The 57,318-nt window shown below is 69.5% G+C and carries 47 protein-coding genes and 5 pseudogenes (2 of these 52 running past the window's edge); 22 read left to right on the top strand and 30 right to left on the bottom strand.

All coding sequences use genetic code 11. The features are described 5' to 3' along the window. The 3 genes and pseudogenes from ABZZ74_RS22010 to ABZZ74_RS22000 form a co-directional block, all read right to left on the bottom strand. Positions 1-1,193, bottom strand: the 5' portion of a protein-coding gene (locus ABZZ74_RS22010; protein ID WP_356767346.1) for an ABC transporter substrate-binding protein. 61 nt of this gene lie to the left of the window's left edge; only the first 1,193 of its 1,254 coding nucleotides appear in the window; the start codon lies at positions 1,191-1,193; its stop codon lies beyond the left edge, outside the window. Positions 1,194-1,390: 197 nt separating this feature from the next. Then, a pseudogene (locus ABZZ74_RS22005) lies at positions 1,391-1,720 on the bottom strand (transposase); the annotation flags it as partial. 101 nt (positions 1,721-1,821) lie between these two features. Further along, entirely contained in the window at positions 1,822-2,892 is a 1,071-nt protein-coding gene (locus ABZZ74_RS22000; protein WP_356767344.1) for a LacI family DNA-binding transcriptional regulator, read from the bottom strand. Between the two features lie 177 nt (positions 2,893-3,069). Here ABZZ74_RS22000 and ABZZ74_RS21995 point away from each other — a divergent pair, with 177 nt between their 5' ends. Continuing rightward, positions 3,070-5,211, top strand: coding sequence for a glycoside hydrolase family 36 protein (locus ABZZ74_RS21995; protein WP_356767396.1), 2,142 nt, complete (start codon positions 3,070-3,072; stop codon positions 5,209-5,211). 272 nt (positions 5,212-5,483) lie between these two features. Here ABZZ74_RS21995 and ABZZ74_RS21990 read toward each other — a convergent pair. The 10 genes and pseudogenes from ABZZ74_RS21990 to ABZZ74_RS21945 form a co-directional block, all read right to left on the bottom strand. Next, positions 5,484-5,681 (bottom strand): annotated as a pseudogene (locus ABZZ74_RS21990) (acyl-CoA dehydrogenase family protein); the annotation flags it as partial. A 117-nt stretch (positions 5,682-5,798) separates the two neighbouring features. Continuing rightward, positions 5,799-6,474, bottom strand: a pseudogene (locus ABZZ74_RS21985) (CoA transferase subunit B). Then, positions 6,471-7,253, bottom strand: a complete 783-nt coding sequence (locus ABZZ74_RS21980; RefSeq protein WP_356767342.1) for a CoA transferase subunit A — start codon at positions 7,251-7,253, stop codon at positions 6,471-6,473. The pseudogene ABZZ74_RS21985 and the gene ABZZ74_RS21980 overlap by 4 nt, the downstream one beginning before the upstream one ends. Positions 7,254-7,275: 22 nt before the next feature. Then, positions 7,276-8,019: an SDR family oxidoreductase gene (locus tag ABZZ74_RS21975; RefSeq protein WP_356767340.1), complete on the bottom strand. Its 744-nt coding sequence runs from the start codon at positions 8,017-8,019 to the stop codon at positions 7,276-7,278. Continuing rightward, positions 8,016-8,987, bottom strand: coding sequence for a fumarylacetoacetate hydrolase family protein (locus ABZZ74_RS21970; protein ID WP_356767338.1), 972 nt, complete (start codon positions 8,985-8,987; stop codon positions 8,016-8,018). The genes ABZZ74_RS21975 and ABZZ74_RS21970 overlap by 4 nt, the downstream gene beginning before the upstream one ends. A gap of 116 nt (positions 8,988-9,103) precedes the next feature. Beyond that, the gene (locus ABZZ74_RS21965) at positions 9,104-10,042 is read right to left on the bottom strand and encodes a VOC family protein (RefSeq protein ID WP_356767336.1); all 939 of its coding nucleotides are present in this window, start codon (positions 10,040-10,042) and stop codon (positions 9,104-9,106) included. Positions 10,043-10,055: 13 nt separating this feature from the next. Further along, a complete protein-coding gene (locus tag ABZZ74_RS21960) occupies positions 10,056-11,054 on the bottom strand; it encodes an amidohydrolase family protein (RefSeq protein ID WP_356767334.1) in 999 nt (332 codons plus the stop codon). Next, positions 11,051-12,187, bottom strand: coding sequence for an FAD-dependent oxidoreductase (locus ABZZ74_RS21955; RefSeq protein WP_356767332.1), 1,137 nt, complete (start codon positions 12,185-12,187; stop codon positions 11,051-11,053). The genes ABZZ74_RS21960 and ABZZ74_RS21955 overlap by 4 nt, the downstream gene beginning before the upstream one ends. Before the next feature lie 172 nt (positions 12,188-12,359). Continuing rightward, on the bottom strand, positions 12,360-13,319 hold the full coding sequence (locus tag ABZZ74_RS21950; RefSeq protein ID WP_356767330.1) for a cyclase family protein: 960 nt from the start codon (positions 13,317-13,319) through the stop codon (positions 12,360-12,362). Beyond that, positions 13,316-14,302, bottom strand: coding sequence for a fumarylacetoacetate hydrolase family protein (locus ABZZ74_RS21945; protein WP_356767328.1), 987 nt, complete (start codon positions 14,300-14,302; stop codon positions 13,316-13,318). Before ABZZ74_RS21945 ends, ABZZ74_RS21950 begins: the two co-directional genes overlap by 4 nt. A 120-nt stretch (positions 14,303-14,422) precedes the next feature. On the opposite strand from ABZZ74_RS21945, the gene ABZZ74_RS21940 reads away from it, so the two are divergent. Then, positions 14,423-15,367 carry a LysR family transcriptional regulator gene (locus ABZZ74_RS21940; RefSeq protein ID WP_356767326.1) on the top strand — a complete coding sequence of 315 codons (945 nt, stop codon included), beginning with the start codon at positions 14,423-14,425 and terminating at the stop codon, positions 15,365-15,367. A gap of 78 nt (positions 15,368-15,445) precedes the next feature. Here the strand turns inward: ABZZ74_RS21940 and ABZZ74_RS21935 are convergent, their stop codons facing one another. Then, on the bottom strand, positions 15,446-16,714 hold the full coding sequence (locus tag ABZZ74_RS21935; protein ID WP_356767324.1) for an MFS transporter: 1,269 nt from the start codon (positions 16,712-16,714) through the stop codon (positions 15,446-15,448). A gap of 477 nt (positions 16,715-17,191) precedes the next feature. On the opposite strand from ABZZ74_RS21935, the gene ABZZ74_RS21930 reads away from it, so the two are divergent. Together ABZZ74_RS21930 and ABZZ74_RS21925 are read left to right on the top strand one after the other, a co-directional pair. After that, positions 17,192-17,641, top strand: a complete 450-nt coding sequence (locus tag ABZZ74_RS21930) for a hypothetical protein (protein ID WP_356767322.1) — start codon at positions 17,192-17,194, stop codon at positions 17,639-17,641. Further along, the gene (locus tag ABZZ74_RS21925) at positions 17,542-17,949 is read left to right on the top strand and encodes an amidohydrolase family protein (protein ID WP_356767394.1); all 408 of its coding nucleotides are present in this window, start codon (positions 17,542-17,544) and stop codon (positions 17,947-17,949) included. The genes ABZZ74_RS21930 and ABZZ74_RS21925 overlap by 100 nt, the downstream gene beginning before the upstream one ends. A 279-nt stretch (positions 17,950-18,228) precedes the next feature. Here ABZZ74_RS21925 and ABZZ74_RS21920 read toward each other — a convergent pair whose 3' ends face one another. The 3 genes from ABZZ74_RS21920 to ABZZ74_RS21910 form a co-directional block, all read right to left on the bottom strand. Then, positions 18,229-20,082 carry an RICIN domain-containing protein gene (locus ABZZ74_RS21920; RefSeq protein WP_356767320.1) on the bottom strand — a complete coding sequence of 618 codons (1,854 nt, stop codon included), beginning with the start codon at positions 20,080-20,082 and terminating at the stop codon, positions 18,229-18,231. Positions 20,083-20,154: 72 nt separating this feature from the next. After that, positions 20,155-21,891: a trehalase family glycosidase gene (locus ABZZ74_RS21915; RefSeq protein WP_356767318.1), complete on the bottom strand. Its 1,737-nt coding sequence runs from the start codon at positions 21,889-21,891 to the stop codon at positions 20,155-20,157. Between the two features lie 77 nt (positions 21,892-21,968). Further along, entirely contained in the window at positions 21,969-22,793 is an 825-nt protein-coding gene (locus ABZZ74_RS21910; protein ID WP_356767316.1) for a carbohydrate ABC transporter permease, read from the bottom strand. A gap of 161 nt (positions 22,794-22,954) precedes the next feature. Between ABZZ74_RS21910 and ABZZ74_RS21905 the strand changes: the two genes are divergently transcribed. Continuing rightward, a complete protein-coding gene (locus ABZZ74_RS21905) occupies positions 22,955-24,166 on the top strand; it encodes an RNA-guided endonuclease TnpB family protein (protein ID WP_356767314.1) in 1,212 nt (403 codons plus the stop codon). Positions 24,167-24,179: 13 nt separating this feature from the next. Here the strand turns inward: ABZZ74_RS21905 and ABZZ74_RS21900 are convergent, their stop codons facing one another. The 3 genes from ABZZ74_RS21900 to ABZZ74_RS21890 all read right to left on the bottom strand — a co-directional run bounded on the left by ABZZ74_RS21900 (position 24,180) and on the right by ABZZ74_RS21890 (position 27,591). Then, positions 24,180-25,166, bottom strand: coding sequence for a sugar ABC transporter permease (locus ABZZ74_RS21900; RefSeq protein ID WP_356767312.1), 987 nt, complete (start codon positions 25,164-25,166; stop codon positions 24,180-24,182). 20 nt (positions 25,167-25,186) lie between these two features. Further along, on the bottom strand, positions 25,187-26,434 hold the full coding sequence (locus ABZZ74_RS21895) for an extracellular solute-binding protein (RefSeq protein WP_356767310.1): 1,248 nt from the start codon (positions 26,432-26,434) through the stop codon (positions 25,187-25,189). Between the two features lie 143 nt (positions 26,435-26,577). Continuing rightward, complete coding sequence (locus ABZZ74_RS21890; protein WP_356767308.1) at positions 26,578-27,591, bottom strand: LacI family DNA-binding transcriptional regulator; 1,014 nt, start codon at positions 27,589-27,591, stop codon at positions 26,578-26,580. A gap of 471 nt (positions 27,592-28,062) precedes the next feature. Between ABZZ74_RS21890 and ABZZ74_RS21885 the strand changes: the two genes are divergently transcribed. Then, positions 28,063-31,680 carry a LamG-like jellyroll fold domain-containing protein gene (locus ABZZ74_RS21885; RefSeq protein WP_356767392.1) on the top strand — a complete coding sequence of 1,206 codons (3,618 nt, stop codon included), beginning with the start codon at positions 28,063-28,065 and terminating at the stop codon, positions 31,678-31,680. Between the two features lie 51 nt (positions 31,681-31,731). Here ABZZ74_RS21885 and ABZZ74_RS21880 read toward each other — a convergent pair whose 3' ends face one another. After that, positions 31,732-32,052, bottom strand: a complete 321-nt coding sequence (locus ABZZ74_RS21880) for a hypothetical protein (RefSeq protein ID WP_356767306.1) — start codon at positions 32,050-32,052, stop codon at positions 31,732-31,734. A gap of 626 nt (positions 32,053-32,678) precedes the next feature. Between ABZZ74_RS21880 and ABZZ74_RS21875 the strand changes: the two genes are divergently transcribed. From ABZZ74_RS21875 to ABZZ74_RS21840, 8 genes are read left to right on the top strand one after another with little or no spacing between them, the layout of a single operon-like run. Then, positions 32,679-33,980, top strand: coding sequence for an extracellular solute-binding protein (locus tag ABZZ74_RS21875; RefSeq protein WP_356767304.1), 1,302 nt, complete (start codon positions 32,679-32,681; stop codon positions 33,978-33,980). A 7-nt stretch (positions 33,981-33,987) separates the two neighbouring features. Beyond that, the gene (locus ABZZ74_RS21870; RefSeq protein WP_356767302.1) at positions 33,988-34,908 is read left to right on the top strand and encodes a sugar ABC transporter permease; all 921 of its coding nucleotides are present in this window, start codon (positions 33,988-33,990) and stop codon (positions 34,906-34,908) included. Continuing rightward, positions 34,905-35,786: a carbohydrate ABC transporter permease gene (locus tag ABZZ74_RS21865; RefSeq protein WP_356767301.1), complete on the top strand. Its 882-nt coding sequence runs from the start codon at positions 34,905-34,907 to the stop codon at positions 35,784-35,786. Before ABZZ74_RS21870 ends, ABZZ74_RS21865 begins: the two co-directional genes overlap by 4 nt. Further along, positions 35,783-37,147, top strand: a complete 1,365-nt coding sequence (locus ABZZ74_RS21860) for a carboxylesterase family protein (protein ID WP_356767300.1) — start codon at positions 35,783-35,785, stop codon at positions 37,145-37,147. Before ABZZ74_RS21865 ends, ABZZ74_RS21860 begins: the two co-directional genes overlap by 4 nt. An 8-nt stretch (positions 37,148-37,155) precedes the next feature. Next, positions 37,156-38,286, top strand: coding sequence for an ROK family transcriptional regulator (locus tag ABZZ74_RS21855; protein WP_356767298.1), 1,131 nt, complete (start codon positions 37,156-37,158; stop codon positions 38,284-38,286). A 60-nt stretch (positions 38,287-38,346) separates the two neighbouring features. Further along, on the top strand, positions 38,347-39,873 hold the full coding sequence (locus ABZZ74_RS21850; RefSeq protein WP_356767296.1) for a GMC oxidoreductase: 1,527 nt from the start codon (positions 38,347-38,349) through the stop codon (positions 39,871-39,873). 15 nt (positions 39,874-39,888) lie between these two features. Continuing rightward, positions 39,889-40,497, top strand: a complete 609-nt coding sequence (locus ABZZ74_RS21845) for a nucleoside deaminase (protein WP_356767390.1) — start codon at positions 39,889-39,891, stop codon at positions 40,495-40,497. Next, entirely contained in the window at positions 40,494-41,570 is a 1,077-nt protein-coding gene (locus ABZZ74_RS21840; RefSeq protein ID WP_356767294.1) for a sugar phosphate isomerase/epimerase, read from the top strand. The genes ABZZ74_RS21845 and ABZZ74_RS21840 overlap by 4 nt, the downstream gene beginning before the upstream one ends. Before the next feature lie 332 nt (positions 41,571-41,902). Here the strand turns inward: ABZZ74_RS21840 and ABZZ74_RS21835 are convergent, their stop codons facing one another. Further along, positions 41,903-42,625 carry a flavodoxin family protein gene (locus ABZZ74_RS21835; protein WP_356767292.1) on the bottom strand — a complete coding sequence of 241 codons (723 nt, stop codon included), beginning with the start codon at positions 42,623-42,625 and terminating at the stop codon, positions 41,903-41,905. Positions 42,626-43,712: 1,087 nt separating this feature from the next. Next, complete coding sequence (locus tag ABZZ74_RS21830) at positions 43,713-44,450, bottom strand: SDR family oxidoreductase (RefSeq protein ID WP_356767290.1); 738 nt, start codon at positions 44,448-44,450, stop codon at positions 43,713-43,715. Positions 44,451-44,533: 83 nt separating this feature from the next. Between ABZZ74_RS21830 and ABZZ74_RS21825 the strand changes: the two genes are divergently transcribed. Together ABZZ74_RS21825 and ABZZ74_RS21820 are read left to right on the top strand one after the other, a co-directional pair. Then, a complete protein-coding gene (locus ABZZ74_RS21825) occupies positions 44,534-45,175 on the top strand; it encodes a TetR/AcrR family transcriptional regulator (RefSeq protein ID WP_356767288.1) in 642 nt (213 codons plus the stop codon). Positions 45,176-45,968: 793 nt separating this feature from the next. Further along, positions 45,969-46,313: a MerR family transcriptional regulator gene (locus tag ABZZ74_RS21820; protein WP_356767286.1), complete on the top strand. Its 345-nt coding sequence runs from the start codon at positions 45,969-45,971 to the stop codon at positions 46,311-46,313. 216 nt (positions 46,314-46,529) lie between these two features. Here ABZZ74_RS21820 and ABZZ74_RS21815 read toward each other — a convergent pair. The 3 genes and pseudogenes from ABZZ74_RS21815 to ABZZ74_RS21805 all read right to left on the bottom strand — a co-directional run. Next, a pseudogene (locus tag ABZZ74_RS21815) lies at positions 46,530-46,846 on the bottom strand (serine/threonine-protein phosphatase); the annotation flags it as partial. Positions 46,847-47,078: 232 nt separating this feature from the next. Continuing rightward, the gene (locus ABZZ74_RS21810; RefSeq protein ID WP_356767284.1) at positions 47,079-47,627 is read right to left on the bottom strand and encodes a TetR/AcrR family transcriptional regulator; all 549 of its coding nucleotides are present in this window, start codon (positions 47,625-47,627) and stop codon (positions 47,079-47,081) included. Positions 47,628-47,652: 25 nt separating this feature from the next. Continuing rightward, positions 47,653-48,126, bottom strand: coding sequence for a nuclear transport factor 2 family protein (locus tag ABZZ74_RS21805; RefSeq protein WP_356767282.1), 474 nt, complete (start codon positions 48,124-48,126; stop codon positions 47,653-47,655). Positions 48,127-48,247: 121 nt separating this feature from the next. On the opposite strand from ABZZ74_RS21805, the gene ABZZ74_RS21800 reads away from it, so the two are divergent. Then, on the top strand, positions 48,248-48,607 hold the full coding sequence (locus tag ABZZ74_RS21800) for an SDR family NAD(P)-dependent oxidoreductase (RefSeq protein WP_356767388.1): 360 nt from the start codon (positions 48,248-48,250) through the stop codon (positions 48,605-48,607). A gap of 206 nt (positions 48,608-48,813) precedes the next feature. Here the strand turns inward: ABZZ74_RS21800 and ABZZ74_RS21795 are convergent, their stop codons facing one another. After that, a complete protein-coding gene (locus tag ABZZ74_RS21795; protein ID WP_356767280.1) occupies positions 48,814-49,290 on the bottom strand; it encodes a MarR family transcriptional regulator in 477 nt (158 codons plus the stop codon). Between the two features lie 67 nt (positions 49,291-49,357). On the opposite strand from ABZZ74_RS21795, the gene ABZZ74_RS21790 reads away from it, so the two are divergent. Beyond that, entirely contained in the window at positions 49,358-50,281 is a 924-nt protein-coding gene (locus ABZZ74_RS21790) for an alpha/beta hydrolase (RefSeq protein ID WP_356767278.1), read from the top strand. A gap of 69 nt (positions 50,282-50,350) precedes the next feature. Next, positions 50,351-50,761 carry a hypothetical protein gene (locus tag ABZZ74_RS21785; protein WP_356767276.1) on the top strand — a complete coding sequence of 137 codons (411 nt, stop codon included), beginning with the start codon at positions 50,351-50,353 and terminating at the stop codon, positions 50,759-50,761. Positions 50,762-50,780: 19 nt separating this feature from the next. On the opposite strand, the pseudogene ABZZ74_RS21780 reads toward ABZZ74_RS21785, so the two are convergent. Together ABZZ74_RS21780 and ABZZ74_RS21775 are read right to left on the bottom strand one after the other, a co-directional pair. Continuing rightward, positions 50,781-50,998, bottom strand: a pseudogene (locus ABZZ74_RS21780) (IS5/IS1182 family transposase); the annotation flags it as partial. 2 nt (positions 50,999-51,000) lie between these two features. Next, positions 51,001-51,867 (bottom strand): SDR family oxidoreductase, encoded by an 867-nt coding sequence (locus ABZZ74_RS21775; RefSeq protein WP_356767274.1) that lies wholly within the window; start codon positions 51,865-51,867, stop codon positions 51,001-51,003. 145 nt (positions 51,868-52,012) lie between these two features. On the opposite strand from ABZZ74_RS21775, the gene ABZZ74_RS21770 reads away from it, so the two are divergent. Continuing rightward, a complete protein-coding gene (locus ABZZ74_RS21770; protein ID WP_356767272.1) occupies positions 52,013-52,417 on the top strand; it encodes a helix-turn-helix domain-containing protein in 405 nt (134 codons plus the stop codon). Positions 52,418-52,677: 260 nt separating this feature from the next. Here the strand turns inward: ABZZ74_RS21770 and ABZZ74_RS21765 are convergent, their stop codons facing one another. Continuing rightward, entirely contained in the window at positions 52,678-53,916 is a 1,239-nt protein-coding gene (locus ABZZ74_RS21765) for a Gfo/Idh/MocA family oxidoreductase (protein WP_356767270.1), read from the bottom strand. An 851-nt stretch (positions 53,917-54,767) separates the two neighbouring features. On the opposite strand from ABZZ74_RS21765, the gene ABZZ74_RS21760 reads away from it, so the two are divergent. Both ABZZ74_RS21760 and ABZZ74_RS21755 read left to right on the top strand, forming a co-directional pair. Continuing rightward, a complete protein-coding gene (locus ABZZ74_RS21760) occupies positions 54,768-55,583 on the top strand; it encodes an endo alpha-1,4 polygalactosaminidase (RefSeq protein ID WP_356767268.1) in 816 nt (271 codons plus the stop codon). A 752-nt stretch (positions 55,584-56,335) separates the two neighbouring features. Beyond that, positions 56,336-57,318, top strand: partial view of an ABC transporter substrate-binding protein gene (locus tag ABZZ74_RS21755; protein ID WP_356767266.1) — the 5' portion only. The gene runs 346 nt beyond the window's last position; 983 of the gene's 1,329 nt are visible here — the first part of the coding sequence; the start codon lies at positions 56,336-56,338; its stop codon lies off the right edge, out of view.

Here is a 57,318-nt window from a genome sequence, read left to right as displayed (position 1 = left end):
GAACTCACGGGCTTGATAGCGGAGGGCGGGGACAGGGTGTGGGAGACGGCGATCGACACGTTCTGGTAGGCGGGGGTGAGCGGGCGCACGCTCGCCGACTGCAGGGAAGTCAGCACGTCCTTGGCGAATGGATACGCCTTGATGAACGGCGGCTCGTCGTACAGGCCACGCAGGGTGGGCGGCAGACCGCCCACGAGCGCGGCGGTGAGCTGGTTCTCCCTGTTGCGCAGACACAGGGCGGCCTCGAAGGCCAGTTGCGGGTGGCGCGTGTAGGTACTCACGGCGAGGTCGATTCCGCCGATGGTCGGACGTGCCGGGCGGTTCGCGTCGACCCTGGGGTACAGCGCCCAGCGGAAGTTCTTGAACAGTGCCGGATTGTTGGCCTTCATCGACGGATAGACGAACGGATAGTTGAGCTCGAATGCGGCACTCCCGGACTCCATGGCGAGACGGTTCTGGTCCTCCATCTGGTTGGACAGGGAGGGGTCCGCGGCCACGGAGCGCGCCAGGTTGCGCATGATCGTGGCGGCCCGCACGGCGGGCGCGCCCAGGGAGGGCTTTGTCGCCGTCGGGTTGAGGATGGAGCCGCCCGCGCTGTTGATCAGCGTGTTGAACCAGACGGTCAGTCCCTCGTACTGAGCACCCTGGATTTCCACATAGTGCGGCTTGCCCTGGCGGGCGAGGTTGCGGGCCATGTCCAGCATCTCGGCCCAGGTCTTGGGCGGGGTCGGCACCAGGTCTTTGCGGTACCACAGGAGCTGGGTGTTGGTGTTGTACGGGACGGCGTACAGCTTGTTCTTCCAGGTCGAGGTCTGCAGCGGTACCCGCAGGGTGCCCTCGGTGGCCTGCTGCTTCGCCGCGCCGGTCCACTCGCGGATCCAGCGCGCCTCGGCGAACTCCGCTGCCCAGGTGACGTCCAGGCCAAGGATGTCCAGGGTGTTGTCGTGGGCCGCGAGCCGGCGGACAAGTTGCTGGCGCTGGCCGTCGGCGGCACGGGGGAGCTTGTTGTAGCTGATCTTGTAGCGGCCGTGGGACGCCTGGCTGCACCGATCGGCTGCCTTCTGCAGCGCGCCGGAGTCGTCGGGGAAGTTGTACCAGTTCAAGGTGGGCCGGCCGGACCCCTCCCCGCTGCCGCACGCGGCGAGCGTCGACGCCAGCAGGGGCAGCACGGCGAGCATCCGCAGCCGTCGCATCCTCCCCCTGGGGCGCCTCCGGGCCGGAAGGGGCCGCAAGCCGGGCCTCGCGTCCACGCGCTCCACACCTCGCCTTCGGGCCGGTGACCACGGAGGTTGGATTCCGTGGCCTTTATCCACCCAACGAACGCTAAACGCTACATAGAGCGACGACAAGTACATATACGGGCAAATGGCTTACGTCTCGCCTTTTTGGTCTACAACCGGCCCATCGTTGACACCTGCAGCCACCGATCACCGGGGAGACCAACGGGCGGAATGCACCACTGCGCCGCGCGACCGAGAGGCCGTGCCATACCTGGCCGCCCTACACCGAGTCGGGCCAGTCGTTGCAGGGTGCAGAAGGCGTGCGCGGCAGAGACGAGGGTGACGTGGTGGTGCCAGCCGCTCCAGGTGCGGCCCTCGAAGTGGGCCAGTCCCAGGGCCTGTTTCATCTCCCGGTAGTCGTGCTCGATGCGCCAGCGGAGTTTGGCCAGGCGGACCAGTGTGGTCAAGGGCATGCCCGAGGGCAGGTCGGACAGCCAGTACTGCACCGGCTCGCTCTCGCTGGCGGGCCATTCGGCCAGCAGCCAGCTCAGCGTCTCCCCCGCTCTGGGACAGGCGGAGCGGAGGCGTAAACGGGCCCGGATCATGCGTCCCGGCTCCCCGTGCTTTCGCGCCGGACCAGTTCGGGGCCGGCGAGCGTGGGCTCGGGCGCCTGGAAGTCGGATTCCAGCTGACCGCGCAGGAGCCCGAAGGCGGACCGGCCCAGCCCCTGGAAGTCCAGGCGCACCGTGGTGAGCGCGGGTGTGATGAACTGCGAGTGGGGGGCGTCGTCGAAGCCGATGACGCTGACATCCCCGGGGACGGACCGGCCGGCGTGGTGCAGGGCGCGCAGGACGCCCAGGGCCAGGTCGTCGTTTCCGCACAGGATCGCGGTGACGCCAGGATCACGGGCGAGCTTGCGGCCGGCGTCGTAACCGGCCTGGGCGTCCCAGCCCTTGCCGGTGGGAGGCGGAGGAGTGACACCTGAGGCCACCAGGGCCTGCCGCCAACCCTCGGCGCGGGGTGCCGCTGAGCGCCGCGAGCCGGTGGACGCGGGAATCGCCACATAGTGGACGGTTTCGTGTCCGAGGTGAAGCAGGTACTCGGTGGCGGTACGGGACGCCGTACGGTCGTCGACCCACACCGCCGGACGCGGGGGTGTACGGCCCGGCGGCGGGGCTTCGACAGCCGCGGCGCAGGGCACGTTGGACGGGACCCGGTCCAGGGTCGCCGCGCCGAGCCGATCGAATCCGATCACCACGAGCCCGCCACCGGCCGCGGCCGCGGTGGTGATCGTACGGTCCAGGTCGTCCTGCGGGGTCAGGACTCGGACGCCGACGGAGTAGCCCGCGGCGCGGGCGGCCTCCTCCAGGCCTTGCAGGGTGGCTGCGTAACCGTAGAGGACGGTGTTGGACGTCAGAACCGTGACCGTCTTCGTGACGCCGCTGGCCAGCGCGAATGCGGTGGCGTTGCGCCGGAAGCCGAGGGCCTCGATGGCCTCCTCGACCCGGCGGCGGGTCTCCTCCTTCACGTTCGGGTGGTCGTTGATGACCCTCGAAACGGTCTGGTAGGAGACGCCGGCCGCCTGGGCGACATCGCGGATACTGGCGGGCTTCTGCTGGCTCCCCTGCGGATCAGCAGGGCCGCCGGAGCTTGTGTGACCGGTCACAACCATGCGAGGATTGTGAGCGGTCACAACACGGTCGTCAAGAGGTTGCAACCACGGCGTTACCACTCCGCCACAGAAACGGCCCATCAGCCGGTAATGCCCAGAACCCGGAAAACAACCCTCTACCTGCGCAATTCATCTGAAACGACCCACGTGAACCACAGAGAAGATCAGTTGCCCAGAATGGAAAACGCGTTGACAGCTTCCGCCGAGACCGCCCAGGAGTCCTTGCTGTGGAGCGATGAAACCCTCGGGTTGCGCGTCGTGGCGGACCCTTCCGGGGCGGTCAGACTCACCGACGACGGCCGCCCATGGGACTGCCTCGTCCCCCTCGTCGAGGTCGTCCTCACCGGGCACGGACGAACCTGGTCGGGAGAACGCTTCATCGACACGACCGTCGGCAGCCGCCTGGTCCTGCGCGGCCACACGACGGTCCAGGACCGGCAGTGGCGGCGCACCACGATCCGCCTCACGGACCCGGACACCGGTCTCGCCGCCGACGTCACCCTCAGCACCGTTCCGGGAGAGGGCTTCGTGCGCTCACAGGTCCGTCTGGTCAACGAGGGCGACGCCCCCCTGCACCTGGAGGGCATATCCACCCTCACGCTCGGCGGCATCACCGACGGGGAGAAGGGCCTCGACGACCTGATTCTGCACTGGGCGGACAACGGCTGGCTCGCCGAATGCCGCTGGCGCCAGGCCGCGTTCCGGGACCAGGTCGTCCCACTGAGCAGGACCGCCCACGGCCATGAAGGCCGGGGCTGCTTCGAGCGCTCCTCCCAGGGCAGCTGGTCGACCGGCCGGCACCTCCCCCTCGGCGCCCTCACCGACGGCGTGGGGGGCGCCTGGCTCTGGCAGATCGAGTCCAGCGCCGGCTGGCGCTACGAGACCGGGGAACGCGAGGGAGCTGCCTACCTCGCCCTGTTCGGACCGAGCGACGCCCACCACCAGTGGCGGCAGACGCTGGCCCCAGGAGCCGAGTTCACCACCGTGCCCGCCGTGCTCGTCCACACCGAGAGCGGCGGCCTGGACGCGGCATTCGGTGAACTCACCGCCTACCGCCGCCACATCCGCCGCAACCACCCGGATCACACGGCGCTTCCCGTGATCTACAACGACTACATGAACACCCTGATGGGCGACCCCACCACCGACAAGCTCCTGCCGCTCGTCGAGGCGGCCGGGGCCGCCGGAGCCGAGGTCTTCGTCATCGACGCCGGCTGGTACGACGACGCGCAGGGCTGGTGGGACGCGGTGGGCGCCTGGGAACCCGCCGGGCGGCGCTTTCCCGGCGGAATCCAGGAAGTCCTCGACGCCATCCGACGCCACGGCATGACGCCCGGCCTGTGGCTGGAGCCCGAAGTCGTCGGCGTACGCAGCCCGTTGGTCCGGACCCTGCCCGACGAGGCGTTCTTCCGGCGGGGCGGGGTCCGGCTGACCGAGCACGGCCGCCACCACCTCGACCTGCGCCACCCGGCCGCCCGGGCTCACCTCGACCGGGTCGTCGACCGCATCGTCGGCGAATGGGGCGTGGGTTACCTCAAACTCGACTACAACATCAACGCAGGGCCCGGCACCGAGAACGGCTCGGAGAGTGCCGGCGCCGGCCTGCTGGGGCATCATCGCGCCCACCTCGACTGGCTCACTTCGCTCCTGGACAGGTATCCCGGCCTGGTGCTGGAGAACTGCGGCTCGGGCGGGTTGCGCATGGACTACGCACAGCTGGCCGTGACCCAGTTGCAGTCCACCAGCGACCAGCAGGACCCGTTGCGGTACCCGCCCATCTCGGCGGCGGCCGCCACTGCCGTGGCACCCGAACAGGCCGCCGTGTGGGCCTACCCGCAACCGCACTTCGACCTCGACGAGATCGCCTTCACGATGACCACCGCCCTGCTGGGCCGGGTGCACCTCTCCGGTTTCCTGGACCGTATGGACGAGGAGCAGCTCGCCCTCGTGCGCTCGGGCATCGATCTGTACAAGCGCATCAGGCCGGAGATCGCTGCCGCCCGTCCATTCTGGCCGCTGAGCCTGCCCGGCTGGGAGGACTCCTGGCTCGCCCACGGACTGCGCGGGGAGTCCACGACGTATCTCGCGCTGTGGCGACGCGACGTTGTCAACGACGAGACCGCTGCGCAGAAGGCCGACTCCGGCGTCCGTGATATCCGCATCCCCCACCTGCGGGGCAGCCGCCTGCACCCGCAGGTGCTCTATCCGACCGACGCGGGCGCCACGGCGACCTGGGACGCGATCGACGGAACCCTCACCGTGTCCCTACCCCGCGTCAACACCGCCGTCCTGCTGTATCTCGACCACACGGAACAGTGAGCCCTCCAGCAAGGGTGGCACCAATATCGTTGTCAACTTGCGCCGATCTTTCACCCTGTTGCAGGTCGCAAGGTGACGGACAAGGGAAGAGGCGCATGCCCATGGGATCCACCATCGTCCAACGCCCGTGCATAGCCGTCCTCGGGCTGTGTGAGGCCGACGGTGCCATCGCGAGCGACCTGGCCGACGCGGGCGCGGTTCCCTCCGGCTGGGTCCGGTTCCGGACGTGGGGAGGCCACTCGCCGAGTCCGGAACCGGGGCCACGGGACCGGTCAGCGGTAGGCCGCCTGACCGGTGAGGGCCTGGCCGATGACCAGGGTGTGGATCTCGCTGGTGCCCTCGTAAGTCAGCACCGACTCCAGATTGTTGGCGTGACGCAGCGGCGGGTACTCCGAGGAGATGCCGCTGGCCCCGAGGACCGTACGGCACTCGCGGGCGATGGCGAGGGCCTCACGGACGTTGTGGATCCGCGCATCTCGCTCCTCCCGCTCGGCGATCACACACCTGGGTGTTATGTCCAGTATGGCAGCACTCGGGAAGCTCCGAACCCGACTCCATCTCTTCGGTGACGTGACCTCCGGCGAAGATCAGCAGGCGGCTGCGACGGCGTCGGTGCGCAGGGGCGCCCCGGTGCGGGCGGCGATGGCTTCGACGGTGACCCCGGGTGCCGTCTCGACGAGCGCGAGGCCGTCCGGGGTGACGTCGAGGACGCCGAGGTCGGTGATGATGCGGTGGACGCAGCATTCGCCGGTGAGTGGCAGGGTGCATTCGGTGAGGATCTTCGGTGAGCCGTCCTTGGCGGTGTGTTCCATCAGGACGATGACGCGGCGGGCGCCGTGGACGAGGTCCATGGCGCCGCCCATGCCCTTGACCATTTTGCCGGGGATCATCCAGTTGGCCAGGTCGCCGACTGCGGAGACCTGCATGGCTCCGAGGACGGCGGTGTCGATGTGGCCGCCGCGGATCATGCCGAAGGACAGGGCGGAGTCGAAGAAGCTCGCCCCGGGCAGGACGGTGACGGTCTCCTTGCCCGCGTTGATCAGGTCGGGGTCCACCTCGTCCTCGGTGGGGTAGGGGCCGGTGCCGAGGATGCCGTTCTCTGAGTGCAGCACCACGTGGACACCGGGGGGGGAGGTGGCCCGGGATGAGGGTGGGCAGGCCGATGCCGAGGTTGACGTAGGAGCCGTCGGTGAGTTCGGCGGCGGCGCGCGCGGCCATCTGCTCGCGGGTCCAGCCCGGCGCGGTACGGACATCGTGGCTCATGCGCGGACGGTCCCTCGTGTCGAAGACGCGGAAATCAAAAGGTGTTCGATGTGCTTGTCGGCCGCCTCGGCCGGGGTCAGTTCGACGATCCGCTGGACGAAGACTCCCGGCAGGTGCACGGCGTCGGGGCTCAACTCTCCCGGCTCGACGAGTTCTTCGACCTCGGCGAGGGTGATGCGGCCGGCCATGGCGGCGAGGGGGTTGAAGTTGGCGGCGGCCCTGCGGAAGACCAGGTTGCCGTGACGGTCGCCGCGCCAGGCCCGCACGAGGGCGAAGTCGGTGGTGATGCCGTGCTCCAGGACGTGCGGCCGACCGTGGAAGGTGCGGGTCTCCTTGGGCGGGGAGGCGACGGCGACCGTGCCGTCGGGGGCGTGGCGCCAGGGCAGGCCGCCGTTGGCCACCTGGGTGCCCACGCCCGCGGGGGTGTAGAAGGCGGGGATGCCCGCTCCCCCGGCGCGCAGCCGCTCGGCAAGAGTGCCCTGCGGCACCAGCTCCACCTCCAGTTCGCCGGACAGGTACTGGCGGGCGAACTCCTTGTTCTCGCCCACATAGCTGCCCGTGACGCGGGCGATCCGGCCGTCGCCCAGCAGGACGCCCAGTCCGCGCCCGTCCACCCCGCAGTTGTTCGAGACGACCTCCAGGCCGGTGGCGCCCTGGGTGTGGAGGGCTTGGATGAGCACCTCGGGGATGCCGCTGAGGCCGAACCCGCCGACGGCGAGGGACGCTCCGTCGGGGATGTCGGCGACCGCCTGGGCGGCGCTCGAACAGACCTTGTCCATGGGTGAGAGGGCCTTTCTGCTGCTAGTGCCGTACGGCGTCCGAGATCGGCTTCGCGCCGCCGTGCGCGGTGAGACCGCCGTCGACCGGGATCTCGGCTCCGGTGATGAAGGACGACTCGTCGGAGAGGAGGAAGGTGACGAGCGGGGTGACGTCGTCGACGGTCCCGGTGCGCCCGAGGGGCGTGCCGGCGAGGTTGGCCTCGCGGAAGGCGGGGGCGGCGGAGGCGGTCATCTCCGTCTCGATGTAACCGGGGTGGATGGTGTTCACGCGGATGCCGCGCGGCCCCAGTTCCATGGCGGCGGTGGCCGACAGACCGCGCAGCGCCCACTTGCTGGCGGTGTAGGCGACCGGGTAGTGGGCGGTCAGTGCCGCCGAGGAGCCGACGTTCACGATCGACGCCCCGGGGCGCATCAGCGGCGCCAGGTGCTGGATGCCCAGGAGCGGCCCGGTGACGTTGACCGCGTGGACGCGGGCCATGTCCTCGGGGCGTACGGCGTCGATGCGGGCGCGCCAGGTGATGCCGGCGTTGTTGACCAGGCCGTGCACCTGGCCGTACGCCTCCCCCAGTTCGGCGGCGAGCTCGGCCCAGTCCTTCTCGCTGGTGACGTCGAGTCGGCGGCAGCCAGGTGCCTCGGTCACATCGGTGGCGATGACCCGGGCGCCTTCGCGGGTGAGCGCCGCGGCCTCGGCGCCGCCCTGGCCGCGGGCGGCGCCGGTGACCACGACGACCTTGCCGAGCAGCCTCTTGGGGTGGAGGTCGGTCATGGCCGCTCCCGGGAGCGGCGTCGGCCGGTCGGCAGCGGGACCGGGGCGGCTCCGGCGACGACTGTGTTGGAGACGCTGCCGATGCCTTCGACGGTGAGCGTGACCGTGTCACCAGGCTTCAGCGGGGGCGGGTCCTGTCTGCCGAGTACGCCCCACAGCTCGGCGAGGCAGCCGCCGTTGCCGCAGGTGCCGGAGCCCAGGACGTCGCCGGGGCGGACGACGGTGCCGCGGGAGGCGTAGGCGACCATCTCCTCGAAGGTCCAGCTCATGTTGGACAGCAGGTCCTCACCAACGACCTCGTCGTTGATCGAGGCGGTGAGCGCGAGGCGTAGGAAGCCGTCCTCGTCTCGGTACTTCTCGAGTTCGTCGGTGGTGACCAGGTACGGGCCGAGGGTGGTGGCGGTGTCCTTGCCCTTGCAGGGGCCGAGGCCCACCCTCATCTCGGCGGACTGCAGATCGCGGGCGGACCAGTCGTTGAAGATCGTGTAGCCGACGATGTGGTCGCGGGCCTGCTCGGGGGTGAGGTCGCGGCCCTCGGTGCCGATCACGGCGGCGACCTCGAGCTCGAAGTCGAGCACGGTCGAGCCGGGGGGCATCGGGATGTCGTCGTGCGGGCCGTACACCGCGTAGGGGTTGGTGAAGTAGAAGGTCGGGGCCGCGTACCACTGCTCTGGCACTCCGGCGGCGCCGTCCACCGACCGTCGTACGCCTTCGACGTGCTCCTCGAAGGTGACGAAGTCCCGCACGGTGGGCGGCTGGAGCGGCGGCAGCAGCCGTACCTCGGAGACATGGGGGCCGGCCGGGACGTCCAGCGTGGCGGAGCCGGCCTCCAGCAGCTCGGGCAGGCCGCCGCCCTCGGCGAGCAGGCTGGTCAGGGAGCCGACACCGGGGAGAGGGTGGAGCGTGCCGTCCTCTTCGACGACGGCCACGTGGCGTCGGTTGCGGTACTCGTACGCGGCGAAAGGCATGGGGGTTTCCTGTCGGCTGTCGGCGTGCGGGGCGGGCGCGAAGACCGGGGACGCGGCCTGGGAGTCAGGGCAGTTGACAGGGCCACCGCGCCCCCGGGGACTGAGAGCTTCGCCGGTCAGACCGGCGGGGCGACGAACACGCCGCGGTCGACGTCGTTGAAGGATTCCTTGGTGACCAGTTCGTTCATGGGGTTGGCGGTGCCCCACTGGTCGGTGACCTCGGGCTGGGAGAAGTCGTAGACGTGGGGATGCCAGGTGTCCTCGTCCAGCAGTTCCAGCTCCGTCGTGTACTCGACGGTGTTGCCGTGCGGGTCGAGGAAGTAGGTGAAGGTGTTGTCGCCCGCCATGTGCCGGCCCGGCCCCCAGATCTTCTTGAAGCCGGCGCGGATCACCCGGCCTGAGCCGCGCATGTACTCGTCGATGCCGCGCATCTCGAAGGAGATGTGGTGCAGCGAGGTGTGCGGGCCCTTGGCGATGGCCATGGAGTGGTGCTGGTTGCTGATGCGCATGAAGTGCATGACGTCGCCGATGTGCGGATGGCCGAGGGTGTCGGACAGTCGGAAGCCGAGGTGCTCCTCGTACCAGGCCTTGGTCTTGTCCAGGTCCGGGGAGTTGAGGACGACGTGCGACAGCTTGACCGGGATCGATTCCTTCTCCTCGATCCTGCGGTGCTGCCGCACCTCGACGTCGGCGGAGACCTCGATGGTGCGGCCGTCGACGTCGAAGAAGCGGAAGCCGTACCCTCCGCCGGGAGTGTCGACCTTGCCCGGCTGGGAAATCAACTGCACACCGCCCGCGAGGAGTTGTTCGGCGAGGGTGTCCACGTCGGCGGCGCTCGCGGCACCGTAGGAGACGAGGTCGAGGCGCTTCCCCTCGGCCTTGCGCAGTCGGATGACGTACTGCTCCGGGGAGCCCTCGGCGGCCAGGAAGGAGATGCCGGAGTCCTCGGCGACCTGGGTCAGGCCCCAGACGCCGGAGTAGAAGTCGAGCTGCTTGTCGTAGTCGGGCACGGCGAGGTCGACGTGCCGCAGGTGGGTGAGCAGCCGGTTGGTCATGTGGGGGGCCTCCTCAGGCGAGGTTGAGAAGTGCGGCGGCGTTTGCGCCGCGGATGGCGTGGAAGTCGGGGTCGGGCAGCCGGGCGGCGCGCAGGGCGGCGACCGGATCGTCATTGCCCATGTCGAAGGCGTAGTCGGAGCCGAGCAGCACTCGGTCCGCGCCCGCCACCCGGACCAGCTCCCGCAGCACGTGCGGGTCATGGACAAGGGAATCGAAGTACAGCCGCTTGAGGTAGCTGCTGGGCAGATGGGCGCAGCCTGCCCCCGCGTCCGGACGGGCCGACCACGCGTGGTCGGAGCGACCGATGTGAGTGGGCAGGTAGCCACCGCCATGGGCGGCGATCAGCTTCAGCCCCGGGTGCCGGTCCAGCACGCCGGAGAAGATCAGGTGCGACAGCGCGACCGCGTTCTCCACCGGCTGGCCCACGACATTGGACAGGTACCAGCGGTCAAGGCGCTCGTCGAGCGTGCAGCCGAAGGGGTGCAGGAAGAGGACGGCGCCCGTCTCCTCCACGCGGGTCCAGAAGGGTTCGTACGCCGGGTCGGACAGCTCGCGGCCGGGGGCATGGCTGGAGATCTCCACCCCCAGCAGACCTTGTTCCAGGGCATGTTCGAGGGCGAGCACGGCCAGCTCGGGATGCTGCAGGGGGACGAGGCCGAGACCGTGCAGCCGTTCGGGCGCCTGGGCACAGTGGGCGGCCGTCGCCTCGTTGGCGCGCCGGAAGACCTTCTCGGCCGTCTCCTCGTCCGCCCAGTAGTGGTAGTGCGAGGGGGAAGGACTGACCAGCTGCACGTCCACGCCCTGCGCATCCATGGCGGCCAGCCGCGCGGTGACGTCGATCATCCTCGGGGCCCGCTCGCGGACCATGGGGCCGCTGACGGCGAGGGCGTCGCGGCCGTTGCGGCGGGCATCGAGGGCCCGTGCCTCGGCCAGCCCCGGCAGGTCCGCCACCAGCGCGTCGACCTCCGGCAGCAGGACGTGCGCGTGCACGTCCACGGTGCGCGCCGTCACGGCAGCTCCTTCAGGGAGTTCATCGTGCGAGCGATCAGCCCGGGCACATCCGCGTCCCGAACGCCGTCCAGCGCCCACTGACCCAACTGCACGGACGCCTCGACCACCCTCCGCACCCGCGGGATGCGGCGCTCGTAGTAGCTCTGGAGCAGCTCGCCGTCCCAGTCCCGTCCGCTGGTGAGCAACTCGGCGAGCACCAGGGCGTCCTCCAGAGACATCGCAGCCCCCTGCGCCAAGGTAGGCGGACAGCAGTGGGCGGCGTCACCGATCAGCACCACCCGGCCACGGTGCCAGGAGCCCTCCACCAACAGCCGGTCGAACCACGTGTAATTGACCTTCCCGGGGTCGGTGATGTGCCGGGTGATCTCCGGCCAGGCTCCGCCATAGGCCTGCGCCAGGCGGCGCATTTCGTCGGCATAGGTGGCCGGGTCGATGGAAGCGCGGTCGCGGCACCCTTCGACGACGAACGCGTAGATGGTGTTCTCGCTGGTGGGGGTGTAGCCGGCGATATAGGCCGGGCCGCCGTAGGCGAGGTCGCTGCGTTCGACGCCCTCGGGGCGAGGGGCGGCGATGCGCCAGATGGCCATGCCGGTCGGCTCGGGTTTGTCGGCGATGCCGATCGCGGCGCGGGTGGCGGAGTTGAGGCCGTCGGCGCCGATCACCAGGTCGTAACGGCCTTCGGTGCCGTCGCTGAAGCGCGCGGACACACCGTCGGTGTCCTGCTTCAGGGCCTCGGCGGTGGTACCGAGACGGACGGTGGCGCCGGAGGCGCGGACCGCGTCGATGAGGATCTGCTGTAGCTGGGGGCGCTGCATGCCGAGGGTGGCGGGCAGGTCGTCGCCACCTGTCCTGATGTCCTCGGCGACGTGCAGCACGGTGCCGTCCGGGGTGGTGATGCCCAGCGTGCTGAAGGGGAAGCCGGAGGCGCTCACCCGGTCCCAGACCCCCAGTTCGCGCAGGACGCGCAAGGCGTTGCCCTGGAGGGTGATGCCGGAGCCGGTGGTGGCGTTCCAGTCGGGCTTGGCCTCGACGAGGTCGACGGTGATGCCGGCGCGGCGCAGCAGAATGGTCACGGCGTTGCCGGCGGCGCCGCCGCCGATGACCAGGACTCTGCGTGTGGGGCTGTGTGCCATGTCGGGATCCTCCCGAGGTCGGGCCGCGCGGCTTCGGGCGGCGGGGTGCGGCTCGCCCGCCACGGTGGGCGGGGCCAGGGGTTTTGATGAGTCACCCGTCGGCGGGGTGGAGCGGGTGGGGCCGGATGCGCCGCTGCTGTCCGGGGAGGACGCATCCGGCCGGTTCTGCGGGCTACTTCACGGCGATGGGGTTGACCGGTGAGCCGACAGCTCCGGTGATCGGCAGGGGTGCGGCGGTGAGCCAGAACTCGTACACGCCGTCGTCCGCGCAGTCGGCCGCGAGGTCGTCGAGGTCCCACATCTCGCCGACCAGCAGGCCGATGTTCGGGATGACGACCTGGTGCAAGGGCTGGAAAGCGTGGTCGAACTCGTTGGGCCGTACCTCGAAGCCCCAAGTGTCGGTGGCGATCGCGGCGATCTCCGTGCGGTGCAGCCAGCCGGCTGTGGTGAAGGAGAGGCCGGGCGCGGGTCCGCCGGCGTAGTCGCCCCAGCCGTCCCGTCTGGCGCGGGTGAGCTGACCAGTCCGTACGAGGACGATGTCGCCGCGTCCCACGCTCACGCCGTGGGCTTCCGCGGTCGCGGTCAGGTGCTCCTCGGTGATGGCGAAGGCGTCGGGCAACTCACCGCCGACACCGACTACTTGGCCTACATCCAGCAGCACGCCTCGCCCCGCGACGTACGGTGCCATGTGCTCGATGCCGGTGACGAGGTCGCCGTCTGAGGTGACGACCTTCTCCGCCGGCCGCCCGTTCCACGCCTTGCCGTGGTCGAAGATGTGGCCGAGCCCGTCCCACTGGGTGGAGCACTGCAACGGCATCGCGATGACGTCGTCGGCGCCTCCGATCCCGTGCGGGAAGCCCTGGTTGCCGAGGGCCGCGTCGGTGCCGGTGTCGAGCATGGTGTGCACGGGGTTGGTGCGCCGACGCCAGCCCTTCTGCGGACCGTTCATGTCGAACCGCTGGGACAGCGAGAAGCTCACGCCCCGGCGCACGAGTGCCGCGCCCTCGCGCCGCTTGGCCTCGGTGAGGAAGTTGAGGGTGCCGATGACGTCGTCCTCACCCCAACGCCCCCAGTTGGAGCACCTCTTGGCGGCTTCGATGATCGCGCCCTCGGGATCCGTACGGTCGATCATGCGCCAGCCTCCTCGGCGACACAGCGAGTGCGCTGGACGCCCAGCCCCGTGATCGAGCCCTCCATGACATCGCCGTCCCGCAGCAGCCGCCCCCAGTGGATGCCGTTGCCGGCCGGCGACCCGGTCAGCACCAGGTCGCCGGGGAGGAGTCGGGCCGTCTGGGAGATGTATGACACCAGGCGGGCGACTCCGAAGAGCATGTCCTTGGTCGACTCGTCCTGCATCGTGTCGCCGTTCAGCTTCAGCGTGACCCGCAGATCACCGGGGTCCGCGATCGATCCGGCGGGCACGATCCACGGGCCCAGCGGCGTGAAGCCCGGCGCGTTCTTGCTGCGCAGCCAGTCGGTGCCGATGGCCTTCATGTCCCGGCGGAAGACCGTGGCCCGGTCGGTGAGGTCGTTGGCGATCGTGTACCCGGCGACGTACTCCACCGCCTCCTCCACGGACACCCGGTAGGCGGGCTTGGCGATGACGGCCGCCAGCTCCAGCTCCCAATCCGGCTGTTCGGCCCAGGCGGGGAGAACGACATCGTCGTACGGGCCCGCGATCGTGCTGGGCAGGCCGATGAAGACGTACGGCAGGTCCTCCGCCGCCCGCCGGTCCATCACCGCCGCGATCTCGGCACGCGCCTCCTCGACCGTGCGCGGATCGTCGGGCGAGCGGTGGGCGACCTCCAGGTCGATCACGTGCTGGCGGTAGTTGGCGCCGGACTGGAAGATCTGCCGGGGCTCGACCGGGGCGTGCACCCGCAGACCGTCGAGGGGCTGCCAGGGCAGGGTTTCCTCGCCCGCGAGGACGTGCACAACCGGGAGAGCCTCCTCCCACCGCTCCAGCACGGAACGCACATCGGCCGGCTCCCAGGCCAGAGCCTGGCTCAGGTCCAGCACCCTGCCCCGGACCACCAGGGCGGGGAACGGGTTCCCGTCCTGGAAGGAGAGCGTGCCGAGTGCGAACGGGCCGGCGGGTTGCGCGAGTGTTGCCATGAGATTTCCTCCCGCTGAGTTGCGGTCTACTGTGACCTGGAACCGCAGATCGCGGAAATGAATCCTGTGGATGACGCACATCCACGGCATGGATATCTGACTCCTTCCAGGTGGTGCCCGGTGAACCTGTCCCGACTCGACCTCAACCTGGTCGTTGCCCTCCGCGCGCTGCTGGAGGAACGCAACGTCACCCGGGCCGGCGAGCGCATCGGGCTCAGCCAGCCCGCGATGAGCGCGGCGCTGTCCCGGCTGCGGCGCCACTTCGACGACGAATTGCTCTCGCGGACGGGCAACACCTACGAACTGACCCCGCTCGGCGCCGCCCTGCGCGACCGCAGCGCCACCGCCTGCGACCTGCTGGAGCGGGTCTTCACCAGCCAGGCCGACTTCGATCCGGGGGCCGAGACCCGCGAGTTCACCCTGCTCGCCTCGGACTACGGCGCGGCCGTGTTCGGGGCCGTCCTCGCCCGCGCCCTGCACCAGGAAGCACCGGGAATCCGGCTCACCTTCCAGCACCCGGCGCCCTCCGTCGTGGAGAACACCGCGACCGTTCTGAGCACCGTCGACGGCCTGCTGATGCCGCACGGCGTCATCGACGGTCTGCCCGCGGTCGACCTCTTCAGCGACCGCTGGCTCTGCCTGCTCGCCGATGACCACCCCGAGGTCGGCAATGAGCTCACCCTCGACCATCTGGCCCGGCTGCCCTGGGCCGTCTACCAACGCCCCTACGACGCCCCGGCCGCCCGCCAGCTCAGCATGATAGGCATCAGCCCCCGGGTCGAAGTCTCCGTGCAGACCTTCCAGCTGCTGCCCCACATGGTCGAGGGCACGAACCGGATCGCGATGATCCAGGAACGCCTGGCCCGCACAGCGGTACGGTCCGCCGCGGTACGCGTCCTGCCCTGCCCGTTCGAGGCCGTACCGGTGCGGGAGGCGATGTGGTGGCACCCCGTGCACACCCAGGACGCGGCCCACATCTGGCTGCGTCAGAAGGCGGCGGAGGTGGGGGCGACGCTGACGGGCAACGGCGACGTCATCGACAGACGCGAGGATGTGTCCCGCTGACACGGCTGTCCACGATGTACTCCAAAGCCGCGTCCGGAGCACATCGTGGCGGCCCGACCCTGGCGAAGCGTATGTCCGTCAGGCCGTCTGCTCCGGCAACGGCCGGGCGTCGACGGCACCGACGCGACGGCGGCCCGCGAAGAGACCCGCCGCGAGGAGGGCGGCAGCAAGCCCCAGCACGGCCACCGCACCGGCCAGACTACCGACCGCGGATTCCACGGCCAGCAGGACGAGCGGGCAGACGAACTCACCGCCGAAGAAGGCCGCCATGAACAGCCCCGTGCCCCGGCCGCGGTCCTCGAACGCCAGGCGTGACATGGTGCTCGTGAGGAGGGCGGGCAGCAGCATGCCCGTGCCCGCGCAGTTGATCACGGCCCCTGCTACCAGCAGCGGGGCGTTGCCCGCCAGGAACATCACCCCGAAGCCGGCCGCACATAGCGCGAGGACCGCGGGCAGCATCGCGTCCGGCGAACGCCTCAGCCGGCTGAAGGCGACGGCTCCGCCCACGGTCGCGGCGCTCGACACGGCGGTGGCCAGGCCGATCACACCGGAGTTCTTCACGCCGAGGTCGTCGAGCAGGTACGACATTTCCACCGGGACGGTGTAGAAGACCATCGCCCCGAAGAAGGTGAGGGCGCAGATTCCCCGTAGCTGCCGCCACGGGAAGACGCGGCGGTTGTCGGCCGCCGCGGTCCCAAGCTCGTCCACGGTCGCGCCGGGCGCGGGGTTGGGCAGAACGGTGGCCATCAGCGGGGCGAGCACCAGGCTCACGGCGTACACCCAGAAGGGCGCCCGCCAGCCCGCCGACCCGGCGGCCCCGCCGATCACGAAGAAGGCGGTGGCCGACGCCGAGGCGCACATGGTCTGCAGGGCGAGGTACTTCACCCGCCGGTGCCCGGTGTAGTAGTCCCCGATCAGCGTGGTGCAGCAGGTCATGATCGCGGCCTCGGCGACACCGACCAGTGCGCGGCTGGCGATGATGGCGCCCAGGGACGCCAGATAGAGCGGGGCCGTGCCGAACACGGCGTACAGAAGCGTCGCCACGATCAGCAGGCGCTTGCGGCCCAGCCGGTCGACGATCACCCCGGCGAACGGCGCCAGCAGCGCCAGCGCCAGCGCCGGGGCGGTCAACGCGAGAGGAACCAGCGCCTTCGCCCCGGGGGTCGACTCGAAGTAGTCCTGCATCTTCGGCAGCACCGGTGCGATCAGCACCGCCCCGAGAATCGGCATACAGCTGCCCGCCATCAGCAGGGTCAGGCGCAGCAGATGGGCCGGGCCCGAGACGGCGACGGGCGACGACGCGACGTCGTCGCCCGCGGTGGCGGACGGCTGGACGGAACCGGGCATGGCGACTCCAGGGACGAGTATGGAAGCGGACATGCCTGTGGGGGCGCGCCGAGAGCGCACGGCATGCTGAGAGTGCCCCACGTCGGCCGTCGGCCGTCGGCCGGACGGCGGCGTGCGGGTCGGCATGACTATGTGCTGTGCACGGCCCCGCTGCCATACCTCGAGCGATCCGAATTCCGTATTCAGGTCATTCACACCGTGGATGTCCTGCTCACATCACTGCTCCGGGCATGCGCAGACAGCCGCACCGGCGGGCGGTCATGGCTTCGGGAGCCGGGGCCCGAGCGTCGCGTCGACCAGCCTGACCACCATGCCCTCGTCGAGGTGTACGCCGAGCAGAAGGCGGCTCGGCCGGCGCCCCGGAGTACACAAGAAGGACGCCCCGGAGCCGAGGGAGACGCTCGCCGTGTGACCGCCGCGTGCGCCACGAACGCGGGGCACGGATCGCACCGCGGTCCACTCCCCCAACGTGCCCCTTTGGTCGGGGCGGGCCATCCTCCCCCAGCCCGCCCCGACTGCCTCCCCCGACACCGAGCACCGACACCCGCGCTGCCGAAACCAGGAGCCATCTCCGTCGAGGACGGGGCGATCACCGATGTCGATCTCTCGGGCGCCGCACCACCCGACAGGGTCCCGCTGACCGACCTGGATGACGTCACCCTGCCGCCAGGGCTGGTGGACGCCCACAGCCATCAGGCTCTCGCTGGGCCGCACCGAGGAGCGGTGCTCGGCGACGACGACACGATGGTCCTGGCCCGTATGCGCACGCACGCCGGACAGACGCCGCGCGCGGGCGTCATCACCGTGCGTGACCCCTGTGACCGCGGATATCTTGCGCTGAGCCTGCGGGAGGATCACGAGCACGGTCCGCACATCGTCTCCTCGGGACCGCCCATCACCCGCACCGCGGCCACTGCTGCTATCTAGGCGGAGCAGGCGGACGGCGCCGAGCAGGCCGCCCGTGCCGTGAACGGGCCCGGGACGGAGCCGATCTCATCAAGGTGATGGCCACCGGCAGCATGAGATCGGCCGGCTCGGACCCCGGCGGCGCGCAGTACACCCTGGCCGAACTGCGGGCGATCACCCATGCCGCGCACGAACGCGGCCTGCGCGTCACGGCGCACGCCCACGGCGCGTCGGCAATCGCCGACCCGGTCACGGCCGGCGTGGACGGCGTGGACGGCGTGGAACACTGCACCTTCCTCACCCGCTCCGGGATGCGCCCCGATCCGTGAACCATCGACGCCATGGCCGAGGCGGGCGGCTTCATCGGCCGCACCGAACTCGAGCCGATGGACGGAATGGACGCCGGGCTGCGCCGATCCTCGAATCCGTGTGGGAAAACATGGCGGCCCTGCACGCACACGGCCTGCGAATCGTCTGCGGGGCGCCCTCATAGAACGTTGCGACGGTTCGCATCCATTGCCGCAGTCCGACGCTGTGGCTCGATGTCCAAGGCACAGTTGTGGCCGTCCGGTGCCGGTACCGGACGGCCACGCGCCTGCGCAGTGCGCTCAGCTCTTGCCGTCGAGCCTCCAGATCTGGTTCTTCTTCGTGCTCAGGGCGCTCGCCGGGTCGCAGGTCCACTGGTGGACGAGGGCCCGGGGCTGGGTGGAGACGTTGCTGACGTCGACGCACTTGCCGCTGTGGACGGCGACCAGCTGGTAGTCCTGGCTGTTGCCGAGGGCGGTGACGGGGTTGAGGGTGAACATCTGGTTGGTCTGGCCGTTGCAGGTCCACTGGTCGACGGCGGCGCCGTCGGCGGTGGACGCCCCGGAGACGTCGAGGCACTTGCCGCTGAGCTCGTTGACCACGGTGTAGGTGTTGGTCCGCCCGGCCACCGGCTTGAGGTCGAGCATCTGCTGGTAGCCGCCCTCGCAGTAGTACTGCTGGTACTGGGTGCCGTTGGCGGTGCTCAGGTTGGTGTCGTCCAGGCACCGGCCGCTGTTCTCGCTGACGGCGACCGTGGAGATGGCGGTGTTGGACGGCGGGAGCAGGGTGACGGTGTAACCGTCCTTGGCGTTGCTGAACGGGACGCTCACCGAAGCGGCATTGTTGCTGACGGTCAGGGTGGTGTCGGAGACGGTGACCGGGCCGGCGACGGCGGCGCCGTTGTTGTAGGGGACGCGCTGGACGACGGCGCGGACCTGGCCGTTCTCCACGACCGAGGTGGTGTTCAGGCCGGTGAGGTTGACGGTGATGTTGCCGGTGTTGCCGTTGCTGCCGAGCAGGATCTTGGCGTTCTTGGCGGTGTTGTCCTTGGTCGCCAGGCCGTCGATGCCGGAGCCGGGGACGTAGTTGACGATGTTGCCGGACTGCGAGCCGTAGTAGCGGTACATGAACCACTCGCCCAACGGCAGGTACTGACCGGCGCTGTTCTTGGTGAGCAGGTTGGCCTCGTCGTCGTGCAGAGCCGTGCCGGAGGCCCAGTTGCCGCGCAGGCCGTCCGCCCCGGCGCGCTCCAGCCGGCCGATGAACCAGGCGCCGCCGCCCGGGGACTGCATGGACAGGGTGGCGTACTCGTTGATCTGGTACGCGCGGTTGTTGGTCAGCCCGGCGGCGGAGAGCGTGGAGTTGGCGCGGCCGACGTCGACGGCCGGGTCACCGGGTTCGTCGTGCCAGCTGTAGATGTCGGGGGCGACGTTGTTGGCCTTGACGTAGTTCAGGTAGGTCGTCCACCAGCCGTTGGAGGAGTTCGGCTGGCTCGCCATGCTGGGCCCGACGATGAGCTGGCTGGGGAAGTTGGCCCGCACCGCGGCGTAGAAGCGGGACCACATCTGCAGGTACTGGGTCTGTGAGGCACCCCAGAACGGCTTGTTGTCGGGCTCGTTCCACAGGTCCCATTCGACCGTCATGTTGTTGGCCTTGACGTCGCTGATGAGCTGATTGACGAAGTTGTCGAACTGCGTCCAGTCACCGTTGTCGCCGGGCCAGCCCTGGGTGGTGGTGCTGTCCGCGCCCCACAGGTCGTGCGGGAGCAGGACGAAGGTGCCGCCGAGGGCGACCGTGCGCCTGTACTGGGCCAGGGTCGAGTTCCAGCGGGTCTGGTAGTCGGCGAGGCTGGTGGCGTAGCCGCCGCTGTTGAGCTGTGCGCCGCCGGCCCGCATGAAGTGCCACTTGATGTCCTTGAAGAAGTGGTCCTGCGGGAGCGAGCCGTCTGGCGTCATGCCGTAGATCATGCCGGAGGCGTGGTAGGTGGGGGCGCCGCCCGCGGTGGCGAAGTCGACGGTGACGCTGGTGTCCGCGGCTTGAGAGGGGGCGGCGGGTACCAGGGTCGAGGCCAGGGCGGCCATGAGGACGGCGACCGTGGAGGCCGCCCGGCGTCTGGTGCGGGCTGTGGTTGCGGGGAGTGCTGTGAACGGCTTCACTGTGCGGCTCCTGGGGAGGGGAGGGCGGTGACCGGGGCCCGTCCAGCCCCGGAGCTGTGTGGGAGGCGGCCGTCAGTGGCCGTCTCGGTGCGCGTGCGCCGCCGCGAGGAGGAGGTAGCTGCTGGCGGTCCAGGTGTAGGCGCGGTCGCGCAGGCCCGTTCCGGTGAGGGCGTCGAAGTTCTCTGCGAAGCCGTGGGTCTCGCACAGGGAACGGAAGCGGGCGCTGATGTCGTCCGCCAGCCGGTGGTGGCCGGCCCGGCGCAGCCCGTCCTCGACGAGGACAGTGGCTGGGGCCCAGATCGGGCCGCGCCAGTAGCCGTCGGCGAGGTAGTGCGGCGAGGTGGGCAGTTCGGTGGCCAGGCCGTACGGAGTGAGGTGGGCCTTGATGTGGTCGGCCAGCGCGCTGCTGATCTCACCGGGCAGGTGCTCGCCCAGCACGATGGGCATCAGGTCGAGGAGGCTGGCACTGCTCCAGGTGTCTGCGGTGGCGGCCGATCGCGTGACGAATCTGTCGCCGGTCCAGAGCTGGTCAAGCAGCGCGGTCTGCGTCTCCTCGGCTAGGTCAGCCCAGCGGCGTGCCTCGTCCGGCTTGCCCAGCTCCCCGGCGAGTCCGGCGAGTTCGCGCAGCTGGAGCACGAGGAAGGCGGACAGGTCGGCAGTGACGACCACGCGCTCGGGGTCGAAGGTGGTCGCGTTGTCCCAGCCGCTGTCATTGCCGTGCTGGTAGTGGGGAAGTCGGGCGCCGGGGCCGCGTCTGGCGGTCAGCCAGAAGTCGGTCCAGCGCCTCAACCTGTCGTACGTCTGGGCGAATTGCTCCCCACTGAGTGGCGTGGGCAGCCGCCGGCGCAGGTGGGCGAAGGCCCAGCCGTGGATGGGCGGTTTGACGAAGTTGTACAGCACCTCGGAGTGGGTGACCGAGTCGGGCAGGGCGCCGCCGGCGTCCTGGTGGTCGAAGGGCAGGGCGAACTGGTCCAGGGCCAGTTCGGGGCAACCGGGCGCCAGGGCGAGGGCGTTGAAGCAGTGGTCCCAGCTCCAGACCTTGTCCATCCAGTGCTTGGACATCAGCACGGCAGGCCGGGTGACCAGGCCGGCCGGCCGTACGGTCGCCGACCAGACGACGTAGGCGGCGAGTTCGGCGGCCGGAGTGGCGGGCGAACGCCAGGGGGCCACGGCGTCGACGAAGGCGGCGAACGAGCGCCGCGCGGACTCCACGATCTCGCCGAAGGCCGCCGAGGACGCGTAGGGCGGGCGGGAGGTGTCGAGTTCCTCGATCGCGATCTCCCAGGTGCCGTCGGCTCCCCCGGTCACGGTGAGTCCGCGGTCTGCGCCGCCCAGGGCCTGGGATCCGGTCGCGCCGGCGAGCGTGCCCGACAGAACGGTGACGCGGTAACGGCGTCCTGTCTCGTACGACGTGAACACGTGTGCGTCCGCCGCCGGGTCGTGAAAGAAGTACGTTCCGCTGAACGGGGTGAGGCGGTGTGCGGCGGCGAGGACGCCGAAACCCAGGCCGCTCCCCCGCAGGCGCACGGTGTCCGGCGACTCGAAGGCGAGCTCGACGCGGCCACTCTCGCCGGTCCAGCTGAGCAGGCCCGGTGTCGCCTCGACGCGGGTCTCCGCGCGCTCGCCCTTCGCCGTGCTCAAGGGGATCAGGCGCAGGACGGCGTGCATGCCGTTCTGGTGCGAGACGAGGTGGAGGTCCTCGGCGTACGTCTTCTCCGCCACCACGGGCGAGATGTCGAACCAGGATCCGTAGGTGCTGAACGGGATGTCGTGGACGGAGAAGGCCGGGCCGGATGGGGCGGCGGTCATGATGGCGTGACTCGTTTCTGGAGCAGGGGGCAGCAGCCGACTGGCCAACCGGCCAGTCCTGGTGAGGGTTTGGGGGCTCAGTCCTTGACGGCGCCGGCGGTCACACCGGCGGCGACGTAGCGCTGGGCCAGGACGAGGATCACCGCGGCGGGCAGCGAGGCGACGACGGCGGTGGCCATGATGGCGTTCCACTGCTGGTTGTTGTTGCCGATGTAGTGGTAGATGCCGAGGGTGATCGGCTCGTGGGCGCCGCCGTTGACGAGGGTGCTGGCGAAGACGAAGTCGGACCAGGACCACAGGAAGGCGAACAGGGACACGGTGACCACGGCGTTGCGGCTCATGGGCAGCACGACCGACCAGAAGGTGCGCAGGGCCTGCGCCCCGTCCATCTGTGCGGCCTGGAGGAGTTCGCCCGGGATGCCGGACATGAACGCGGTGAAGATCAGGACCGCGAAGGGGACGGCGAGGGTGGAGTCGGCGACGATCAGGCCGGGGACGGACTGGAGCAGGCCGAGCTGGAGGTAGATGGCGTAGAAGCCCATCGCCATGATGATGCCGGGGATCATCTGGGCGGCCAGCAGGACGAAGCTCAGGATGCCGCCGCCGCGCGGGCGCAGCTTGGCCAGCGCGTAGCCGGCGGGGGCGGAGAGGGCGACGGTCAGCACGACGGCGCCCAGGCCGATGACGAGGCTGGTGCCGAGGTAGGGCAGTTGCTCGTCGAGGACCCTGCGGTAGCCGGTCAGAGTGCCGTGCAGGGGGAGCAGGTCGGGCGGGCTCTTGCGCATGTCCTGGTCGCGGGTGAAGGAGACGTTGACCATCCAGTAGACCGGGAAGAGCATGATCCCGGTCAGCACGAGGCCGATCGTGGTCTTCACCCATGTACGCCTGCGTGTGCGGCTCATCGGGTCTCTCCTTCGTGGATACCCCCGGCTTCAGCCGGGGGAGGAAGCCAAGCTCCAGCGGAGCAGGGCAGGGAGAGCCGGTTCACCGCCGGGACGGACCGGCGTTCGCCGGCTGCCGGCCGACCACCGTGGCTGACACAGGAGTTGATAACATGTGAGGTGTGACGCAGCAGGTCAAGCGGGCATTCAAGTACCGCTTCTACCCCACCAACGAGCAGGCGGCCGAGCTGTCGCGCACGTTCGGCTGTGTCCGCCTGGTGTACAACAGGGCGCTGGAGGAGCGGACCCGGGCCTGGTACGGCGAGCAGCGCCGGATCTCCTACGTGCAGTCCTCCGCGGCGCTGACGCGGTGGAAGAAGACCGGGGAGCTGGCCTTCCTGGCCGAGGTGTCCTCGGTCCCGCTGCAGCAGGCGCTGCGTCATCTGCAGACGGCGTTCGCCAACTTCTTCGCCAAGCGGGCGAGGTACCCGCGGTACAAGTCTCGGAAGAAGTCCCGGGCGTCGGCCGAGTACACCCGCAGCGCCTTCACCTGGCGCGAGGGGCAACTGACGCTGGCGAAGATGACGGAGCCCCTGGACATCCGCTGGTCGCGCCGCCTGCCCGAGGGTGCGGTGCCGACCACGGTGACCGTGTCCCGTGACGCGGCGGGACGTTGGTTCGTGTCCCTGCTGTGCGTGGACGCCGTCGCCCCGGCCCCCGCCACGGATGCGGCCGTCGGCGTCGACGCCGGGATCACGTCGCTGGTGACCCTGTCCACGGGGGAGAAGATCGCCAACCCCCGGCACGGGCGGCGGGATCGCGCCCGTCTCGCCAAGGCGCAGCGGGAGCTGTCCCGCAAGGCGAAGGGCTCCGCGAACCGGGAGAAAGCCCGGCGTCGTGTCGCCAAGGTGCATGCGCGGATCGCTGACCGGCGCCGGGACTTCCTGCACAAACTGACCTCGCGCATCGTCCACGAGAACCAAGTGGTCGTGATCGAGGACCTCACCGTCCGCAACCTCCTGAAGAACGGCAAACTCGCGCGCGCCATCTCGGATGCGGCATGGACGGACCTGCGCATGATGCTGGAGTACAAGTGCGCCTGGTACGGGCGCGACCTCGTCGTGATCGACCGCTTCTTCCCCAGCTCGAAGCTGTGCGGGGCCTGTGGCATGGTCGCGGCGAAGCTGCCGCTGAATGTCCGCGAGTGGACGTGCGAGCACTGCGGCGTGGTGCATGACCGGGACGTGAACGCGGCATGCAACATCCTGGCCGCCGGGCTGGCGGCAACAGCCTGTGGAGACGGTGTAAGACCTCAACGGGAGTCCTCCCGGACGGGGCGGTCGTCGGTGAAGCAGGAACCCCAGCGGGCGACCGCTGGAATCCCCCGCCTTTAGGCGGGGGAGGAAGTCAAGACAGGGCCTGCTTTCTCTGCACCCGGACGTAGACCAGGCCGAAGGCCAGAGCGGCGACCACGAGCAGGTTGCCGACGGCCGCGCCCGGCCCGAAGGCGGGCAGCAGGTTGCCGAAGCCGAGCTGGTAGGACCAGGTGGCGAAGGTGGTCGAGGAGTCCGCCGGACCACCCTTGGTCATGATCCAGATGATGTCGAAGACCTTGAGCGTGTAGACCAGCCCGAGGAGCAGGGTGATCGCGGAGACCGGCCGCAGCAGCGGGAAGGTGATGCTCCAGAAGCGCCGCCAGGCGCCGGCCCCGTCGAGGGCGGCGGCCTCGTACAGGCCGGCCGGGATGGACTGCAGTCCGCTGTAGAGCACGACCAGGTTGAACGGGACGCCGATCCAGATGTTCGCGATGATCACCGAGGTGAGCGACCAGGACGGCGAGGTCAGCCAGTTCACTGGCCCGATGCCGAGGGCGTGCAGCGCGGCGTTGACGATTCCGGAGTCGCTGTTGAGCATCCACGACCAGGTGGAGGCCGACACGATCAGCGGCAGCAGCCAGGGGACGAGGAACAGGGCGCGCAGGGTGGCCGAGAGCCGGAAGTGCTGGTTGAAGAAGACCGCGAGGGCGAGCCCGATGGCGTACTGGAAGACCAGGCACACTGCGGTGAAGACGGCGGTGTGCAGCAGGGCCGGGGCGAAGGTCGGGTTGTCGAAGACAGTGCGGTAGTTCGCCAGGCCGGTGAACGGGGCGTCGCCCTGGACGAAGGAGCGCACGGTGTAGTTGCGCAGGCTCAGGTCGAGGTTGCGGTAGAGCGGATAGGCGTAGAAGAGGGCGAGATAGACGGTCACCGGGGCGAGGAATCCCCAGGCGGCCCACTGGGTGGAGGTGGGCCGGCGGCGCTTCCCGCGGCGGGCCCGGGGCGGGGCGGCCGCGTGCGCCGCCCCGCTGCGGACGCGCTCGGACCGGTGGTCCGGGAGCTGTGTCGTGTGGTTCATCAACGACCCTTGTGGTCCGACTACTTGGCGGCGGACTGCGCCTCGGACAGCGCGTCCTTGGGTGACTTGGAGCCACTGAGGGCGGACTGGACGGCCTTCCACATCTGCTCGGAGATCTTGGGGTACTTGGTGCCCAGGTCGTCGCTGGTGCGCCCCTTGGCCGACTTGACCGCCTCGACCCACGGCTTGAGCTCGGGGTTCGCCGCCACCTGCTTGTCCTGGACCGCGCTGGTCGGAGCCACGTAGGACAGGGTGGTGTCGGTGGTGTAGAGGTTGTCGCCGCTGGTCAGGCAGGTCACCAGCTTCTGGGAGGTGGCGTAGCGTCCGGTGTCCTTCTGGACCGGGACGGTGACGAACTCGCCGCCGGTGGGGGCCGCCGCGTTGCCGCCGTTCGCGCCGGGGATGGGCAGTACGCCGTAGTCGAGGCCGGCCTTCTTGGCGTTGGCGAGCTGCCAGGTGCCGTTCTCGCTGAACGCGTAGTCGCCGCTGGCGAACTCCTGCCAGCTGGTGGTCTGGGTGTTGTTCAGCACCGAGTTGGGGGCGTAGCCGTTCTTCAGCCAGTCCTTCCACAGGGTCAGCGCGGACACACCCTGGGCGGAGTCGAGTTGGGTCACCTTGGCGCCCGATCCCCAGAACCACGGCAGGAACTGGAAGCTGCCCTCCTCCGTGCCGATCGCGGAGAAGGTGATGCCCTTCTTGCCGGCCTTCTTGGCCTTCGCCAGGGCCGCCGTCAGTGAGGTCCAGTCCTTGACCGAGGCGATGTCCACGCCGGCGGCCTTCAGGACCTTCTTGTTGTAGTAGAGGGCGAGGGTGTTGGCGCCGATCGGTGTGCCGTAGGTCTTGCCGCCCGACTGTCCGGCCGCCAGGAGGTTGGGGTCGACCTTCGAGGTGTCGAGCTTGTTGTCGGCGGTGGTGGTGAGCACGCCCGCCTCGGCCAGGGTGGAGACGACGGGGTTGTCGACGATGAGCACATCGGGCGAGTTGCCCTGCTGGGCGGCGAGGAGCGTCTTGTTGCCCAGGTCGCTGGTGTCGAAGCCGGTCCGCTTGACCTTCACGCCGGCCTTGGTTCCGCACTGGTCCAGCAGCTTCGCCCAGTCCGAGGTCTTGTCGAACTGCGGGTAGGGGTCCCAGATGGTGTACGTGCCGCTGCCGGCGCCCTTGGTGTCGGTGCTGCCGGAGCCGGAGGAGCAGGCGGTGGCGGAGACGGCCACCGCGAGCGCGGTGGCGGCCGCGGCGGTCAGACGGCGCTGTCTGAAGGAGCTGTTCATCGCGAGGGTTCCTTTGTTCTGGGCATGCGGGTGCCGAGGCACGGGGTGATGGGCGAGACGGGCGCGGCGAACGGCGCTGTCGAGCGGTTCGAGCGTCCGGTGAAGTGAGGTGAAGCGACGTGAAGTGAACGACGCGGATGCGGTCAGGACGCGGTAACGGGCCCGGTGCTGGCGCGCAGGGAGATCGGCGGTGCGAGGAGATGGTGCCGGGGCGGCGCGTCGGGGTGGTCGAGCCGTTCCACCAGCAGGTCGACGGCGCGTCGGCCCATCTCCTCCGCCGGTACATCGGCCGCGGTGAGCTGTGGGGTCACCGTCTCCGCCCAGCGGCCGGCCACGACCCCGGAGACGGAGAAGTCGCGCGGCACATGGCGGCCGGCCTGGGCCAGGCCCCGGTACAGGCCGCCCAGGGCGGCCTCGTTCAGGGTGACGAGGCCGGTGGTGGCGGGGTCGTCGTGCAGGATCTGCTCCAGACAGGCCTGCCCGGATGCCGGGTCGTCCCCGCAGCAGTAGGTACGTATGGTCAGGCCGCGTTCGGCTGCGGCTTTGGTGAAGCCGTCGAGACCGCGGTGGGCCGACTCGTATCCGGCCCGCAGCAGTTGCTGAGGGCGGTTGACGAAGGCGATCCGGCGGTGGCCGAGGTCGGCCAGATGGTGTACGCAGGCCGCCGCGAGCGCTGTGTGGTCCAGGCCCACCCACCAGCCGCCCTCCGGATGGGCGGTGCGGCCGATGGCGACGGAGGGGAAGCCGAGGTCGGCCAGGTGGTCGACCCGGTCGTCCTCCAGCCTGATCTCCATCAGGATCGCGCCGTCGACCCGCCGCTCCCCCAGCAGCCGCTGGAAGGAGCGGTCGCTGTCCACGCCGCTCGGAGAGAGCAGGACGTCGTAGTCGTAGGCCGCGGCGGCCTCCACCACACTGCCGATGAAGTCCAGCTGCATCCCGGTGTAGTGGTTGCCGGCCGGCGGGAAGACCAGGCCGATGGTGCTGGTGCGGCCGTTGGCGAGGGCGCGGGCGCTGGCGTTGGGGCGGTAGCCCAGCTCGTCGATGACCTCCTGGATCTTGCGGCGGGTGTCCTCCGAGACCGGGCGCTTGCCGCTCAGTGCGTAGGACACGGTGCTCCGCGAGACACCGGCCCGCCGGGCGATCTCACCGATGTTCACGGGTGACTCCTTGCTCGAACCGGTTCGAATATTCGGTGACGAGAGTACTCATCGGCTCGTGAGGGTGCGGGGTGGAACTGCGACACGGATCCGATCGTCGAACCGGTTCGCGTGAAGTGAAGGTAGGAACAGCCACAACGACTGTCAACACCCCCGGCAAACAATTCGTATCCGGCGGAAGGTCCGGATTTCTTCTGGTCCAGGGGATTGCTGGCCGACATTGACGGTGTTAGCTTCCCCGAACCGGTTCGATGAAGTGATCCTTCCGGCGACCGTGGGCCGGTTCCGCACCACCCTCCCCGCGAGCACGGACCTCAGCCCTCCGCCGGGCAGGCGAGCCACCTGCTGTCGGCGAAGCCACGATCGAACTGGTTCGACGCCCGCGACACACACGGATTCGACACACACGGATTGAGGACGCAATCCATGCCACACGCTGACAGATCCCCCCGGCGCCGGACCCCGGTCGCCATGGTGCTGGCCCTCGGGGCGGGCCTGCTGGCCGCGCCGGCCTTACCCGCACAGGCGGCCGAGACGCCCCAGCCCGCCGCCCACTACACCTTCGACCAGGACGATCTCGCCACCGGAAAGATCACAGACAGTTCCGGCAACGGCCTGACGGCGACCCTGGTGAACGGCTCGACCGCCCGGTCCGTCACGGGTTCCGACGGTGCCGGCAAGGCGCTGTCCCTGCCCGGCGGCGCGCCCACCTCCGACGGCGCGTACATCCGCCTCCCGCGCGAAGTCCTCGGCGACGCAAGCGATTTGACGGTCTCGGCGCGGTTAAGGTGGAGCGATGACAAGTCGGCCTGGCAGCGGATCTTCGATCTGGGCACCGACACGGGCAGGTACCTGTTCACGACGCCGTCGAACGGAGGAGTCCTGCGCACCGCCGTGACCACCGGCGGCGGAGGCGCGGAGGCACAGGTCTCCGGCTACGCGCCGCTGCCCGCCGACGGCTGGCGGACAGTGACGGTCACCCTCGACACGTCCGCCCACCGGCTCACCACCTACCTCGACGGCGTGGCGGTCTCCTCCGCCGCGACGACCATCAAGGCCAACGACCTGCTGGACAGTTCGGCCACGGCGGCCGGTTACATCGGCAAGTCCTTCTACCAGGACCCGCTGCTCAAGGGCGCGATCGACGACTTCACGGTCTGGCACTCGGCACTCACCGCCGAGCAGGTGGCCGGCACGGTCGGAACCCTCCCCACCCTCCAGCAGCTCTCGCACACGTCCTTCGACGTCCGAACGACGACCGGGACCGCCCCGTCCCTGCCCGCCTCGGTCCGCTCCACCTTCTCCGACGGCTACGACCGCGACACGCCCATCGCCTGGGACGCCGTACCGCCCGAGAAGTACGCCGGGACGGGCACCTTCACGGTGGCCGGAACCGCGGCCGGACAGGCCGTGCAGGCGACCGTCTCCGTGGTCCGCGAGGGAGCCCTCACCGTCGACCTCGCCTCGGACACCGGGCCCTTCCACGGCGGCGCGTCCGGTACCCTCTACGGCGTCTACGGCCCGGACGTCCCTACCAACAACCTCATCGAGGGCATGGGCCTGCGCACCGTCTCCACCAAGGCGCAGGACGGCCCGCAGCACCCCGGTGCCGACGCGCTGGACGTGGTGAAGCCGCTGGCCGACTCCACCGACGGTGACGTGTACATCTACATGACGGACATCCACCGCGGCTTCCCCTACGAGTGGCCGGGCGACACCCCGCAGGAGAAGCTCAAGCTCTACGAGGAGAAGATCGCCAAGCAGGTCGACCAGGTACTCCACCTGCCGAAGCGGTACCAGGACAACATCGTCTTCGTGCCGTTCAACGAGCCCGAGGGCAACATGTTCGGCACCGGCGACTGGAGCTACGACAAGGTCAGCTGGCTCACCGACCCCAAGGACTACTTCGCCGCCTGGGACTCCGCCTACAAGCTCATCAAGGGCAAGATGCCGGACGCCCGTATAGCGGGCCCCAACACCAGCGTCCTGTACGACCAGGTGAAGGGCTTCCTCACACACACCCTGGCCGCCGGCACCCTCCCCGACGTCATCACCTGGCACGAGCTGAGCCACCCGGAGGCGGTGCGCCAGAGCGTCGCCAAGTACCGGGCCTGGGAGAAGGACCTGTTCAAGGGCACCGACCACGAGGGCACCCAACTCCCCGTCAACATCAACGAGTACGCCTTCAACTACCACACCTCCGTACCCGGCCAGATGATCCAATGGGTGTCCGCGATCGAGGAGTCCAAGGTGGACGCCGACATCGCGTACTGGAACATCGACGGCAACCTCTCCGACTCGGCCGTCCAGTCCAACCGCGGCAACGGCCAGTCGTGGCTGCTGCACTCGTACGCCTCGATGAGCGGGCACACGCTGACGGTGACGCCGCCGTTCCCCGGCCAGAACTACACCATGCAGGGCGTGGCCACGCTCGACGAGCAGAAGAAGCAGTCCCGGCTGATCTTCGGCGGGTCCACCGGCAAGGGGCACATCACCTTCGACAACGTCCCCAAGAAGGTCTTCGGCGACCGTGTCCACGCCTGGGTGCGTGAGATCGACTGGAGCGGTCAGGTCGGCGACAACTCCGGCCCGAAGCTCCTGACCGAGACGAACCTGAAGGTCGGTGCCGACAGCAAGGTCGTCGTCGACTTCGGCGACGGCACGCTGCCGCGGCTGAAAGAGTCCTCGGCGTACGAGATCATCCTCAGCCCGGCCGGCAAGGCGAAGGGCGCGCAGTCGGCGCCGGTGCGCTGGCAGGGGTCGTACGAGGCGGAGGACGCCGCCCACACCGGGTCCGGCTACTCCAAGAACGGCCCCGAGGGTTCGACGGGCGACGTGTCGAAGTTCTACACCTCCGGCGGCTACGACGTGGGCGGCCTGCGCACCGGCTCGGACGTCACGCTCGACTTCGCCGTCGACGTGCCCGAGGACGGCACCTACGACCTGAGTGTCTTCGCCAACTCCCTCAACACCTACGACAAGGTGAAGGAACAGGGCCCGACCAACGTGTTCCTGCGGGTGGACGGCCAGGCGGCCGGCGAGCAGGAGCTGTACCTGCCGCTCGGCTACAAGTGGGTGGTGTGGGACCACACCGACACCAAAGTGCACCTCACCGAGGGCAGGCACACCCTGACGCTCGCCGCGAAGAGCCTCGACGGCAGGCGCACCACCAAGGGCGACACCATCGTCGACCGGCTCACGCTGTCCCTGCCGGACGCCTCGGCCGCCACCCAGGTCTACGAAGGCGAGCTGGCCTGGACGAGCGGCGGGGCCCACCCCGTCTACGACCTGCCGAAGCACACCCCGGCCCCCGCCACGGGCTCAGGCGCGGTCCGGGTCGCGAAGCAGCAGACGGCCACGTTCTGGGTCTACTCCCCCGCTGACCGCGAGGCCACCCTCGGCGTCGACACCCTCGGCGGCGCGGATGCCCGGCTCTCCGTCAACGGACACGACGTCCTGCATGTGACCAAGTCCCGGCACAAGGTGGCGGTCTCCCTCTCGGGCGGCATCAACAAGGTGACGGTGACCAGTGGTTCGGGCGTCACCCTCGTCGACCGGCTGACGGTCACGCCCACCGACGGCACGCTCAAGACGCGTACGTACGAGGCACAGGACGCCAAGCTCGCGGGCTCGGCCGCGTCGGCCTCGCTGCCGCTGGCGACCGACGGTACGGCGATCACAGGCATCGGCGGCGACCCGGGCAACGGCAACACCGCGACATTCACGGTCACCGCGGACAAGGCCGGCCTGTACGCGCTGCGAATCCGCTACTCCAACCCGGAGCAGTCCGAGGCCACGCACTACAACCCCGACCCGCTCGCCCGCCACGCCGACATCACCGTCAACGGCGGCGAGACACAGCGCGTCGGCTTCCCGCACACCTTCCACCAGGACAACTTCTGGGAACTGACCGTCCCCCTCCAGCTGAAGAAGGGTCAGAACACGGTCTCCTTCCGCTCCGAGGAACTGCCGAACTTCGACGGCACGACATACGCCTCGGACACCTTCCCCGGCGTACTGCTCCGCTCCCGGTATGCGCCGCTGATCGACCGGATCGTCGTCGCGCCGTACGCGCGGGAGGTGCGATGAGTTGACTTCTCCCCCAGCTGAAGCAGGGCGATTCTTCCCTCGCGGGTTGAGCTATCTGCTTCTCAGACAGCAGCTGCCCCGAACCAACGGCAAGGTGGCGAGCTGGATGCCCGCCGAGAACGGCTCGAGCCGCCGCATCTGCCCGGTCGCCCACTCGACGCAGAGTGCGTCCTCCTTCTCGTCGTCGCAGACGGCGATCGGCGAGAGGTAGAGCTCGTCGAAGGAGGCAGGCGTCGCGAAACGGCGCTCGAGGGCCCGGTCGATCGCCGAACATGACGCCAACACCAGTGCGTCGCGTCCTTCCTGCTCGCTGTCGGTGCAGGCGACCGCGAGCAGGGGGAGGACACGCTCCTCGGCACCGGGCGGTTGCACACACAGGAGAAACGGGGTCGATCGACCGGGGCAGCGACAGAGTCTCGAGGAACCACGGCAGCACCTCGTCGTGCGTGTCGATCGGATAGGTGTAGAAGCCGGACAGAATCGACGCGGGCCGTCATGCCGACCATCCTCACCCGGCTTGGCGACTGATAGGTGCACCCCTCGCTTCGCCGACATCGATGCGGCCACCCTCGCCGTGAGGCCTTCGACGTACTCGACGCCCTCACCGTCCCAGCGACGTTGCGGTTCGACGCGCTGACGGCCTGAGGCCGCAGGGGCTGTCGCCTCCGGGCAGGTGTCAGGGGCCGTGGCTGGGTAGGTGCGGCGCGGACGACGCACCGACGCTGCCCGAAGTCGGCACCTTCGCCACCGGCCTGAACAGGGACTTCGCGCAGTGACTACCGGGCTGACCGCCGACCGGCCCGGTGCAGCAAAGAGGATTTTGCTACAAGTTCCGAAATTTCACGGTGACGGACGCGCGATGCCATGGCAACGCACCCCTCCTACTGTCACTGCCACGCCGCAACGGCACCAGAACATCGATCACCTCCCCCGGACCGAAATCGCTACTTCCCCCGAAATTCCACTGTGCTCAGCGCCCATGAGACAGGAGCCCCAGAGTGTCCCACCCCTCCAGACGCGGTGTCCTCCAGCTGACCGCCGGCACAGCTCTCCTCGGCAGCCTCGCCCTGTCGGGCTGCGGTCGCGGCAGTGACGACGCTGCGGCCGCCGCCTCCGCCAAGCCCGTCGACAACTCCCCGGCCAAGGGAACCGTCAACGTCTGGGCCGCCCAGGGCGATGCCGACGTGCTCGACAAGGTCATCAAGCCCTTCAAGGCCGCGAACCCCAAGCTCACGGTGAAATTCACGCTGATCCCGAACGCCGAGTACTACACCAAGCTCCAGTCGGCGATCGCGGCGGGCAAGGGGCCCGATGTCGCCCAGTTCTTCCCCGAGGCGCAGGCCCAGTTCCTCGATCCGTCGATTCTGCGCCCCGTCCCGGACGGTCTCGTCGACCCGTCCACCTTCTTCCGCAGTCTGTGGGACGCCGGTGTGGTGAAGAACGTCGCCTACACGGTGCCCTGGTACGCCTACACGTATGCCCTCGTCTATCGCGCCGACCTCGCCAGGAAGGCGGGTGTCAAGGCGCCGACGACTTGGGACGACGTGGTGCCGTTCTTCAAGGCGCTGCAGCGCGCCGGAGCCGGGCACGGGCTCGGGGCGGACATCGGCTGGGACATCTTCAACGGCCAGGACGTCGCGATGTACGCCTGGCAGGCGGGCGGCTCGCTGCTCTCGGCCGACGGCAAGTGGACGCTCGACACGCCGGCGATGGTCGATGCGATCAAGTACAACGCGTCTTTCTTCACCTCGGGCATCGCCGACACCAGCGGGCCCACGTTCCTCGACGCGCAGCCGTACTTCGTGTCGGGCAAGACCGCCTGCATGATCACGGGCCCGTGGGTCATCGGCCAGCTCGACGCGGTCGCCAAGAAGACCGGCTGGACGGCCTCCGATGTGGCCACCGCGCCCCTGCCGGCCGGATCGTCGGGCAGCGTCTCCTTCTCCGCCGGGGGCAGCTGGGGCGTGCTCGCCGACAGCGGCAACGCGGACGCGGCCTGGAAGTTCATCCGGTACCTCTCCAAGCCGAGCACCCAGGTCGCGCAGTACAGGGCGTACAGCTCGCTGCCGGCCGTCGCCTCCGCCTGGGCCAACCCTGCCATCGCGGGCCAGCCGCTGCTGGACGCCTTCCTCTCGCAGCTGAAGAACACCCGGGCGTTCCCGCAGGTGAGCACGTGGCAGCAGGTCGCCACCCGGCTGGGCAAGGAGATGGAGGCCGTGGCCAAGGGCAAGGGGACCGCCGCGAAGGCAGCCGCCAACGTGCAGGCATACGCCGAGAGTCTCGGCACGGGCAAGGGGTGAACCCCGAATGACCGCCATCATCGGGCCGGCGAAGCCGCGCGGTGCGCCTCGGCCCCGGGGTGCCCGGCGAACCGCTGTCGCCTGGCTGTTCCTCGCACCGTTCGCCCTGGTGTTCCTGCTCTACACGGCGATACCCACCCTCGCCGCGCTCGGGTTCAGCCTGACCGATCTGCACGGCAGTGACCTGCGGCATCCGCTCGCCGTCAACTTCACCGGAATCCAGAACTACCTCCGGCTGCTGCAGGACCCGACCTTCCTGCGGGACATCCTCAACACCGTCCTGTTCGTGGCCGTCGGTGTGCCGTTGACAATAGGGTCCGGGTTCGCGCTCGCCCTCGTGCTCAACTCCGGCATCCGGCGGCTGCGCGGCGCCTTCCGTACCGTCTTCTTCGCACCGGTCGTCACGAACGTGGTGGCGGTTGCCATGATCTGGCAGTACGCCTTCAACGCCAACGGCACGGTCAACAAGGTGCTCGGTGCCATCGGTTTCGCCGGGCCGAACTGGCTGGACGACACGCACCTGGCCATGCCTGTGGTCATCGCGCTCGGCGTCTGGCGCAACTTCGGCATCGCGATGGTGCTGTTCCTCGCCGGTCTGCAGGCGGTGCCGCAGGACGTGTACGAGGCCGCCTCCCTCGACGGGGCCGGCCGGTGGCGTCAGCTCAGGCACATCACCCTGCCGTTGCTGATGCCGACCACGCTGATGGTGTCGGTGCTGCTGACGGTCTTCTACCTCCAGGTGTTCGACGAGCCGTATCTGCTCACGGGCGGCGGTCCGCTGGGCTCCACCGAGTCGATGGCGCTGTACACCTACCACGAGTTCGGGGTCGGCGAGTTCGGCGTGTCCTCGGCGGCGTCCTTCGTGATGCTCCTGCTCGTGACGTTGGTGAGCATCGTCCAGTTCCGAATGCTGAGGCCTCGCGCATGACCACCATCGCCGCACCGCGGAATGCCGAGATGACGGGCGAACGGACGAACTTCCGCCGCCGGTCCGTCGCCCGTCCCCTGCTGTACGGCGCGCTCGTGCTGTGCGCGTTGCTCACGATGCTGCCGTTCCTCTGGGTGCTCAGCGGCTCGCTGCGCAGCCTCGCCGAGATCCGCTCCGACCCCGGCGCCTGGCTGCCGCACCACGTCACCCTCGACAACTTCGTACGACTGTTCAGGACCGAGGGCTTCGGCCGGTTCCTGGTCAACAGCATCGTGGTCGCGGTGATCGTCGTCGCCGGCAACATCGTGGCGGCGTCGGCCGCGGGTTACGCGCTCGCCAAACTGGACTTCGCGGGCAAGCAGATCGCGTTCGGCGCGGTCATGGCGGCGATGATGGTGCCGTTCACCACGGTGTTCGTCACGCAGTTCGTGATCACCGTCGACCTGGGCCTGGCCGACACCCTGACCGGTATCGCCCTGCCCGGTGCGGCGCTGCCGCTGTCGGTGTTCATCATGCGGCAGTACGCCCTGTCGGTCCCCGATGAACTGCTGGAAGCGGCCCGGATCGACGGGGCAGGTGAGTTCCGGATCTTCTTCCGGATTTTCCTGCCGCTTGCGGGCCCCGCCGTCGCGACGATCACGATCATGTCGTTCCTCTTCTCGTGGAACAACTTCATCTGGCCGCTCATCGTCGCCCAGAGCACTTCCAGCTACACGCTGCCGGTGGGCCTCGCCGCCACCAGCCAGGCCGCCGCGCACGTCACCGACTACGGCCTGATGCTCGCCGGCGCGATCGTTGTGATGCTGCCGGTCCTCGTCCTCTTCCTGTTCCTGCAGCGCTACTTCGTGCAGGGCATCTCCGGAACGGGAATGCGGTGACGGCGGTGGACGTGGTGGACGTGGTGGAGGCTCCCGCGGGTACGGTCATCGGCCGTCGCACCGGTCGCGTACGGCGTTTCCTCGGCATCCCGTTCGCCGAAGCACCCGTCGGTGCCCGGCGGTTCGCGGCGCCGGTGCCACGCGGCCGGTTCACGGAGCCGTTCGACGCGTCCCGGCACGGTGCGACGTCGCAGCGCGTGCCGCTGTTCACCACGACCACCATTCCGGAACCGTCGGTGCCGGGCGACGACGTACTGAACCTGAGTGTGGTCGCCCCGGCGAATGCTGTGTCCTGCCCGGTGCTGGTGTGGATCCACGGCGGCGGCTTCCTCGCGGGCAGCCCGGCCAGTCCGTGGTACGACGGTCGCGCCTTCGCCCGCGACGGAATCGTCACGGTGACGCCCGGCTACCGGCTCGGCGTCGACGGGTTCGCCCCGCTGGACGGCGTACCCCCGAACCTCGGGCTGCGCGACCTGCTGCTCGCGCTCGACTGGGTGCGGGAGAACATCGCGGCTTTCGGCGGTGATCCGGACCGGGTCACCGTGGCCGGCCAGTCGGCGGGCGGCGGGGCGGTGCTCGCGCTGCTCTCCTCACCCCTCGGCAGTGGTCGCTTCCACCGAGCGGTCAGTGTGTCCGGCGGCTTCTTCGAGGTGGACGCGGACGCCGGGCGCTCCTTCGCCGGGCGGCTCGGTGACCGGCTCGGCGTGCCGCCGACGCGCGACGGCTTCGGCGGCCTCACAGTGGAAAGCGTTCAGCAGGGCGTCCGTCTGCTGCGGAGCGAACGCGGCGACGACGGCCCGCTCGTACTCGGTCCGGTCGTCGGCGACGACATCCTTCCGGTCCCCATTGCCGAGGGACTGGCCGTGCACGGACACGGCGTACCACTGCTGCTCGGCGCGACGGGCGACGAGTTCGACGGCGGCGCCCCGGGCATCCGCGACGCCGCCGCCCGCGCGGCGGGCACCCGGGTGACGGACACCCTGTTCCGCGCCGCCTGCCCGCGCGCGGCGACCTCGCGTCGCGACGCCACCGCCGGCACCTGGCTGTACTCCTTCGAGTGGCCCTCCCCCGTACTCGACGGAGCCGTGCACTGCGCCGACATCCCGTTCTTCTTCGACGTACTCGACGCGCCGGGTACGGCCGCAGCCCTCGGAACGCAGCCACCCTCGGAACTCGCCACGTCCATGCACGCCGACCTGGCCGCTTTCGTCCACGGCCGGTCGCCGGCCTGGGAGCCGGCCACGGGAAGGCTCGGGGATCCCGCCCGCGAGTACGGCAGGCCCGGGGCGACACCGGTGGCCGACACCACGGGCGTGTTCGACCCGGTGGCGGCGGGGTCCATTACGTCGGGGGCGTGTTGATGCCCGGGATGAACCAGAGCGCCGTCCGGCGGGTCAACACCTCGGTGATCCTTCGTGCGCTGGCGGTGTCGGCCGGGTCGATGACGCTGGCCGAGCTGTCCGAGCGGGTCGGCCTGTCCCGCCGCACCATCGAGCTCATCCTGGACTCCCTCGTCGACGCGGGCTGGGTCAGCGAACTCGACCGGGTTCCGGTCAGCGGCTGCGCCGGGCGCCCCGCTCGCCGGTACGTTCTGCGGGCCGACCACGCGCTGCTGGCGGCTGTGCGCGTCAACACCTTCGGTGCGTCCGCGGTCGTCGCCGACGTGCGTGGCCGCATCGTCGGCAGGGCGCACGGGCCGCTGCGGGTCTACCAGGATCCGCAGGCCACGCTCGACGACGCGGCGGCGCTGGTGCTGGAGGCGCTCGACGACGCGGGCGGCTCGGCCGACCGGCTGCGGGCCGGCGCGATCGCGGGCGGTGGCGCGATCGACGACGACGGCGTCGTACGGCGTCTGGTGCACACCACGCGATGGGAAGGCGTGCACCTGCCGAAGGAACTCGGGCGGCGCATCGGCGTGCCGTGGTTCGCCGACAACGACACCAATCTCGGTGCCCTCGCGGAGCGTTGGCGGGGTGCGGCCGGTGACCACGACAACGTCGTATGGGCGATGCTCGGGAACCGGACCGGTCTGGGCATCCTCATACGGGGGGACGTACACCGTGGTTTGGAGGGCGCCGCGGGCGAGATCGCCGAGGCGGTGTCGCTGCCGGCCGGCTCGGTCGAGGACCGTCCCGTGGCCTGGCTGACCTCTCCTGATCCGGACCGGCGGCGTGTCGCGCTCGGCCGCTTCGCCGCGGCTCGGGCCGGCGATACGGCGGCGCTCGCGGAGGTCGAGGAGTTCGTGGAGAACATCGCGTCGATCCTCACCACCCTGTCGTGGACGGTCGCGCCGTCACTCATCGTGCTCGGCGGCGGGCTGGAGGACGCGGCCGACGTGCTGCTGCCCCGTGTGCGCGAGGCCATGCACAGCGCGCGTACCCCCGCCGTCGAGCTGCGCGCCACCGTACTGGGCTCCGACGGCCCGCTCATCGGCGCCGTCAAGTTCGTACTCGACCACATGGACACCGAGTTGTTCGGCCCACCCGTCCCGAGCGCGTGATCGCGCGTGCCACCCGCACTTTCCCCTCACACCACGTTTCACCAGAACAGGAGCCCGACCATGACCGGCACCAGCAGGACCGGCGTTCTCATCGTGGGCAGCGGCATCATGGGATCCGTCGTGGCCCGGCTGCTGCGGGACACCGATCCGACGCTGGACATCACCATGGTCGACGGCGGCCGGCCGATCGGTTCGGCCCCCGGTCTGCACCTGCACGACCTCGACGACCCGGCCCTGTGGTCGCGCTACAACGAACGCGTCGCCACCGGCGTCCAGGGCCTGTACACGGGCGCCGAGGTGGTGCGCGACGTCGCGGACAGCATCGCCGGCCTGGCACCCGGCATGTTCCACGCGCTCGCCTTCGGCGAGGACGCCGAGGCGATGCCGGCCGCAGCGCTCGCGTGGAACGCGGGCGGCATGGGAGTGCACTGGACCGCCGCGACGCCCTGGCCCGCCGGAGACGAGGTGTTCGACTTCGGCGACCCGGACCGCTGGGCGACGGACCTGGGCACCGCGCGCCGTCTGCTCGCGGTCACACCCGCCGCCATCGGCCCGACCCCGGTCGGGCAGCGGGTACTGGACGTGCTGCGCCGACGCTACGACGGCATCGGGACGGACGACCGGCGGCCCCAGCCGATGCCGATGGCGGTCAGCGCGACACCTGCGGGACCCATGCCGCGCACGGCTCCGGGCACGGTCTTCCCCGCGATCGCGGCGGGCGGGGACCCGGCCTTCACCCTCCTGACGGGAACTCTCGCCACGTCCGTCGTCATCGAGGGCGGCCGGGCCGCCGGCGCGCGGCTGCGGCGCGTGTCCGACGGCGCCGAGTCCGAACTCCTCGCGGAGGCCGTGGTGGTGTGCGCCGACGCGCTGCGCACCCCGCAACTGCTGTTCGCGTCCGGCATACGGCCCGCGGCACTGGGGCGTCACCTCAACGAGCACGCGTTCATCAGTGCCCGGGTGCTGCTCGACCTCGACCGGTTCGGCATCCCTCTCGACGCCCTCCCCCTGCCGCGTGACGGCGAGTTCGCCACGGACTCGCTCTGGCTGCCGCACAACGGAACGGCGCAGCCCTTCCACGGGCAGATCATGAACCGCACGTACGTGGACGAGGCCGGCCGGCCCCTGGCGCACTCGGTGGGGCTGTCGCTGTACGCCCCCGTCGAGTCCCGCTCCGAGAACCGGCTCGTCTTCTCGGAGTCGGACACCGACCTCACCGGGATGCCACGGTTCACCGTCGAGTTCGGCTACTCCGACGCCGACCGCGAGCTGATCAGCCGGGCCTTGGAGCAAGCCCGGTCCCTCGCCGCGGAGTTCGGCACGTTCGATCCCGACACCGAGCTGGCCCTGCTCCCACCCGGTTCGTCACTGCACCAGACCGGCACCGTCCGGGCAGGCAGCGCCGACGACGGCACCAGCGTGTGCGACCCCGACGGCCGGGTGTGGGGCTTCGACAACCTGTATCTCGCCGGAAACGGCGTGATACCCACCGCGATGGCGGCCAACGTCACACTGGCCGGGGCGGTGACCGCCGTTCGGGCCGCGCGCGCCGTCGCCGAACGCATCACCGCGTCCGCCACTAACTGAGAGGGCATGGGAACCGTGATCGACATCCCGAAGGAATACCGCGTGGCGCTACCCGCGTGGATCGATGACGAACTCGCCGACGTGCCGGCCGTCATCCCCGACCGCGAGGACCGGATGCGCCTCGTGCACCGCCTCGCCGACCGCAACTGGCGTGAGGGCAACGGCGGTCCGTTCGCGGCACTCGTCGCCGAGCAGGACAGCGGCCGGATCATCTCGGTCGGCGTGAACGTCGTACTCGCCTCCGGTGTCTCCAGCGCGCACGCCGAGGTCCTCGCGCTGGGCCTCGCGCAGAAGGCCACCGGAGGCTGGGACCTCGGCGGTGAGGGCCTGCCTGCGCACGAACTCGTCGTCAACTGGCGTCCATGCGTGCTCTGTTACGGCGCGACGATGTGGTCCGGGGTGCGGGGTCTCGTGGTCGCGGGCGAGGGGCCGGACCTGGAGGAGATCACGACCTTCGACGAGGGCCCACTCGGCGCGGACTGGGCCGAACAGTTCGAGGCACGCGGCATCACGGTCGTGCGGGATGTGCTGCGCGACGAGGCGCTCGCCGTGTTCCGCAGCTACCGGGACGCCGTCGACGCCCACGGCGTCACCGTCTACAACGCCCGCGCAGGCGCCGCATGACACTCCTGGATCCGCCGGCACCGCCGACACCGTGTTTCGCGACCGATGTCATCACCTTCTACCACCCGGACTTCTGGGGACTGGACTCCGCCGACGCCCTGCGCGACTGGGCCCACGACCATCCCCGGCTCTTCTGGGCACGAGTGATGGACGCACTGGCCAAAGCCGGGGTGACCGGCCTGGAGCTGACCTTCGCACCCGGCGACATCGACTCGGCCCTGCGCGCCTTCGGTGGCGCGGATGCCTTCCGCCGTGAACTGGCGACCCACGGCCTGTTCGTGGTGAGCGCGTTCGTCGCCGGCAGCGACGCCCCCGACTGGCTGCAGGGCGGCAACCTGCCCGCAATCGTCGCCGACGCCGAGCGACGCGCCGCCTTCCTCGCCGAGGCGGGGGCGCAACTGCTCGTCGCCGGGCTGCCGATGCGGACGACGTTCGGGACGCGGCCGCCCTTCTTCGTGGACGCCGCGTACATGACCCGGATGGCCGACATAGCCCACGCCGTCGGCGAGGCCGTCTCCCGGTACGGCGTGAAGCTCGCCTTCCACACGGAATCCAACAGCACCCTCTGGTACGAAAGGGACATCGACCTGTTCATGGCGCTGACCGATCCGCGCTACGTGTGGCTGTGCCCCGACTCCTGCCACATCGCGCTCGGTGGCGGCGACCCCGTCGCCGTCGCGCGCCGTCACTCCCAGCGCATCGCGCTCGCGCACTGGAAGGACGCCGTCAAGCCGATCGACGTCGAACTCACCATCGACGAGACGGTCTTCGCCCAGCAACAGCCCTACATGACCGAACTGGGCACCGGCATCGTGGACTGGAAGGCATGGGCCGACGCGATGTCCCGTACGCCCGGCGCCGACATCGTCCTCGTCGAGCTGGACGAGGCGGCCGATCCCGTCGCCGCTCTGCGGGCGGGAATGGCGGTCGTGGAGGGGGTCCGGGCACGGCCGACGGTCGGCGATCACGCCGCCGTCTCGACGGCACCCGCGCCCCTTCCAACACCTGGCGCGGCGACCGCGGCGGACCGGGCTCGGCCCTCCTGCGGGTCGCCATCCTCGGCGGATGCATGATCGAGGCCGTCCGTCCGCGTGCGCGAGCCAACCGAGCTCGTCAGCAGCCTGTCCTCCACAGCGGAGCGGCGAGCGGAGACTCGTGGGTCAGCATTTGGCCTGACAAGCCGGTTGAGGGAGCGCTCAATCATCATGCGTCAGCGGTAGGTCTCCTGGTCGAATCCGGGCGGCCTGCCGCCGCGGCGGCCGCGGTTGTGCCGGTGTTGAACGTCATGCGCCGCATCGGATAGCCAGACGGGCCAGCACCTGCCCGCCGTGGACGGCCCGCCCCATCGGGGCGCTGATGCAGCGCACACGACGGCGGCCGTGGCGCCCGGACTGATGCGGAGCAGTCAGCGGTAATCGGGGTTCGGGGCGTCGAACCGGCAGCCTGCGTCCCACTCGGAGCGCTGGTTGCCGTGGGCCGGGATCCCCTTGGCGCGCTTGAGCATGGCGGCCAGGTGCATCAGGTTCCAGGTCATAAAGGTGGTGTTGCGATTGGTGAAGTCGTTCTCCGGCCCGCCCGAGCCCGGGTCGAGGTACGACGGTCCGGGTCCGGCCGGACCGATCCAGCCGGCGTCGGCCTGCGGCGGAATCGTGTAGCCGAGATGCTGAAGGCTGTAGAGGACGTTCATGGCGCAGTGTTTGACGCCGTCCTCGTTGCCGGTGATCAGACAGCCCCCGACGCGGCCGTAATAGGCGTACTGGCCTTCGGAATTGAGCAGGCCGGAGCAGCCGTAGAGCCGCTCGATGACCTTCTTGGTGACCGAGCTGTTGTCGCCCAGCCAGATCGGTCCGGCGATGACCAGGATGTCGGCGGCCATCACCTGTTCGTACACGGCCGGCCACTCGTCCGTCGCGAAACCGTGCTCGGTCATGTCCGGGTAGACACCGGGCGCGATGTCGTGGTCCACAGCCCGGATCTCGGACGTGGTGACCCCGCGCGACATCATGATCTCCGCGCTTTTGTCGATCAGGCCCTGCGTGTGGCTCTGCTGCGGTGACGGCTTGAGGGTGCAGTTGACGAACAGGGCGGTGAGGTCGTCGAAGCGGTAGCTGTCGTCGGTGGCGTTCACGGCGGCTCCTTGGGCCTGAGGCGACGGCGCGCCCCCGGGACGGGGCGAACCCAGCCGCAGCTTCTCGCGCGGATCTCCGTTTGTCGCGCTTTGTCCCGCATCCGTCATCGTTCCGACCGATGTCGCGCGCATCGGGACGCCCACCGAGATCGTGGCCTCGAGGCGAGCGACGTGCCAGTGCGGTGCACAATTCCGCTGCCGCCGAGCGGGTGACGGCGGACGACGACCCGCCGCCGTTTCCGTTCTTCCGCCCACCCACCAGGAGCGACTCCGTATGGGCGAATCCTCGGCCCCCGCGCGCGGCCGCTGCCAGGAGGTGACCGCACCTTGAGCGCCTCTCCGGCGAGCGAGCTGCGGAAGTCATGCCCAACGGGGTACGCGCGCGAGCGTGCGATGCCCCGCCCCGCTTCGAAACGACATCGACAGTCACGTGTCCGACCACCGGTCCGCCCGTCCGGACCCGCCGCTAGGGGAAAGCGGCGGGCCAGGAGCTCCTCCACGGTGCCACAGCCGGGTACGTACCGCCTGCCGTGCCGCCGAAGTGACTGCCGGACGCCGCGGTTTATCTTCGGCCTGACCACTAAGGAAATCTTCCATCCCGACCGGACAGAAACGACGGACACCCGGCCTGACATGTGATGGATGCCTAGGACGTCAAGTGCCCGGGCTGGTGGCTACCCGGGCCCCCTGGGTGCTTGAGAGACTTTGAGTCGGCTGGCGACGTAGCTGGCGCGGTCTCCCCCATTGTGCGTCGCCGCAGGGATGCCCCGCGTCCAGATGTACAACCAGTACGGACAGCACACGTCCGCTTTTGGCTCCGGTCGCGACCCAGCGGATGCTCCGTCAAGCAGCTTCCCCAGGACGTCCGCGTGGCCCGCGTGCCGTTGTGCTCTGCTCGACGAGATGGATGTGCATCCGGCGGAGGTGGGCGTTGCCGGAGCGACAGCCGAAGCGCGGCCGACGTCGTCGGACAGGCCGCAGGCACGATCTCGTTGTCGGAGCGCTGGGTCTCGTACGACGCACACGCGCGATCGTGAGTGCCCCACCGTCGCTTCGAGGGAACCGGATGCGCACCAGCGGCCGTTGTTCAGGCCCGGGTGTAGCCGCCGTCGGCGAAGAGTTCGGCGCCGGTGACAAACGACGAGGCGTCCGAAGCCAGGAAGAGGGCGGCCTCGGCGATTTCCTCGGCGTCGGCCAGCCTTCCCAGTGGTACGACGGCCTCGGCGAACTGGTCGGCGTCCGGCCCCGCAGCGCGCAGCAGGGCCGGGGTGCGTGTGGGTCCCGGGCTGAGGACGTTGACCCGGAATCGGCGCTCTCGCGACTGGCGGGCCCAGTTGTGCGCGAGGTTGCTCAGCGCCGCCTTTGAGGCGCTGTAGACCTCGAGATGCTCATTGGGGCGCATGCTGTTGCTCGAGCCGATGACCAGGATGGAGGCGTTCTCCGCCAGGAGCGGAAGCGCCTTTTGAACGGTGAACAGTGGGCCCTTGACGTTGACGGCGAGCGTCAGGTCGACGTTCGCCTCGGTGTGGGCGCCAAGCGCGGCGTCCGCGACGACTCCCGCGTTGGCCACCAGCACGTCGATGCGTCCGGCCTCCTCGCGGACTCGGGTGTAGAGCGCGTCCAGGTCGGCCAGGACCGAGACGTCGGATCGTACGCCGGTGGCCGCGGGGCCCAGCGCCTTGACCGCCGCTTCGAGGCGGTCGATGTCGCGGCCGGTCACGAAGACCCGTGCGCCCTCCCGGACGAAGCGGTGGGCAATGGCCAGCCCGATCCCGCTGGTGCCCCCCGTGATCACAGCCACCTTCTCCTGCAGCACCCCTGGCATGTCGAACCCCTCAGTTATGGAATGGATCGTCCATAACCTAGGCCGTAATGGACGACCCAGTCAAGAATGGATAGTCTGAAACCATGCCGAGACCACGCGCATTCGACGAACGCCACGTCCTCGAGCGTGCCCGGGAACAGTTCTGGACGACCGGCTACGCGGGAACCCGGATGGACGACATCGCCCAGGCGACCGGCCTGGGCAAGGGCAGCCTGTACGGCGCATTCGGCGACAAGGCCAAGCTGTTCCACCGCGTGTTCGGCGACTGGTGCACCGCAGTCGTCGAGGTGGCCGAAGGCCGGCTTGCAGGCGGCCCGGACGCTGAGGCCATGGACCGACTGTCGGAGTATGTGCACCTCATGGCAGAGAACACCGCCTCCGACACCGAGCGCCGCGGCTGCCTGCTGGCCAAAGGCGCTGCGGAACTGGCCCAGCACGATCCCACGGTCGCCGGACGCTCGGCCGAGGCCATGACGGCACTGCTGAGCCTGCTGCGCACGGAGATCAGCGCCGCCCAGCGCCACGGCGACATCGACAGCGCCGCGGATCCCGAGCGGCTGGCGGCACTGCTGCTGACGCTGGTCCGCGGCATGGAAGCGGTGGGCAAAGCCGGCCTGGACCCGCAGACGCTGCGCAACATCGCAGACACCGCACTGGCGGTCCTGCCCAAACCCGCAGCACAGAAGAACCCCGCAACCGCGCGCCGTTCGGCCCGCGAGAACTGACGTTCGCGCCATCACAGCCGCACACCCCCCGGACGCACCTCACCACGCGGCGGTGGCCCGCCGCCCAGGAACGTAGAAGCCGTGTCGACCAGGCGCAGCCAGCCAACGGCCGCGCCCGAGGGCAACCCGGTGGACATCAGGCACAGCTGCTCCGCTCGTGACCTGATCCATGTCGGGATTCTTGACTGATCATTTCGGCCCTGTCGCCGGGCAGGGCCGCCTCCCTCCCGCCGCGGCCCCATCCCCCCTCCCACAAGAGCCGTGCCGTCAGCCAGTTACTGCGCCGCCATGATTGGACAGACAGGCACCAACCCCGAGACGTCACTCTTTCAGGTGCATGCGCGGCAGAAGAACACGTATCGAATCTGAAGAAAAACTGTACTGGCCGCAGTAGACATGGACTCATCCCAGGGTTACAGTTTCCATGTACCCAGGAAGTCGACGAGGGCACGGCAGACACGAACTGCCGTGCATGCACGTCCAGCAGGACGCGGCCTCGCAGAGGCCGCGAGCAGTACCGCAGGATCCAGCAGTACAACGATTAGCCGAAAGTAAGGAGCAGACGCCATCAGGATCGCCCGGGCGAGGAAGAGTCCGCCCGGGTACCGCAGGCCCCGGATTGGAAGGTGGTCCCCGGTCACGCATCCGCGATCCCCGCAGCCCCGCCCTCCCAGGCGAAAGCTGCGGACATAGAAGGCCGGCGCAGTTCGCCGGCAGATGGTGTTGAAAGCTCGGGGCCTGGGTGCCGAACGGCACCCAGGCCCCCCGACGCGTCCGCTGAAAGAAGAGGTATATGCCCCCTGGCGATTCCCGTCCCGTCGACAATCTCGACGACGACGACTACCCCGCCTACACCATGGGCCGGGCCGCCGAGATGCTCGGCACCACCCCCGCCTTCCTGCGCGCCCTCGGCGAACACCGCCTGATCACCCCGCTGCGCTCCGAGGGCGGACACCGCCGCTACTCCCGCTACCAGCTACGCATCGCCGCCCGGGCCCGTGAACTCGTCGACCAGGGCACCCCGATCGAGGCCGCCTGCCGCATCGTCATCCTCGAAGACCAACTCGAAGAAGCCCGGCGCATCAACGAGGAACTGCGTACCCAAGGCCGCGAGCCGCAGTCAAAAACCTCAGCCTGACAGATGACACGCCCGACGGCACAGCCGACGTCGCTGACGGCCCGTCACGGCTTCCGCCCCGGATTGCAGCGTGGTGCCGGGTGCTGGGCGACTTCGCACAACACCTGAAGTCCGCGGTGAGCGCAATACCGTGGACCGTGATGAGCACGCTGGTGCCCCCGGTCGGCCATCGCGTGGTCCTTGAGCAGGTCGAGGAAGCCGCGCACGCGCTGGCCTACTGACGGGAGCTAGCACCCGCTGCCCGTGCTCCGGCCCGTCGTGCGATGCCTGGACCAGCTTCTGGGTGCGCAGAACCTGGTCGTAGACGCCGCTGCCGGCCAGCGAGACGTGTTCGGCCTGACGATGCCGTGGTGAAGCGGCGTTGTCACTGACCCGCAGCAGGCGCCGGCCGACGACGTCGACGAACCGAAACGACACGTACAGCGCGCCGAAACGCTCACGAAGGTTGCGCGCCACCACATCCAGCGACTCCCCGGCGCGGCGTTCTCCGCCGCCGCCAGCACATCCGACAGCCGGAACCGATCACGCAGCACATCCGCCTCCCTGGTTACGCCCCTTCTTCCCGCCGAAACGGCAAGCATCACCGCATTCTGGCGTTCAGCACGTCCCCCTCGGGGTGGTTCCGGTGTCCAGGTCGAGCCGCTCGCGTCGGGCCGAGGGACCCTGGTGGTGGCACAGCCGGCGTCAAACGGCCGTCAAGCAGCTCGCCGACCGTCTCGTGCGCCTGCCAGCGAGCATGGCGAGGCGGGGGTGTCCCCTGACGGGTCATCGAGCGGTGAGGACGTGGGCCCATGGCTCATCGATGTCGGCCAGCCCCAGCACGGCGACCACGTTGTCGAGCATTCCGGCGCCGAACCAGCGCCGCACGGCGTCGTCGTCGCCCAGCAGCTGCCGGACGGTGTCGACCTGTTTGGCGTAGCACCGGCGCACGGCCTGTGCCACCAGCGGCTCGCCGACGGCACAGTTCGCGTGCATGAGGAAACGCAGGATGTTCCGGTCCGCGACGAGCGCGGCGTAGGCGTCGCGTGCGGCATCCAACCTCGCCTCGGGCGACAGCCCGACCCCGCCCGACGCCGGCGAGTGCGCGACCAGCGTGTCGGTCATGACGACCGACACGTGGTCGACCGCCGCCGCAAACAGCGCTTCCTTGTTCGGGTACAAGCGGTAGAGATACGGCTGGGAGACGCCGACCCATGCTGCGATCTCGTGCGTCGTCGTACCGTAGAAACCCTTTTGCGCGAAGCAGTCGACCGCGGCGGCCATGATGGCCCGACGTCGTTCGTCGCTCTTCGTACTGGTACCGGCGGCAGGCATGGGTGTCAGTCAAACATGACTCCCCTCAGCGCCCAAACGTCACGCTGAGGTCGGAGTCGGACGGGACGTCGTCGGGCGTGAGCGCCTCGATCGCCACCAGCGGGTTCCAGTAGTCCAGGTAGTGAGTGATGCGCCCGTCGTCATCGGTGCGGACGACGGAGATGCAGGTCTGCTCGTACGGCTTGCCGGTCGGCAGCGCCTTGCCCTTCGAGCGGAACTCGGCGATCACCAGACTCGGATCGACCGTGTCGTGGAAGACCAGGCCGACGAACTCCACGTCGAAGGTCTCGGGAAAGTTGCTCATGTGCGCGACCAGTGCGTCGCGCCCCGTCACCCGCTGGGGCACACCGGCCGGCGCGTACGGGAATTCCAGCACCGCGTCCGGGGCGAACAGCTCCACCCATTCCTCGACGCGTCCCGCGGCGGTGAGGCGCAGGTGCTCGGTCAGAGCGTGCTGGGCAGCGGCCCGGCGGGCGGCGTCGTCTTCCTTGACTGTCATCTTCACTCCTACGTTAGTGGTCGACCTATAACCTAACACACCACGCGCTGTTGCGGGCAGCCGAGCAGAGGTAGCGCAACGGGAATCCCCATCCGTTTTCACGGAGGGCGGGCGTCCAGAAATCGCCTCACGGGCGGCAGGCACTCCTGACGCGGCAGGCCGACGAGCGCGGCCGCCGCGGGCCGTGGCCGAGCGCACCATCGCGGTCAACCTGCTCGGGCCGATCCGCTTGATCAACGCGTTCCTGCCCGGTCTGTTCGCCCAGCCCACGGCGACGCTCATGACGGTGGGTTACGGGCTGGGCTACGTGCCGCCGCCCGCCACCCCCACCTACAACGCGACCAAGGCCGCCATCCGCTCCTTCACCGAGTCACTGCGAGTGCAGCTGACCATGAGCAATCTGCAGGTGATCGAACTGGTCCCGTCAGCCACCCGAACCTCGCTGACGGGCCAGCAGATCACTGAAGTCGCCAGGCCCTGAGCAGATCCTCGTCCAGCGGGTGAAGTGGCAGCGCCATGGCGAGGCCGAGGGCCACTACCAGGAAGTCCTGAACGTCCCTAGGGCGTCCCTAGGGCTTTCCCTAGGGCGCGCATCGAGTCGTGATCAATCCGCGGGATTCACCCTCGTAACAAACGCTGATCACGCAGCGAACTGGCATGGGCTGTCGCACTGGATGCGCTTGCCGGTCAGCCTGTGGGCAGGCCGATCTGGTCGCGTTCGAGCCCGGAGCGCAGCTCCGCGAGGATCTGTACGGCGGCCAGTCCTGAGGGACCGCCGAGAACGTCTGCGGTCAGCTCGGTCAGTGTGTTGGTGAAGGTCGCCTCCGCCGCCTCGACGAGTTGCAGGCCTCCAGCGGTCAGGTCCAGCAGTGATGAGCGGCGATCCGATGGATTGGTTCGCCGTATGACCCATGCCTGCTTCTCCAGGCGGTCGATGCCCTTGCTGGTCGCGCCGATCCCGATGGCGAATTCGGTGGCGAGGTCCGCCACCCGGGACCCGGGGTGGTCGCGCAGGTAGCGCAGGAACTCGAACTGCGAGGTGACGATCCCGTGCCGCTCGCGAAGTCGATCGTTCAGCGCGTTGTAGAGGCGTGTCTCGCAGCGGACGAGATCGGCGAAGAAGCCCGGGAGGTCGATCGGGCCACGGCTTGACTTAGATGCCATGGCATATATTCTAATCTATATTCCACGGCATATAGTTCTTTGGCATGCGCTTACGATGGAGGCGGCAATGAGCAGGCAACAGCGGGCGGAGATCGACGCGATGGTCCGACGGCCTCAGTCGGAGAGCCCTCGGTCGGTGGAGGAGCTCCGCGCCGGGTTCAGGGCGATGATGGGAGAAATGATCGTCCCGGCCGGGATCCGCACCCGGACTGCGACACTCGGCGATCGGCCCGCTGTGCTGGTCGAGCCAGCCGGCACTCCGAAGGCGGGGACGATCCTCTACTTTCACGGCGGCTCTTACGTGGTCGGTTCACCGGCGACGGCGATGTCGCTGACGGGGAATCTGGTGGCCAGGACCGGGTTCAGGGCGTTCTCGCTGGATTACCGGCTTGCCCCTGAGCACCCGTTCCCCGCCGCCATCGAGGACGGGCTGAGCGCCTACCGCGCACTTCTCGACAGCGGCGAGGACCCTTCGGCAACCGTGTTCGCCGGCGACTCCGCCGGTGGTGGCCTCACGGTCACCACCTGCCTCGCCGCTCGCGACGCGGGCCTGCCCATGCCCGCCGCGATCGTGGCGTTCTCGCCCGGACTCGACGCGACCCGGACAGGCGAGAGCATGGACACCAAGGCGAGCATCGATCCGTTCTTCACGCGTGAGGGCCTGGAACACACCGGGGCCATGTATCGCGCGGGGCAGGACCCCCACCAGCCCATGCTCAGCCCCGCCACCCACGCCGACCTGACCGGCTTCCCCCCAATGCTTCTGCAGGCGGGCACCAACGAACTGCTCCTGGACGACTCCACACGCATGGCCACGCGCGCGAGGGACGCCGGAGTGGACGTCATCCTGGACATCACCGCTGACGTTCCGCATGTCTTCCAGGCGTTCACCGGCGTCCTGGACGAAGCCGACGAAGCACTGGACCGCGCCGCTCTCTTTCTCAGCCAGCACATCCGCACCAAGGACGCGACACGCACGTCGGCAGGCTGAGGCCCGCAGACAGTCTCATGCGGACCGAGCCCTGGCTCGCCGTTGGGCGGGACTGGCTACGACGGGCTCGTGGGCCCCGGCCTGACCGAAGTGCTGGATGAAGAGAAGCTGACGGCGGACGCACTGTGGGAGGCGGTGACCGGCAAGCCGAGCGCTCAGACGTGGTACGAGTCTGTGCACAGCACCTGCGCCAGCTCGGAGACTGAGGCGGCCCACAAGGCCGAGGACGAGCGGATCTACGCCCCTCGGCGCAGGCGCGCCGAGAAGGCGAAGACGGAGCCGGCCACCGAGGCGCAGGTGCAGTACCTGACCACGCTCGCGGAGAAGGTCGGCAAGGAGCGGTTCGACGCCGAGTTCGCCAAGGTGATCAAGGGCGCGACATCGCCCCGCGCGCTCGCCGGCAGCGCTGCGCGACGGTCGCGAAGCGGCTCCAAAGCCAGGGCCCGCAAGCTCATCACCGCTCTGGTCGGCCACGACTAGGGCCTGTATCGAGTTGTGATCAATCAGTGGTCCGGGTGAGGTCTTTGATCCAGATCATCGAGGCTCGTAGGTGGAGGCCGGCGAGGTAGCTGTCCGGGGTCTTGTCGTATCGAGTGGCGATTCCCCGCCAGACCTTGAGCTTGTTGATCAGGCGCTCGACGGTGTTCCTCTCCTGGTAGAGAGCGGCGTCGTGGCTGACGGCCGACCGCCCCCGGAGCCCTTCTTCCGGTTGGCGGCAGTCATAGGGCGACCGTGAGTGCCTCGGCCAGGGTCATGGGCGGGCGGCCGATCAGGCGGTGCAGGTCGCCAGAGTCGGTGTACATCTCGCCGCGGTTCATGCCGCGGTCAGCGTCAGCGAGGACCTCCGCCAGCTCGGCGGGCAGGCCCGCGGCGGCCAGTACCCGGGTGAGGTCGGTCACCGGGAGGTCAGTGTAGGTAACCTGCTTGTCGGCCGCAGCGGAGATCGCGGCGGCGAGCTCGGTCAGGGTGAAGGACTCGTCGCCGCCGAGCTCGTACACGGCGCCAGTGTGGCCTTCCGCGGTGAGGACGACGGCTGCGGCCTCGGCGTAGTCGGCGCGGGACGCGGCGCTGATCCGCCCCTCGCCTGCGGCGCCGACGACGGCGCAGTTCTGCAGGATCTGCGGCAGTTGGCTGGTGTAGTTCTCCAGGTACCAGCCGTTGCGCAGCAGCACGCTGGGGATTCCGCGGTCCCGCAGATACTCCTCGGTCTCGCGGTGCGTGGCGCCAATGACGGTGGTGGCCGTGTCCGCGTGCGTCGTGCTCGTGTACGCCACCCGCGACACGCCTGCGGACACCGCGGCGTCGATCACGCGGCGGTGGTTGGCGACCCGCTCGCCCACAGGGGCCGAGGCCGAGATCAACAGCAGCCTGTCTGCCCCCGCGAATGCCTCGGCCAGGCTGTCGGTGTCCGCGAAGTCGGCGCGGCGTACCGTGATGCCTCGGTCGGCCAGGTCCTTGATCCTGGCGATGTCCCGGCCGGTCGCGATGATGTCCGCGGCCGGGATCCCGCGCCGCAGCAGTGCCTCGACAGTGAGCCTGCCCAGCTGGCCGGTGGCTCCGGTGACGACGATCGGCATGATGGTCATTCCTTCCTTCCCGCGCGTGCCTCGCACGCCTGCCGCAGTCCGTCCGCGGCGGGATGGAACCCAGAATGACCTGGACACTCTCTGCTGGGGAGTAGCCACTTATTGGTAGGGTACTTACGGGAGCGAAAGCATTGAGGTGAGCCGTATGGCTGCTGTCGAGAACGTGAGCGGGCCCATACCGTCATTCGATCCGTACGAGCGCGGCTGCCCGTCGCGGGACCTGCTCGACCAGATCGGCAGCAAGTGGGCAGTCCTCGTGCTGGGCGAACTCGGCCGGAACGGGACGTCCCGGTTCGGCCGGCTCCGGCAGGCGCTGGCGGGCGTGAGCGAGAAGATGCTCACCCAGACGCTGCGCACCCTCGAACGCGACGGGCTGATCAGTCGTACCGTCTACCCGGAGGTGCCGCCGCACGTGGAGTATGAGCTGACCGCGCTCGGCCAGACGCTGCGGGAACCGCTGAAGGCGCTCACGGAGTGGTCCGTGCTGCACATCGAAGAAGTCATCACCGCCCGCGAAGAGTACGACGACCGCACTGCGCGCACCCGGTAATCGGCGGCGGCCGACGGACTGGTCATGGACGGCTGCCTCGCCGAGACCGGCCCGACAATCAGACTCCCCTGAGCAACCCGGCTGTCGGGCCCGGACGATGGTGATCTCCGGATGCATCAGCCGCGGGCGGAAGAGGACTTCCTTCGAGCGCTCTTCCGCCCGGGAGGCCTGCAGGTCAGCCTGGCCTGACCACGATCATCAGAAGCAGGCATGCGGGTGTCGACCACGAGATGCCGCCTCGGATGGAGTGCGGCCGGGGCTCAGTCTCTCCGCAAAGCCGGGGCGTGGGAGCCAGGTTGGTGGCGCACGAAGTAGTCGGCGAGGTGCGGGGCGAGGGCCGGGATCTCCACCGGAGTGCCGCCCGAACGCAGAGATGTGGTGGCCGCGATGCCGGTCGCGACGGCTTCGCGGGCGGCTACGGGCGACGTCTCGGTCGCGCCGCCGTACGCGACGAAACGCAGGAACTCGTCGACGAGGGACTGATCCGCGCCTCCGTGCGGGCCACCGGCCGCTTCGGCGGGGAGCAGGGTCAGATCTGCCTCGGGGCGGTAGCCTGAGCGCCGCCGGTTCCACACCTTGATCACCGGGGCGTCGCCCTCGACACCGTCCCCGAGGTTCTCGATCCGGCCCTCGTCACCGATGACGGTGTAGTTGCGCCAGTAGTCGGGGGTGAAGTGACATTGCTGGTAGCTCGTGAGCACCCCGTTGTCGAGGCGAGTCAGCACCATGCTGATGTCCTCCACGTCGATGACGGGGTTGAGATCGCGCAGCGCCGACGGCGGCCACACGCCCTCGTCGAACCAGTCCTGCACCCGCGCCGACCCCTGGGGCCCGGTACGGCGGTGCGGACTGGCGCCGTAGACGGACAGGCCGCCCAGTGCGGTCACCGTGCGGGACCAGCCCCCCGCCAGCCAGTGGATCGCGTCCAGGTCGTGCGCGCCTTTCTGGAGCAACAGGCCGGTGGTCCGGGCTCGTTCGGCGTGCCAGTCCTTGAAGTAGTAGTCGCCGCCGTGGCCGACGAAATGTCGGCACCACACGGCCCGCACGGTTCCGATCGTCCCCTCGTCGACGAGTCTGCGCATGGTGCGCAGGACCGGCAGATGGCGGAGGTTGTGTCCGACGTACAGCCGCGTGCCGGTGCGGGCGGCGGTGGCCAGGACCCGGTCGCAGTCGTCGAGGTCGACGGCGAGAGGCTTCTCGACAAACACAGCGACACCCGCTTCGAGGAAGTACAGGGTGGGAGCGGTGTGGATGTCGTCCGGGGTGAGGACGAACACGGCGTCCAGACCGTCACCGAGCATGTCCTCGTAGTGCTCGTGGACCTGGACATCGGCCCCAAAGATCCTCCGGGCGTCGGCGCGGCCACGCTCGGACGTATCGGCGCAGGAGACAACGCTGGCCGAGCCGGGCTGCTCGGCCAGGGCGGCCAGCCCGGCTCGCTGGCCTGTGCCGACGACACCGACGCGCAGTTCCGGCGCGTTCGGAGGACCACTGGTCACGGAACACCCCTTCGTCGGAGACGGGGAGACGCGGCTGACGCCTGGGCGTCGGAGGCCGGTCGGTGGCCACCGTACGGCGGCGGTCGACGGACTCGCCGCGGAGCGAGAGCGCTGTGGCGTCGGAGCCCGCGCGAGGGCACGGCAGACATGAACCACGACGCGCTCCGGGCCGACATGGCAGCCTGTGCTCCACGGTGACACCCATGACCATAGATGCTTGAACATGCTCTATCAATGCCTCAATCAAGCATCTTCAAGCATCTTTTCCCTACTCGGACATCGCCCATGATGCGCCGACTGGGTTCGGGCACACAGCCGGGCCCAGGACCCGCGGCCTCGGACGTCGTCAAGCCGAACATTGACGGTTCGGTGCGCTCACCGGCGGCGAATCCGACGCCGTGCGGCCGCGGTGAGAGTCGTGGGTGCCCGGGCGGTGGTCGCCTCCCCGGTCCCCAGGTCCTCGCCCATAGGCCGGCAGGGAGTGGCGCGGTCGGCCCTGACCGGAGCGGCTCGTCGAGGCCGTGGCCCGTCGGCCGCAACCCTGGTCGTGCCGCTCGCCGGGGACTTCGGCCCCGGGGCGTACCGCGATCTGCTCGACACGGGTACGGTGCGCCGCGTGTCGCATCCTCCCCGTGGGCCCCCGACTGGCCCCGTGGCAAGGGGACTTGGGCAGTGCGTTGACATCCTCACGGGTGGTCGCTTTACTCCTGGGCAACGCTGGAGCCACGCTCCGCGTGCAGAGGCACGCCCAGCCGGTATGCAGGCCCCCGCGCCGCGAGCCCGGCCCGAGTCGCCAGGACGCCCCACGTGTCCGAGGCGGGGACGTGCCCGCTTCTTCTGGAGCTCACCGCATGAGCAACCTCAACACCGCCTCCCGCAAACTCACCGGCGCGGCCATGGGCGCTGTGGCCCTGACGGGCGCTCTGCTCGCCCAGGCGCCCTCGACGCATGCCGTGACCGTGACCCTGCCGCCCACACATGCCGCCTTCGACTACCAGATCGGAGGCGCCTACACGCCGCCGAGTGGTGTCAAGGTCGTCACTCGTGACCACACCGCCTCTCCGGCGGCGGGCCTGTACAACATCTGCTACGTCAACGCCTTCCAGGCGCAGCCGGGCGCCGAGAGCGACTGGGACCCGGACCTGTTGCTGCGCGACTCCGCGGGCAAGGTCGTCTACGACGAGGACTGGGGCGAGGCCCTCCTCGACGTCAGCACGGACGCCAAGCGGCAGCGGATCGCCGGCACGATCGGAGCCCAGATCGACGGGTGCCGGAGCAAGGGCTTCCAGGCTGTCGAGCCCGACAACTACGACAGCTACACCCGCTCGAAAAACCGCCTGACGGCGAACAACGCACAGGCGTTCATCAAGCTGCTTTCCGCCCGCGCCCACGCGGACGGCCTGGCCATCGCCCAGAAGAACACCTCCGAGCTGGCCGGCAATCGCAAGGCCAACGGTCTCGACTTCGCCGTGGCCGAGGAGTGCGGCCAGTACAACGAGTGCGACAGCTACACCAGTGCCTTCGGGAACAACGTGATCGTGATCGAGTACACCGACGCCGGCCGGTCGAAGGCGTGCCGGGGGTGGGGCGGCACGCTGAGCATCGTCCAGCGCGACGTGGACGTCTCGCCCGTCGGCACCAGCGGGTACGTCCGCAAGACCTGCTGATCGCTCCGCTGGAAGCGCCGCGTCACGTCGTCGATCATCTGCGGCACGGTGTTGGCTGGTCGCGTGGTTCCCCACGCCCCTTCAGGACGCTGTCGAGCCGCAGTTGACGTCGTCCGACCTTGTCGAGCTTCTCGAGCGCGCGTCGGCTTGTGACGGCTCGGTGAGCCGTCACAAGCCGACGTCGCACATGTCCGCAAGCAATGCGCAATCATGCGTATTTCATCGGCGTTTCACGCAAATCCGATCAGGCTACCTCTTGACAGCCGCCCGGCACCGTCGTTTAACTCCTGGCCAACGCCACAGTCGAAGCACTCGGCGGCAGAGGTACGCCCAGCCGGTAGCTGGCCACGCGTCAGAAGCCCGGACTGAGTCGCCAGGACCCCATGGGAGTCCGAGGCGGGGTCGTGCCCACCAGGATCTGGGGCCCAGACATGATCCTCCTTCGCAGGACTCCCTCCGGCCGCCATGACGCGACGACCGCGCCTGGACGCCGTGTTCGTGCCCGTCGACCCACCCGGTCCCGCCTGGCCCCCACCCGGCCGGCCTCGCTCCACCCGTATCGCGCGGTGCCGGCGACAGCGCAACGTCCACCGTCCGACGCGCAACGCCCGCGGCGCTGAGCACCGCCCGCCGACCGGCCGCACGTTCAGCCCCGCCGGGCCCACCAGCCGTTGCCGCGGCCGAAACGCCGTACACCGACACCACACCTTGCGCGGAAACACCTGTCCCCCAGCTCCACACCGGAGGTACCTATGCATGCGGTCACCCGCAGCGCGCCGCCCGCACGCCGCGACGTGCTGCGCGCCGGCGCGGCTTGGGCCACCGCGGCGGCCGCGGGCCTGTCGGCCTCCGGCTGCGCGGCGGGCGGCGACAACGGCGTCAGCGCCGACGGCACCGTGACCATCGAGATGTGGCACGGTCAGACCGACACCGGCAAGAAGGCCCTGGAATCCCTGGTCGCCGCCTTCATGCGCAGCCACCCCCGCATCCGGGTCGAGCTGGGCGGCGGAGTGCTCGCCGACTCGATGCTCCAGAAGGTGACGGCCGCTCTCGCTGCCGGCTCCTACCCGGACATCGCCTACATCTTCGGTTCCGACCTCGCCAGCGTCGCCCGCAGCCCACAGGTCGTCGACCTCACCGACATGGTCGGACACGCCCCCACTCCCTGGGGGACCTACTGGGAACCGGCACGCGCGGCCGTGACCGTCAACGGCCAGGTGCGCGCCGCGCCCGCGCTGCTGGACTCGCTCGCCGTGGTCTGCAACAAGAAGCTCTTCCGCCAGGCCGGCCTGCCGCTGCCTGAAGCCGGCTGGCGGTGGGACGACTTCGTCGCCACGGCCAAGGCGCTCACCGACACCGGCGGCGGCCGCTTCGGCACCGGCTGGCCCGGCGTCGGCGACGAGGACACCGTTTGGCGCCTGTGGCCCATGATCTGGGATCTCGGCGGGGATGTCGTCGCCGACGACGGCAGGCACATCGGCTTCGCCGACGCCGGAACCCGCGCCCTGGAGGTGGTGGCCGCCCTCGTCCGCGACAAGAGCGTCTACGTCGACCCGAAGCCGGGCAGTGAGCAGATGTACCAGGTCTTCGAGTCCGGCCGTATGGGCATGGTCGTCACCGGTCCCTGGCAGCTGCCCGACATCCGCCAGGCGAAGATCGACTACCACGTCGTGCCGCTGCCCAGCTTCTCCGGCCGACCGGTGACCATCAGCGGACCCGACACCTGGACCGTGTT

Source organism: Streptomyces sp. NPDC006476, assembly GCF_040612015.1.
GTDB classification, from domain to species: domain Bacteria; phylum Actinomycetota; class Actinomycetes; order Streptomycetales; family Streptomycetaceae; genus Streptomyces; species Streptomyces griseorubiginosus_B.
This window is presented reverse-complemented; position numbering and strand designations above follow the sequence as displayed.

Bases quoted from the DNA above. Each gene is read 5' to 3' on its own strand.
- ABZZ74_RS22000 (WP_356767344.1), bottom strand. From the start codon at position 2,892: ATGGTTGTGACCGGTCACACAAGCTCCGGCGGCCCTGCTGATCCGCAG.
- ABZZ74_RS21995 (WP_356767396.1), top strand. From the start codon at position 3,070: ATGGAAAACGCGTTGACAGCTTCCGCCGAGACCGCCCAGGAGTCCTTG.
- ABZZ74_RS21980 (WP_356767342.1), bottom strand. From the start codon at position 7,253: ATGGACAAGGTCTGTTCGAGCGCCGCCCAGGCGGTCGCCGACATCCCC.
- ABZZ74_RS21975 (WP_356767340.1), bottom strand. From the start codon at position 8,019: ATGACCGACCTCCACCCCAAGAGGCTGCTCGGCAAGGTCGTCGTGGTC.
- ABZZ74_RS21970 (WP_356767338.1), bottom strand. From the start codon at position 8,987: ATGCCTTTCGCCGCGTACGAGTACCGCAACCGACGCCACGTGGCCGTC.
- ABZZ74_RS21965 (WP_356767336.1), bottom strand. From the start codon at position 10,042: ATGACCAACCGGCTGCTCACCCACCTGCGGCACGTCGACCTCGCCGTG.
- ABZZ74_RS21955 (WP_356767332.1), bottom strand. From the start codon at position 12,187: ATGGCACACAGCCCCACACGCAGAGTCCTGGTCATCGGCGGCGGCGCC.
- ABZZ74_RS21950 (WP_356767330.1), bottom strand. From the start codon at position 13,319: ATGATCGACCGTACGGATCCCGAGGGCGCGATCATCGAAGCCGCCAAG.
- ABZZ74_RS21945 (WP_356767328.1), bottom strand. From the start codon at position 14,302: ATGGCAACACTCGCGCAACCCGCCGGCCCGTTCGCACTCGGCACGCTC.
- ABZZ74_RS21935 (WP_356767324.1), bottom strand. From the start codon at position 16,714: ATGCCCGGTTCCGTCCAGCCGTCCGCCACCGCGGGCGACGACGTCGCG.
- ABZZ74_RS21915 (WP_356767318.1), bottom strand. From the start codon at position 21,891: ATGACCGCCGCCCCATCCGGCCCGGCCTTCTCCGTCCACGACATCCCG.
- ABZZ74_RS21910 (WP_356767316.1), bottom strand. From the start codon at position 22,793: ATGAGCCGCACACGCAGGCGTACATGGGTGAAGACCACGATCGGCCTC.
- ABZZ74_RS21900 (WP_356767312.1), bottom strand. From the start codon at position 25,166: ATGAACCACACGACACAGCTCCCGGACCACCGGTCCGAGCGCGTCCGC.
- ABZZ74_RS21895 (WP_356767310.1), bottom strand. From the start codon at position 26,434: ATGAACAGCTCCTTCAGACAGCGCCGTCTGACCGCCGCGGCCGCCACC.
- ABZZ74_RS21885 (WP_356767392.1), top strand. From the start codon at position 28,063: ATGGTGCTGGCCCTCGGGGCGGGCCTGCTGGCCGCGCCGGCCTTACCC.
- ABZZ74_RS21870 (WP_356767302.1), top strand. From the start codon at position 33,988: ATGACCGCCATCATCGGGCCGGCGAAGCCGCGCGGTGCGCCTCGGCCC.
- ABZZ74_RS21865 (WP_356767301.1), top strand. From the start codon at position 34,905: ATGACCACCATCGCCGCACCGCGGAATGCCGAGATGACGGGCGAACGG.
- ABZZ74_RS21855 (WP_356767298.1), top strand. From the start codon at position 37,156: ATGAACCAGAGCGCCGTCCGGCGGGTCAACACCTCGGTGATCCTTCGT.
- ABZZ74_RS21850 (WP_356767296.1), top strand. From the start codon at position 38,347: ATGACCGGCACCAGCAGGACCGGCGTTCTCATCGTGGGCAGCGGCATC.
- ABZZ74_RS21840 (WP_356767294.1), top strand. From the start codon at position 40,494: ATGACACTCCTGGATCCGCCGGCACCGCCGACACCGTGTTTCGCGACC.
- ABZZ74_RS21830 (WP_356767290.1), bottom strand. From the start codon at position 44,450: ATGCCAGGGGTGCTGCAGGAGAAGGTGGCTGTGATCACGGGGGGCACC.
- ABZZ74_RS21825 (WP_356767288.1), top strand. From the start codon at position 44,534: ATGCCGAGACCACGCGCATTCGACGAACGCCACGTCCTCGAGCGTGCC.
- ABZZ74_RS21820 (WP_356767286.1), top strand. From the start codon at position 45,969: ATGCCCCCTGGCGATTCCCGTCCCGTCGACAATCTCGACGACGACGAC.
- ABZZ74_RS21810 (WP_356767284.1), bottom strand. From the start codon at position 47,627: ATGCCTGCCGCCGGTACCAGTACGAAGAGCGACGAACGACGTCGGGCC.
- ABZZ74_RS21805 (WP_356767282.1), bottom strand. From the start codon at position 48,126: ATGACAGTCAAGGAAGACGACGCCGCCCGCCGGGCCGCTGCCCAGCAC.
- ABZZ74_RS21795 (WP_356767280.1), bottom strand. From the start codon at position 49,290: ATGGCATCTAAGTCAAGCCGTGGCCCGATCGACCTCCCGGGCTTCTTC.
- ABZZ74_RS21790 (WP_356767278.1), top strand. From the start codon at position 49,358: ATGAGCAGGCAACAGCGGGCGGAGATCGACGCGATGGTCCGACGGCCT.
- ABZZ74_RS21775 (WP_356767274.1), bottom strand. From the start codon at position 51,867: ATGACCATCATGCCGATCGTCGTCACCGGAGCCACCGGCCAGCTGGGC.
- ABZZ74_RS21770 (WP_356767272.1), top strand. From the start codon at position 52,013: ATGGCTGCTGTCGAGAACGTGAGCGGGCCCATACCGTCATTCGATCCG.
- ABZZ74_RS21760 (WP_356767268.1), top strand. From the start codon at position 54,768: ATGAGCAACCTCAACACCGCCTCCCGCAAACTCACCGGCGCGGCCATG.